Genomic DNA, 43717 nt, shown 5'->3' on the forward strand with positions numbered 1-43717 from the left:
CGGCAGTGCCGGGGCAGGGGGCGGTGCCGCCGGCTGGCCGGCATCCGGGGCCGGCGGGGCGCCGGGTGCCACCACCTGGTCAGCCGCCTCCTCCGGGGCGGCCAGGAAGCGCCGTGCCACCCGCGGCCGCCGCTCCTCTGGCCGCAAGGCCCGCCCATCCGGCTCGCCCCCGGCCTGGCGGTCCGCCTCCCGGGCCCGGACGACGCGCTCCGCCAGGTCCCGCAGCCGCGCCTCGTCCCCAGGACCCAGTTGCGGCAGGGGCGGCTGCACCACGACCAGCTCGTCCGGGGTGGCGCCGGGCTGGGCGGTGGGGGAGGCCACCGGCCGCAGCCGCCGCCGGGGCACAGGCCGGCCGGCTTTGTCTTCCACCTCCGCCACCGGCACCGCGTCGTTCTTCGGCTGCTCGGCGCTGGCGACCGGATCGGTGACACTGGTGGTGACCGCCAGGACCGGCGGGTTGCCCTCGGCGGGCAGCACCTGGCTGGGCAGGTCCGGCGAGGCCAGAGCGGTCTCCGGCACCGCCACCCAGCTGTCCCAGGACAGATCCCGGTCGCAGTCAAAGGAGTCCACCCGGTAGCCGGAGCCGGGCAGATAGAGCACGTCCGGCGGCAAGGGCGCCCAGGCCACGTAGCCGCCACCCCGGCGCCACCACACCCACCCCGGCCCCCAGGTCTGGCCGGGGACCCACATCCAGCCGTACCAGGAGTCCCACGCCCAGCGGCCGTAGTGGAAGGGCGCCCAGCCCCAGGGCTCGTCCGCCACCCAGACCCAGCCGTAGTCCAGGGTGTGCTCCCAATGGCCCCGGCTGTACGGCCGCCAGCTCCGTCCTACCCCCCGCGGGTACCAGGCCCGGCCGTAGGACCAATGATCCACCCAGGTGCCGTAGGGGGCCAGGGCATCGTGGAAGACATCCAGGCCCACGAAGGCCCCTGGCCCGTACCAGGTGGGACCTTGGTAACCGCCGCTGCCCGCCGGCAGGGACTCGCACCCCGCCAGACCGGCCAGCAGCAGGGCCACGCCCAGCCACCACCTCGCTGTCGCACGCCTTTTCACACCGGCATCCTCGCCAAGTCAGGTCATCCGCGGACCAGCAGGACAACGGTCACAGGATACCCCCGGGCCGGGCAGCACCGCCAGGGGGGGCACGGTGATTCACCTTGGGGACGGTAGGGAATGCGGCTACAATGCCGGCAGGAGGCTTGTGCTGCCATGAAGACGAAGTGCGCCACCCCTTTTGCCCGCTCGCTCCGGAACCGCAAGGAATTCACCCTCACCTTCGAGCTGGTGCCCAGCCGGGGCTCCCGCAGCAAGGAGCAGGCAAGGATCCTGGAGCTGGCCCGCCAAATCGCCGCGGACGGCCGTATCCGGGCGGTGTCTATCACCGAGAACGCCGGTGGCCATCCGGCCCTGTCCCCGGAGGTGCTGGGCATCGAGATCAGGCGTCTGGGGCTCGATGTCATCATCCATGTTTCCTGCAAGGACAAGAATCGCAACCAGATGGAGAGCCTGCTCTTTGCCTGGGACCGGGCGAAACTGCACAACCTGCTGGTCATCACCGGCGACTATCCCAAGGCCGGCTACGAGGGCTTCCCCAAGCCGGTCTTCGACCTCGATTCCGTACAGGCCTTGGACCTCATGGCCCAGATGAACGAGGGACTGGCGGTCTCGGAGGCTGGCCGGCCCGCCCGGCTGCCTGCCACCGCCTTCGTGCGGGGGGTGGCGGTGTCGCCCTTCAAGATGCTGGAGGCCGAGCTGGTGCCCCAGTATGGCAAGCTCCTGCGGAAGGCGGCGGCCGGGGCCGATTATGCCATCACCCAGGTGGGATTCGATGCCCGCAAGCTCCAGGAGGTGCTCCTGTTCATGCGCCAGCACGGCGTGGATCTGCCGATTCTGGGCAATGTCTTTGTCCCCAACCCCAAGGTCATGGAGCTGATGGCCCGGGGCGCCATCCCGGGCTGCGTCATCCCGGACCGCCTGCACCGGGCCATGCTGGCGGAAGCGGCGGCCCCGGACCGGGGCAAAGAGGCAAGGCTCCGGCGCGCGGCCAAGCTCACGGCGGTTCTGCGGGGACTGGGCTACGACGGCGTGCACATCGGCGGGCCGGGGCTCACCTTTCCCGATCTGGCCTTTCTCCTGGACGAGGCCGAGCGGCTGGCGCCCCGGTGGCGGGAGCTGGTGGCGGATCTGCTCTTCTGGCCGGAGGAGGCGTTCTGGTACTACGAGCGGGATCCGGCGGACGGCCTCAACCGGCCGGTGCAGGCCTGCCGCCCCCGGCCCGGGGCGCCGCCGCTGGCCTTCCGCGCCGCCCGCCTGGCCCACGACCTCCTGTTCACCGGCCAGGGCCTCCTGACCGCGCCCATGCGGCGGCTGTGCCTGGGGCTGGCCGAGACCCGGCTGGCCCCCTGGCTGGCCCGCTTCGAGCACGTGGTCAAGCTCCTGGCCTTCGAGTGCCAGAACTGCGGCGACTGCACCCTGGCGGAACTGGCCTTCCTCTGCCCCCAGTCCGGCTGCGCCAAGTACATCCTCAACGGGCCGTGCGGCGGCAGCCGGGACGGCTGGTGCGAGGTGTACCCCGGCCGCAAGCGCTGCCTGTACGTGCGGGTCTATGAACGGTTGAAGACCATCGGCCAGGAGGGCCGGCTGGAGGCGGGCTTCATTCCGCCCCGGGACTGGTCCCTCAACAACAGCTCCAGCTGGGTAAGCTTCTTCGCCGGCCGGGACCATGCGGCCAAGGGGCGAGGGGGGCTGACGGGAAAGGGAAGACGGGATCCTCCTCGGCCGGAGTCACCGTGAGCCGCCAGCAGGCCGGAGAGGGGATCAGGGGATGCTGATGCCGTATCATCGTCCTGTTCCCGGCGGCCGCCAAGCCGGAGCCCTTCCATCAGGCCCGGGCTTGGATCCTCAGCGAGGACAGGGTGACCTGACCCAGCTTCTCGTACATCTCCAGGGCATCGAAGGCGATGCACGGGTGGCTCATGGCGGCCACCTGATCGGGGATGGGCATGCCCATGGCGAGCATGCTGTCCACGTCCACCTGCAGGAGCACCCGGTCCCCGGCCAGGATCACCGAATCGATGAGATAGACGCCCCGGAGCCGCGCCTGCGGCGTCGGGTGATCGTCGTCCGCCGGGTGGAGATCCACGAAACAGGGCAGTCGGCCCTGCTCCATGAGCCGCTGCAGGAGGACGAAGATGGCATCGGCATCGGTATCGGTCTGGACGTGGGGCAGAAGGATGTAGCGCTGGAAGGGCGCGACCATCTCCACCGCGCCGGTCTTGACGATGCGGCGCAGGTGGTCGAGACCGGCCACCGGCTCCGGGCAGGCGTACAGGCTCCAGCCCCGCCGGCCGAAAAGGCTCACCAGGTCCTGGCCCAGGCGGACATGGCCCGCTGACAGGGCGGCAGCCGATGCCAGATGCTGTTCGTGCAGCTGTTCCATGGAAGCGACCTCCCGGGGCGAGAGTCGGGTAAGACAGATAGGGTTCGGTCCTTTTCCAGGCCGTGGCGCATATCGCCCCTGCTAATAGTATCGGCCAGAGGCTGGCCGGACGCCAGGGAAAGTATGAAAAGAAGGTTGCCAATCCCGGACTGTGGGGTATAGTCCCTTTTTTTGGGGTACCGGCGACCTTGGCCAGGCCCGGCGAGGCAGTACGCTTCCTCTGGCCTGGCGGCCGCCGGGGGGACAAGGGGCCGGTCCCCTGCCGGGGGCCGTCATGGGGCTCCAGGAGCAGCGACAATGTCTCGCCATACGAACGGCCGGCCGCGGGAGGAATGCGGCGTCTTCGGGGTCTTCGGCCATCCGGAAGCGGCCAAGCTCACCTACTTCGGCCTGTACTCCCTGCAGCATCGTGGCCAGGAGAGTGCGGGCATGGTCACCAGCGACGGCACCCAGATCCGCCAGCACCGGGCCATGGGGCTGGTCTCCAAGGTCTTCAGCGAGAAGATCCTGGAGGATCTGGCCGGCAATCTGGCCATGGGCCATGTCCGGTATTCCACCACCGGCGCCTCCACCAGCGCCAACGTCCAGCCTCTCTGCGTCACCCACAGCGGCAACACCTTCGCCGTCGCCCACAACGGCAACCTGGTCAATGCCCGGGTGCTCCGGGAGGAGCTGGAGCGGGGGGGCTCCATCTTCCAGACCACCACGGACAGCGAGGTGGTGGTGCATCTCCTTGCCCGGGCCGCGCAGGAGGGCCTGGACCAGGCGATTGCCTCCACCTTCCGGCGGCTGGAAGGGGCCTATTCCATCCTGATCATGACCCGGGACCGGCTGGTGGCGATCCGGGATCCCCAGGGCTTTCGCCCGTTGTGCCTGGGCCTCATCAACGGCGGCGGCTATGTGGTGGCCTCCGAGACCTGCGCCCTGGACCTTACCGAGGCTCAGTACCTGCGGGACGTCGAGCCCGGCGAGGTCCTGGTCATCGACCAGCACGGCCTGCACTCGTCCTTCCCCATGGGTCGCCGCCGGCAGACCTTTTGCATCTTCGAGCTGGTCTATTTTTCGCGGCCGGACAGCCAGATCTTCGGGGTGGATGTCTACCAGGCCCGCAAGCGCATGGGCGCGATCCTGGCCCGGGAGGCGCCGGTGGCCGGCGATTTCGTCATGCCTTTCCCGGACTCCGGGATCTACGCCGCCATCGGCTTCTCCCAGGCCTCCGGCATGCCCTTCGAGCTGGCCATGATCCGCAACCACTACGTGGGGCGGACCTTCATCCAGCCGTCCCAGTCCATGCGGGATTTCGGGGTCCGGGTGAAGCTCAATCCGGTGCGGCCCATGCTCCAGGGCAAGAAGGTGGTGATCGTGGACGACTCCATCATCCGCGGCACCACCAGCCGCAGCCGGGTCCGCTCCTTGCGGGCCGGCGGCGTCGCCGAGGTGCACATGCTCATCAGCTGCCCGCCCACCAAGTATCCGTGCTACTACGGCATCGACTTCGCCAGCCGCGGCGAGCTGGTGGCCTCGGCCAAGACCGTGCCTCAGATCCGTGATTTCCTGGGCCTCGACAGCCTGCACTACCTGAGCCTCGACGGCCTGGTGGAGGCCACCGGCTTGCCCCGGGACCGCTTCTGTCTGGCCTGCTATACCGGCGACTACCCGGTCTCCCCGGACCTGGCCTTCCACAAGCTGATCCTGGACCCCGAGGCCGGCCGCTGAGTCTGCCCATGGCGAGCCCCCGCTGCCAGCAGGCCGTGGAGGTCCTGAAGACCGAGGCCGAGGGCATTCTGGCCCTGGTGGAGCAGGTGGGGCCGGCCTTTGACCGGGCGGTGGAGGCCATGCTCGCCACCAGCGGCCGGGTGGTCATCACCGGCATCGGCAAGTCCGGCATCATCGGCCAGAAGATCGCCGCCACCCTCAACAGCACCGGCACCCCCTCCTTCTTCCTGCACCCGGTGGAGGCCATGCACGGGGATCTGGGCATGGTAGGGGCCACGGATGTCGTTCTCGCCATCTCGTACAGCGGCGAGACCGCCGAGCTCACCCGGCTCCTCGACCCCCTCAAGCGGCGGGGTACCACCATCATCGCCCTCACCGGTCGTGTCGACTCCACCCTGGGCCGCCAGGCCGACATCGTTCTCAGCGCGGCCGTGCCCCGGGAGGCCTGCCCCCTGGGCCTGGCCCCCACGGCCAGCACCACAGCGGCCCTGGCCCTGGGGGATGCCCTGGCCGTGGTGCTCATCAACGAGAAGCGCTTCGAGGCCCGGGACTTCCGCCGTAACCATCCCGGCGGCAGCCTGGGCGAACGGCTCAAGGTCGGGGTGGCCGAGGTGATGCTCACCGGGCCCGCCATCCCCCGGGTGGGTCCCGAGGTGTCTTTGGGGGAGGCCGCCGCCGAGCTCAACCGCAAGAACCTGGGCGCTGTGCTGGTCACCGGCCAGCGGGACAGCGTCCTGGGCATCCTCACCGACGGCGATCTGAGGCGCCTGCTCCTGGGGCAGCCGGCAGGCGGCCTCGACCTTGGCCAGACCCGGGTGGCCGAGGTCATGACCCGCTCCCCCAAGACCATCCAGCAGGATCTCCTGGCCGCCGACGCCGTCAGCCTCATGCAGCGCCACGAGATCACCATCCTGGCGGTCGTGGATGGCCTGGACCGCCTGGCGGGCATCCTCCACCTCCAGGATCTCCTGGGCAAGGGCGAATTCCGCTTCCTGGTCTGAGGCCGGGCTCGGCCTCCCCTCCCATGCGCGACGAGCTTCGCCTCCTTCTGCCCTCCTTCCGGGCCGGGGCGCCCATGATCGCCGCCGGCCTTGCGGCCCTGGTGCTGGTGGACGGCCTGCAGCTGGTGGTGCCCTGGGTGATGAAGCGGGCGGTGGACGAGCTGGCGGCAGGTCAAGCCACCGGGCAGCGGCTGGCCTTCCACGGCCTGGCGGTCATGGCGCTGGCCACCGGCATCGGCCTTTTGCGCTATGTCTGGCGGGTCTGCCTCCTGGGCCACGCCCGCCGGGTGGAGCAGACCCTCCGCGATCAGCTCTTCGCCCATTTCCTGACCCTCTCCCCTGCCTTCTACGACCGGACCTCGGCCGGCGACCTCATGGCCCACACCACGAACGACCTGGAGTCGGTGCGGATGGCGGTGGGCATGGGCATGGTCGCCCTGGTGGATGCCCTCCTGATGGGCACCGCCGCCACGGCCATGATGATCGCCATCAGCCCCACCCTGGCCGCCATCGCCGTCCTGCCCATGCCGGCACTGGTCATCCTGGCCAAGAGCCTGACCCGGCAGCTGCACCGCAGCTATCGCCTGGTCCAGGAGGCCTTTTCCCTCATCACCGAGCGGGTGCGGGAGAGTCTGGCCGGGATCCGGATGGTGCGGGCCTACGGCCTGGAAGGGGCCGAGGTGGAGCGGCTGGCCGCGGTGAGTCTCAGCTCGGTGGCGGCCAACCTGCGCCGGGCCCGGCTCAGCTCCTTCTTCATGCCCCTGGCGAGCTTCTTCAGCCAGCTGTCCACCGCCCTGGTCCTCCTCCTGGGGGGCCGTCTGGTGCTGGCCGGCGGCATCTCCCTGGGGGACTTCGTCGCCTTCACCGGCTATCTCGCCCTCTTGACCTGGCCGATGATGGCGGCCGGCTGGCTCATGAGCCTGTTGCAGCGGGGCTCGGCCTCCCTGGGCCGGCTGCAGGTGCTCCTTTCGACCCGGCCGACCCTGGCCGACCGGCCGGCGGCCGCGCGGGCGTTGCCGGCTGCCGGCCCCGGGGCGATCACCCTGGAGCACGTCAGCTTCGCCTATGCCGGCCGGGAGGCCCTGGCCCTGAACGACCTGTCCATCACCGTGCCGGCGGGTCGAATCACCGCCCTGGTCGGCCGCACCGGCGCCGGCAAGAGCACGGTCTGCCATCTTCTGGCCCGCTTCTACGACCCCACCGCGGGCGCGGTCTTCCTGGATGGCCAGGATCTGCGGGACCTGCCCCTGGCGGCCTTGCGCTCCCGGATCGGCTATGTGCCTCAGGATACGGTGCTGTTCTCCGGTACTGTGCGGGAGAATCTGGCCTTCGGCGATCCGGTGGCGGACGACGATGGCCTCTGGGCGGTCCTGGAGGAGGCCGGGATCCTGGAGGAGGTCCGGCGGCTGCCGGCCGGGCTCGACACCCGGATCGGCGAGCGGGGCATCACCTTGTCCGGCGGCCAGAAGCAGCGGCTGGCCATTGCCCGCGCCCTGCTGACCAAAGCGCCGGTGCTGGTTCTGGACGATGCCCTGTCGGCGGTGGATGCCGAGACCGAGCAGCACATCACCCGCCGGATCCTGGCCCAGGCCCGGGGCCGGACCTTTGTCATCGTCACCCACCGGCCGGCGGCCATCGAGCAGGCGGACCAGATCGTGGTCCTGGACGCTGGCCGCAAGGTCGCCTCCGGCAGCCACGCCGAGCTGGCCGCCTCCTGCCCGCTCTACCGGCAGATCTACCAGGGGGGGCCGCGGCATGTACAGCCCTGATCTCCACGAGGAGGAGGGCTACACCCTACGCGCCCCGGAGTGGCAGCTCCTGGGGCGGCTGTGGCCCTATCTCAAGCCGTCTCTGGCCGCCATGCTCCTGGCCCTGGGCCTGATGCTCGCCTTCACCGGCCTGGAGGTCCTGATCCCCCAGGTGACCCGGGTGGCCATCGACCGCCATCTCGGCCGGGTGGACCGGGAATGGCGGGCCGACCGGCCGGTGCCCCCCGAGCTGGCCGGGGTGGTGGAAGCGCTCCGGCCGGCCCTGGTGCCGCTGCCCGTTCCCGGTCGCTTCCTGCTGCCGGCCGCGGCCCTGACCGCGGTGGGCGCCCCGGAGCGGCAGCGGCTGGAGGCGGCCGGCCTCATCGAGCCCCGCCGCCTCCTGGCCGTGTCCCTGGAGACGGCGGAGGCCCAGGATCTTGCCCGGCGCTACCCCCAGACCCTGTGGCCGATCCCTCAGGGTCTGGCCGGTGAGCTGGACCGCCTGGCGGATCTGCCGGCCGCCGATCGCCTGCGCCTGCGGCAGGACGATCTCCGGGGTCTGGCCCTTCTGGCCGCAGCCTTGACCGGCCTGCTCCTCCTGGCCTTCGGCGCCTCCTTCGGCCAGTCGTATGTGCTGGAGGCGGTGAGCCAGAAGACCATGCACCGGCTGCGGCTGGCCCTTTTTGCCCACCTGGCCGGCCAGGGCATCGCCTTCTTCGACCGCCAGCCCCTGGGCCGCCTGGTCACCCGGGTCACCAACGACATCCAGAACCTCGACCAGCTGTTCACCGCCGTGTTCGTGGCCCTGTTCAAGGATCTTCTCCTGGTGGCCGGCATTCTGATCCTGCTGGCGGCGAAGGATCCGCTGCTGGCCGGCGCCTGCCTGGCCAGCCTGCCGTTCTTCGCCCTGTTCGGCGTCTTCTTCAAGCGCCGCAACCTGGCCATCTTTCGGGTGGTGCGGGCCAAGATCGGCATCATGAACGGCCTGCTCCAGGAGAGCCTGACGGCCATGCGGGTGGTGCAGCTGTTCCGCCAGGAGGCCGCCCTCTTGGACCGCTTCAGCACGGTGAACCGGGAGCACGCCGCTGCCAGCCAGAGCCAGATCGCGGTCAACGCCATCTTCCTGCCCCTGGTGGACTGGGTCACCTACCTGGTGATCGCCCTGGTCCTGTGGCGGGGCGGCCTGGGGGTGCTGGCCGACCAGCTCAGCCTGGGGACGATGGTGGCCTTCATGGCCTACATCCGCATGTTCTACCGGCCGGTGCGGGAGATCGCCGAGAAGGTCAACCTGCTCCAGAGCGGCGCCGCTTCCCTGGAGCGGGTGTTTGCGCTCTTCGATGAGCGGACGGCGCTGCCAGGGGCCGCCGGCCATGAGCCGGTCCCTGGTCGTGGCGGGCTGCGCTTTGCCGGGGTGGGCTTCGGCTACGATCCGGCCCGGCCGGTGCTCGACGACCTGTCCTTTGCCGTGGCCCCCGGGGAGAGGGTGGCCCTGGTGGGCCCCACCGGTGCCGGCAAGACCACGGTAGCCCACCTTCTGGCCCGGTTCTACGATGTCCAGAAGGGGGCGATCCTCCTGGACGGCAGCGACCTCCGGCAGCTGCCGGAGGCGGCCTTGCGCCGCCGCCTCGGCCTGGTGCTCCAGGAGGTTTTTTTGTTTGCCGGCACGGTGCGGGAGAACATTTGTCTGGGCCGGCAGGTGCCGGAGGCGGAGCTTGGCCAGGTGCTGGCCGCGGTGCATGCCGACCGGTTCGTCGCCGCCCTGCCCCAGGGGGTGGATACCGTGCTCCAGCACGGCGGCAGCGACCTGTCGGCCGGCCAGCGCCAGCTTCTGGCCTTTGCCCGCCTCATCCTCCACGATCCCCAGGTGGTGCTCCTGGATGAGGCCACCGCCAACATCGATCCCGAGACCGAGGCCCTGGTCCAGGCGGCCATGGAGCGGATCCTCCGGGGCCGCACCGCCCTGGTCATCGCCCACCGCCTGGCCACGGTGCGGCAGGTGGACCGGATTCTGGTCCTGGACCGGGGCCGGCTGGTGCAGGAGGGCCGCCACGACGAGCTGAAGGCCCGGCCCGGTCTCTACCAGCAGCTGGCCCTTCTCCAGGAAGGTCTGGCGGCCAGCCTGGGTGGCCAGCCGTGACCTGCCTCTACCGGTAGGCATACTTGCGGTGGGCGACCCGTACGACGAGAACCTGGAGCACGCCTTCGTTGATCTCGTAGACGACACGGTACGAGCCGACACGGATGCGGCGAAGGCCCGACAGATCACCCTTGAGGAGCTTGCCGACATGCGGGTTCCCGGCAAGCCCGTCGATGGCCCCCACAATGCGCTCGCGCTCGGGCTTGGGCAGTGCCTCGATCTCTTTGAAAGCGCTGCGCTTAATGTGCAGCGAGTAGGGCACGGCGGGCCTCGTCCCAGTTCACGATCTCGTCCGAGGGATCCCGCAACCTCTCGATAGCGACACTCAGATCGTCGAAATCCTCAAGGTAGCTCTGGATGGCGATGCGGACAATGTCGGCGCGACTCCGGTGCAAGCTCCTGGCGGCCCGGTCCAGGGCAGAGATCACCTCATCTGGCAGGCGGGCGGTGACTTGAGTCATGATTGCCTCCTTCGGAATCCATTGAATGTCATTGACATCGTATGCGGGGCACTGCTGCCAGTCAAGCACAGGTCAGCGCAGCGGGAGAGCTGGGACGTTGGTGTGGGCAGCGCTTGACCGGCCTGACCATGGATGGTACCGTCCTGGCATGTCTCGCCAAGGCCGTTTTGACGCCCCGGAGGCCTTGGCCGCGTCGCTGCCCCTGCCCGCGGGCATCGATTTGGCGGCGGTGGTGGCCTTTGTCCAGGCGCGCCGGCAGGCCGGCGGCGGCTTTGGCGCCACCCCCCGCCTGCCGGCTACGGTCGAGGATACCTTCCAGGCCCTGGCTACCTTTCGGGCCCTGGCCGATCTGGGGGCGCCGGGGGAGCATCTGGCCGCCTGCCGCCAGGATCAGGCGCTCCAGACCTTTCTGGCCAGGATGGCCGGCCACCGGGAGCTGGGCCTGCGCACCATGGCCCAGCTGGTGGCGAGCAGCCGCCTGGCGGCCGCCGACCTGGACCTCGGTTACGCCCAGGCCGCCGCCCGCCGGCAGCTGGGGCAGCAGCCGGGCCTGGAGGCCGTGCATCACGCCTGGCAGATCCTGGGGCCGGAGGGCCTGGGCGAGGCCCTGCAGTCCCTCGGTCCGGCGTGGCTCCAGAGACTGACCCCGTCCCGGCCGACCTGCCGGGGAATGATGCTTCTGGTCGAGGTGGCGGCGGCGGCCGGCGAGGAGCTGCCGGCGGCCAGGACCGGCCGGCTGGCTGCCTGGTTTGCCGCCTGCCAGAGCCCGGATGGCGGCTTCGGCTTTTTTCCCGGCACCACCTCCTTCATCGAGCACAGCCTGTTTTGCCTGCGGGGGTTGAGCCGGCTGGGCGCCCCGGCCCGGGACCCGGACGCCGCCGTCCGCTTCCTGGCCAGCTGCCAGACCCGGGCCGGCGGCTTCGGCCGGCGGGCCAATGCCGCCCCCTTCCTGGACGCCACCGCCCATGGCCTGGCGGCCCTCGCCGCCTTGTGCGGCGCCAGTCCGCCGCCCGTTTTGCCGGTCTGACCTGCCCGCCTGCGCCCAGATTCTGCGAACCTTTTGCGCCGGCCGGGTGTCTTACCGAGAGTTTGCCGTCCTCTGCCACCATCTTCCGGAGGTTGTCATGCGCAAGACCGTCTTCCTCGTCCTGCTTTTCGCCGGCGTGCTCAGCGCCGCCGCATTCCTTCCCCGCCCCAGGAACGAGGCGGGGCCGGCCCCTGCCACCGCCGCGGCCCCCGCCTATCAGGCCATCTCCCCCAGCCGGGCCCAGAAGCTCATGAAGGAGCGGCCGGACCTGCTCCTCGTGGACGTCCGCGGCCCGGACGAGCTGGGGGAGGGCATGATCGCCGGCTCGGTCTCCATGCCCTTCATGGACCTGGCCCGGGGCAAGACGGAGATCCCCAAGGGCCGGCCGGTGCTGCTCATCTGCGCGGTGGGGGGCCGCAGCCTGGCGGTGGGCAAGTACCTGGCCGCCAGCGGCTATCCCGAGGTCTACAACCTGGAGGGCGGCATCAAGGCCTGGAAGCAGGCCGGGCTGCCTGTGGCGCGGTGAGGCCATGGCGGACCTCGATCCCTCCTCGCCGGTGGCGGCGATCCGCAGCCACTGCCGGGACTGCCGCCTCTGCCAGCGGGAGTGCGCCTTTCTGGCCCGCTACGGCACCCCCCGGCAGATCGCCGATACCGCGGCCGGGCCGGGCGGTGCCCCGCCGGAGCTGCCCTTCCAGTGCAGCCTCTGCGGCCTGTGCCGGGCGGTCTGTCCCCTGGGCCTGGATCCTGCCGCCATGTTCCTGTTCATGCGTCAAGAGGCAGCCGGCCGTGGCTATTCCCTGGCCCGTTACCGCCGGCTCCTGGCCTACGAGCGCCGGGGGCTGTCCCGTTCTCTGAGCTACACCGGGCTCCCCGCCGGCTGCGACACCGTCTTCTTCCCCGGTTGCAGCCTGGCGGGCAGCCGCGCCCATCAGGTTCTCCACCTCTTCCAGCGCCTCCAGGCCTGGCACCCCCGGCTGGGGGTGGTGCTGGACTGCTGCACCAAGCCTTCCCACGACCTGGGCCGCCAGCGCTATTTCCAGGCCATGTTCGGCGAGCTGCGGGACTTTCTGGTGGCGAGCGGCGTGCGGCAGGTGCTGGTCTCCTGCCCCAGCTGCCTGGCGGTCTTTCGCAGCCACGGCACCCCGCTGCAGGTGCGGACCGTGTACGAGGAGCTGGCCGCCGGCCGCTCCTTCGCCCAGCAGCCCTTGTCGGGAACGGTCACCATCCAGGACTCCTGCGTGGCCCGCTTCGAGCCCGGAGTTCAGGCGGCGGCCCGCCACCTGGTGGAGGGCCTGGGGCTGACGGTGGCGGAGGGCCGCCACACCGGAGAACGTACCGTTTGCTGCGGCGAAGGGGGCGGGGTGGGCTGCGTCGCGCCAGCCCTGGCCGGCAGCTGGCCGGCCAAGCGGCGGCAGGAGGCAGAGGGCCGGAAGGTGGTGGCCTACTGCGCCGGCTGTGAGCAGTCCCTGCGCGGCGCCGTGGACGTCTGCCACCTGGTGGACCTGATGCTTGACCCCCAGGCGGCCATGGCCGGCAAGACCCGGGTCTGGCGGGCACCGTGGACCTACCTCAACCGCTATCTCCTGAAGAAACGCCTGGAACGGCTGCTGCCGGTGGCGGTCTTCCGGGAGGGGCGGGCGCAGGGCGCTCAGCAGGGGGCCGGTTGCAGATAGGCCGCCAGGGCCATGGCCAGGGGCCGGCGCTGGCAGCGCAGGGAGCGGGCCAGGAGCTCCCGGGCCGCCCGGCGGTCGCCGGCAGCCAGGCGCTGGATCCCAGCCGCCTCCAGCCGCCTGGCCTCTTCCTCCAGCCGGAGAAGGGGGGTCAGATCAGCGCCGCACCGGGGACAGAGGGCCCCCTGACGGCGGGCCCGGCACGCAGGGCAGCGCTCCATGCCTGCCTCCTACTGCTCCAGGAAGTAGAGGATATCGGCCAGCTCCTCGGTGGCCTTGCGCAAGCGCTCGGCATCCTCGGTGGCCAGGGCGTCCCGGACCTCTTCGATGAGGTTGACCAGGTCCTCCCGGTCCTCGGCGCTGGCCTGATCCAGCATCCGCTCTGCCTTTTCGGCCAGGGCCCGGGCCTGGACGACCCGGTGCTGGCGCTCGCCCTGCTCCTGCCGGCCGCCCGCCGCGGCCGGCCCCGCCTCGCCGCCGAACAGGGCCTGCACCCGGTCCTTGGCCGCCGCCATCTCGCCTTCTTCGAAGCGGGAGATGGCGTTGTCCACGACGATGGCCCGCTCCAGACCGGTGTGCTTCTCCAGGGCCGCGACATGGAGCAGGCCGTCGGTGTCCAGCTGCAGCCGCAGCACGATGGGACTGCCCGCGGGGGCCCTGGAGTCCAGACCTGTCACCGTGAAGGCACCGATTTCGATGTTCTCCAGGGCATGGGTCCGCTCCCCCTGGTAGATCCTGACGTCCACCGCCTTCTGGCCCGGATGCATGGTGTAGAAGACCTCGCTGCGGGTGACGGGAATCGGGCTGTTCTTGCGGATGATGGGCACATAGACGTCCAGGCTCGGCATGCCGTCCAGCATGCCCACGGCGCTGGTGCCAAAGGTGTACGGGGTGATGTCCACCAGGACCGCGCTCACCGGACCGCCGCCCATCATCGCCCCCTGGATGGCCGCGCCCATGGCCACGCAGAGGTCGGCGTCGATCTCGCCCCGGGGCTGGCGAGCAAACTCCTCCTCCAGCCGCCGGCGTACCAGGGGGGTGCGGGTGGAGCCGCCCACCAGCAGCACCTCGTCGATGTCCCGCACGGTCAGGCCGGCACTGCGCAGGGCCACGTGCACCGCCTCCAGGGTCTCATCGATGAAGGAGGCAATCATCTCCTCGTACTCGTCCCGGGCGACCTCCAGGGACAGGTGCACCGGCCGGCCTTCCTTTTCCAGCAGGTACTCCTCGCGGATCACCGCAAAGGGCTGATCCGAAAGCCGGCACTTGGCCTCCTCGGCGGCGCGGGCGATCCGGGCCATGGCCTGGCGGGAGGAGCGGGCATCGATGCCGTGCTCTTCCTGGAGGAAGGCCACCACATGGTCCACGAGCTTGTCGTCGAAATCATCGCCGCCCAGATGGTTGTTGCCATGGGAGGCCACCACCTCCACCACCTCCGCCTCCATGCGCACCACCGAGACATCGAAGGTGCCGCCACCGAGATCGTAGACCAGGATCCGCCGGGCCCCCTTCTGGCCCACCTCATAGGAGAGGGCTGCCGCGGTGGGCTCGTTGATGATGCGCACCACCTCGAGGCCGGCGATCTCCCCGGCCTCCCGGGTGGCCTGGCGCTGGGCGTCGTTGAAATAGGCCGGTACGGTGATCACCGCCTTCCCAACCCCATGCCCCAGATACTCCTCGGCCATGGCCTTGAGATGGCGGAGGATGAGGGCGGAGATCTCCTGGGGTGAGGCCTGGTGGTCCCCGAAGGCGACGGTGGTGCTTTCGCCCATCCGGCGCTTGATGGAGCGCACCGTCCGCTCCGGGTACAGCACGAGCTGGTTGCGTGCCGGCCGGCCTACCAGGATGCCGCCATGGTCGTCGAGGCTGACCACGGACGGAACCAGCCGCTCCGGTCCTTCGCCGATGACGGTCACCCGACCCTTTTCCACGACGGCCACTTCGGAATTGGTGGTGCCCAGGTCGATGCCGATGATGGTCTCGCTCATGAAGTCGCCTCGTTTGGGAATACGCTGTCCCCGGGGGCAGGGGGAAAGGGATGGACAGGCGGTCCGGGGCTCATGGCTTGGCCGCGGTCTCAGGTTCCGCGGTGGCCCGATTGACCTGCACCTCCGCGGCCCGCAGCAGGGCATCGCCCCAGAGGAAGCCGCGGCGCAGCTCGGCCACCACCACCCCGTCCGGCAGGTCCGGCCGGGCGCAGGTCTCGGTGACCCGCATGGTGTGAGGATCCAGAGGCAGGCCAGCGGCGGGAAGGGGGCGGACCCCCTGCTCGTGGAGCAGATCCTCCAGGCGCCGGAGGGTCAGGGCCTGGCCCTCCCGGATGGCCTCCTGGAGGGCCTGATCCCGGCGGCAGCCCAGGCCGAGCCAGCGGCGGCGGGGGCTGGACTTGGCGGCGGCCGCAAGCCCTGCCTGCAGCCGGTCATAAAGGTCCAAGAGCTGTACGAGCAGCGGCCGCAGGAGCTCCCGCTCCCGCTTCTTCTCATCGGCCCGGCGCCGGTCCAGCTCGGCAGCCAAGGTAACATGGCCGGCCTGCAGGGTGGCCAGAAGATCCCGGAACTGGTCCAGGGCCTCCCGGAACTGCCGGGCCTCGGTCTTGACCTCGGTCTTGAGGGCCACCAGCTGGGCCATGAGGGAGTAGTCGTCCTCCTGGCCGGCGGCCGGTGGCGCCGGTGGGGGAGCCTCGTCCAGGAAGGCGGCGAAGGAGGCCAGGAGCGCCTCTTTTTCCCGGTCGTTCATGGGCTCAGGCCTCCGGGTTCGGCAGCACGGCCAGGGCCGCCAGGACCTTCAGGAGCTGCGCCTCCCCGGGCCGCCGGGGTGCCGGCTTCGCCTGGCGCATGAGCGGCAGGGCGATCTCCGCCAGGCCCGGCAGCTCGGTGCAGAACAGGGCATGGTGCAGGCGCTCCCGCTGGCTGCGGATCAGCTCAAAGGCGGCCCGGGTCTCCTGAAACTCTGCCGGTGCCCGGTCAGGCGGGTATTGCCGCACCCGGCGCAGATAGGCCTCCTGTACGGCGTCATCGCCGGCGTCCTCGGGGACGTCCAGAAGCAGGTAGGGATCGATCATCAGAACGGGCACTCGTCGTCGTCAAAGAGGCGGGGCGGCTTGGGGGCCTGGCCCCGGGGCTTCTTCCTTTCCGGAGGCGGGAGCGGCAGGAGGTCGGGGAAGAAGTCATTCTCGTCGTCATCGTCCATCTCAAGGAGCATCTCCAGCTGGTGCATCTGGTAATCGAGCTGTCCCAGCCACTGGGTGATCAGCTCGGCACAGGGCCAGTCGCTGGCCGATATGGCGTCGGCTCGGGCCTCCAGGAGCCGGTCGATCTCCCGCATGCCGGCTTCCTTCCGGAAGCGCTTGCTGTTGCCCCGGTACCGGCAGAGGCTTTCGAAGTAGACCAGGATGGGCGCCTCCGGCTGGCTTTGCCTGGCCCTGTCCACCAGGGCCGCCAGGGCCCGGAAGCACTGGCAGGCCGCGAGAGTCTGGCACAGCTGCTGCTGCTCTTCGGGGGAGAAGGGCAGCTCCGCCGCCGCTGTCAGCCGCTCCTCCAGCTGGGCCATTCCCCAGGCCAGATGGGGCGCGGCCAGGGTCTCGTAAAGACGGATCAGCGGCAGAGCATCCAGGACGGTCTGCCGGTCCCAGGGGCGGCCGAAACTGGCCAGCAAGCGGCGGTGCATCTTGATGAGCCGCGGTCTGGTGACGCCCATGTCCCGCCCCGTCACCAGCGTCCGGAGGTCCGCGGCCATGCCGCCGCCCCGCAGCTGATAGCCCCGGGCCATGAGGTCCCAGGCCTCCTGGTCATGGCCCTGCACCAGCTCCAGCAGGCCCTGGGTCAGGATGACCGTGCCGTGGAAGGCGTCGGTCCGGGCCTCCCTGAGGGCATGTGCCAACCCCTTGGCCGCCAGCTGTGGCTTGCCGGCCGCCGCCTGCTTGACGGCCTGGGCCAGGAGGGAGTTGATGAGCACGCCCCGCGCCTCCTGGTTGAGGGGATCCCGGGCCAAGGCATCGGCGGCATAGCCAGCGGCCTTCCTGCAGGCGCCCCGGCGCAAAGCCAAGCCCGCGGCGGCCAGACGGATCTCGCCGTCCTCGGGCAGATGCCGGATGGCGCGCTCCAGCCAGCGGTTGGCCTCCCGGAGGTCGTTGGCGGCAACACAATTCGCGATGACCGTCTGGTACGTCTTCTTGTCCAGGGGATCGAAGGCCAGGCTCTCCACCCGGTAGTCGAAGGCCCGTTCCCGGCCGCCAACCGGATCGGTGTCCGCATGGTCGGCCAAGTGGCGCAGGATCATGGCGGCCGCAAGGGGCTGCCAGGAATGGTCAGCCTCCTCGGTCACCGCCGCGAGCACCTCCTGCCAGGCCTCCTCCAGGGCGTCCGGCGCCGCATGCCGGTCCAGCTCCAGGGCCAGGGCCTGCACCCGGAGCTCGAGCAGGGGATCGAGTCCACCCTGCTGCTTGCGCACCATGGCCAGGCCAGCCGGATCGTGGGCAAGGATCCTCCGGAGGAGCCGCCGGCCGAGGTCCGGTCCCAGGACCTCGCCGTGGCTCAGCACCAGCTTCAGCAGCTCCCGGGGGGAAGGCGGGAGGCCCTGCAGGCGGATAAGACCCTGCAGGCACGGCCACGTGGCCGGCGGCAGGCCCCACAGGCCGGCCACCACCTCCTGCGCCTCCCCGGGGATGGCCGCCAGCCCGGCGAGACGCGCCGCCACCGGTTGCTCCTGGGCCGCCACCAGCTGGGCCAGACGGCCGAAGGCGCTCGGCGATGCCAGCCCGGCCAGGGCCTGCACGCCGGCGGACCGGTCCTCCTCCAGGCGCTGCAGCCCGCTGAGGAGCTGCCGGAGGTCCCGGTACGGCGAGCGGAAGGGGATGGCGGCGAGGCTGGCGGCCAGGGCTGCCTGATCCCCGGCACAGTAAGCGGCCAGGGCCGCCCGCGCCGGGGGCAGGTGCTGGAGCAGGAGATGGCCGGCGGGCAGCTCCCGGACTACTGCCCCGTTGCCGGCCAGCACCTGCACCGCCAGGAAGCCGGTGACCGCCCGGCCAGCGGGGCTGCCGAGGTAGCCGTTGTCCTGCCGGAGGTAGGCCTTGATGGCACGCTGCGGCTGGCCGGCCTGCAGCAGCCAGACGATCAGGCGCTCCTGGCCATCCTCGCGGCCGCACTGCTCGCGCCGGGTTTCCCACAGGGCTGCGGCCTCCCGGTACAGGCCCTTGTGCGCCAGCTGCTCCGAGCGGCTCAGGTAGAGCTCGGCCAGGGTATCCCGGGAGATCCCGGGGGCAGCGGCCTGCAGGAGCTGTTTGCAGCAGTCGATGGCCTCTCGGAGCCGGCCGGCCGCCTGATGCCGGGACAACGCCTCCCGCAGCTCCTCTCCCGGAGGGAGGGACTGCCCAGCCGGCGGGCGGCGTTTTTCAGTCCTGGTGACTTTCTTTCTGCTCATGCTGGCGGTGTGATGGAGGACCAGAGGGAATGGAAGTGGACACGGGATACCAGGAACGGCCCGTCTTGTCAAACACTCACCCTGGGAGCTCAGAAGGAAGTAGAATCCTCTCCGGGTCGGGCATCAGACAGGGCAGGGGCCGTCAGGGCTTCTGCCCTGTTTGCTTTTTCAGGCCGGCTCCTGGGCAGGCGGGTGGCGGCTCGGCGGGGGCGACGGCGGCTCCAGTCTGCTCCGGCGCGGCCGCGTCGAGCTCGGTCCATCGCCGGATGGTCTCAAAGAGGGTCTGGGGCCGGATCGGCTTGGTGATGTAGTCGTCCATGCCTGCCTCCAGGCAGCGCTCCCGGTCGCCGGCCAGGGCGTGGGCGGTCATGGCGACGATGGCGTGGCGCGGCTGGCCGGTCTCCTCCCACTGGCGGATGGCGCGGGTGGCGGCCAGGCCATCGAGGACCGGCATCTGCACGTCCATGAAGACGAGGTCGAAGCGCTCCCGGGCTACGGCCTCCACAGCCACCTGGCCGTTGCTGGCGATCTCCACCTGGTAGCCGGCCTTGCGCATCATGGTGGCGGCCATCTTCTGGTTGACCGGGTTGTCCTCCACCAGGAGGATGCGCACCTCCCGCAGCCGCTGCTCGGCCAGGAGGTGCCGGGTGACCACCGGCCCGGGGCTGGCGCTGGCCGCCGGCGGGCTGCCGTGCGCCACGGTGGTGATCGTCTGCAGCAGAAGAGACTGCCGCACCGGCTTGACAAGGTAGGCGGCGATGCCATGGCTGCGGAGCCGGGCCACGTCCCCCCGCTGGCCCAGGGAGGTGAGGATGATGATGGCGGTGTCCCGGATCTCCGGGGTGCTCTTGATGATGATGGTGGCGTGCTCGCCATCCATGCCCGGCATCTGCATGTCCAGCAGAACGAAACGGTAAGGGGCGCCGGCGGCGGCCGCCATCTTGAGCATGTTGATGGCCTCGGCGCCGGAGGCCACCGCCAGCGGCCGGCAGCCGAACCCCTCCAGCATCTTGGCCAGGATGCTGCGGTTGGTATCGTTGTCGTCCACCACCAGGGCCTTCATGCCCCGGATGTCCACCGGCGCCGTGTCGAGGGTGGCGGCCGCCAGGGGCTGTTTGGGCAGCGTCACGGTGAGCCAGAAGGTGCTGCCCTGTCCCTCCTCGCTGTCGACACCGATGCGGCCGCCCATCATCTCCACCAGCCGGCGGGAGATGGACAGGCCCAGACCGGTGCCGCCGAAGACCCGGGTGGTGGAGCCGTCGGCCTGGGTGAAGGCCTCGAAGATCACGGCCTGCTTCTCCCGGGAGATGCCGACGCCGGTATCGCTCACCGACAGGCGTACCGTGGCCTTCTCCGCCGTTTCGTCCACCAGCTCGGCCCGCAGGATCACCTCGCCCCGGCCGGTGAACTTCACCGCGTTGCCCCCCAGGTTGAGCAGGATCTGGCGGAGGCGGCCGGAATCCCCCCGGAGCAGGCAGGGCACCTCGTGGTGCACCAGACAGGCCAGCTCCAGACCCTTGGCCGAGGCCTGAGGAGCCAGGGTCTCCGCCACCCCCTCCATGGTCAGCCGCAGGTTGAAGTCGATGATGTCGAGGCTGAGCTTGCCAGCCTCGATCTTGGAGAAGTCCAGGATGTCGTTGATGATCTCCAGGAGGGACTGGGCACTGCGCTGCACGGTGACCAGGTAGTCCCGCTGCTCCTCGTCCAGCTCGGTGGCCAGGGCCAGCTCCGTCATGCCGATGATGCCGTTCATGGGCGTGCGGATCTCGTGGCTCATGTTGGCCAGGAATTCGGACTTGAGGCGGCTGGCCTCCTCGGCGGCCTGGCGGGCGGCGATCAGCTCCTCCTGGGCCAGGCGGCGCCGGGTGATGTCCCGGCAGACATGGACCACCCGGGCGATGGCGCCGTCCTCCTCCCGGATGGGGGAGGTGGCGACCTCGGTGTAGACCGCCTGGCCGTTGCGAACCCGGTGCACATGCTCGGCCCGGGCGTGGCCGCCGGAGGCCAGGGTTTCGCTCAAAGGGCACCGGTGGTCGGGGGGGCCACACGGGATGACGCTGCCGTGGGTGACCTCGTGGCAGGTGCGACCCAGGACCTGCTGCCCTTCTTCCTGGGCGTAGTGATCGTAAAAGACCCGGTTGGCGTCGACAATGACGAAGGTGCGGGCATCGATGATGGCGATGGCATCTTGCATGCTGTCGAGGACAGTACGGGTAAAGGCCTCGGAGCGGCGCAGGGCGTCCTCGGACTGGCGGCGGGCCGCGAGCTCCGCGGCCAGCTCCCGGGTGGTGGCGTCCAGAGCGGCGGTGCGGGCTGCCACCTGCTTCTCCAGGCTCTCCCGGTAGCCGTCCAGCTCGGCATCCCGGTGCTCGATCTGCTCCAGCATGCTGTTGAAGCCGTCAGCCAGGAGCCCGATCTCGTCGCGGCTTGCCACCTGGGCGCGGGCGGTGAAATCCCCCTGGCCGGTGCGGCGCATCTGGAGGACGATATGATGGATGGGCCGGGTGATTGCCCGGGAGAGGAGGAGAGAGACCAGCAAGACCAGGGCCAGGCAGGCCAGGAAGCTGGTGCCCAGGAAGACGAGATCGTGGCGGATCTCGCCCTTGTACCGCCGCGTCGAGATGCCGGTCTCGACGCGGCCGATGGGGTGGTCGTTGTGGAGGATCTGGCTGCGGTAGACCTTGACCGAGGCCGGGTCCAGGTCGGCCGGCCGCCCGCTGCTCCTGGTGAGGGGGTGGCCTTCCCGGTCCAGGATCACCGCGTAGACGATCTCCTGGTCCTGGAGGATATCGTGCACATATTCCTCCAGGGACCAGTAGTCGTAGGTGAGGATGGGCACAGCGCTGATCCGCGCCAGGAGGCGGTTCACGGACACCGCCTTCTCCTCGATGCGCCGGCGGGAGTCGGTATCAATCCGGTAGAGAAAGTACGAGCCCAGGAGGGCGCACACCAGCAGCACCGGTGTGACGATGCACACCAGGATCTTGTTGGTGAAGCGGCTGCCCAGAGGGTTAGCCATCAGGCCCCGTATTCCTTGAGCTTGCCCAGGATCTTCTCCGGCCGGAAGTTGGTTGCCGGTGCCTGGACGCCGAGATCGGTCAGCACCGACCGGGACAGATCGGACAGGAAAACCTCGGCGGCCAGCTTCGCCTCGTCGATGTCTGCCGCCAGGAGGCCGTAGCGCTTCATGATCTCGATGATCACCCGGGCCGAGCTCTGGAAGGGGAAGGGGAAGAAGTCGGAGCGGCCGGGGGTGAAGGCGGCCTGGAGCACCGGCTTCGGCACCTGGTCGTAGCGGAAGTCGGAGCTGGCGCGCAGGAGGTCCACCAGCTCCTCCCGGTTGCTGGCCTCGTTGGCGACAAGCCCTCCTTCGGTGGTGGCCCGGGTGACATCCGTGACCAGCTCCCGGTGGTCCTCGAAGAACTGCCGCCGGGTGACCAGGGCGCAGCAGGGGTGGTTGGGCCACAGGTACTTGGAGAACATGTAGGCCGTGCCGATCCCCTTGGCCTCCACCACCGCATTCTTGGGCTCGGGCATGACGAAGCTGTCCACGTCGCCCCGCTGCATGGCCTCGATGCTGTCGTCCAGCTCGATGATCCGGAAGTTGACATCCCGGGTCCAGTCCAGGCCCTGCATCTCCAGAAACATCATGTTGAGGAGGTAATGCACGCTCAGCTTGCTGTGGTTGGACAGGGTCTTGCCCATGAAGTCGCCGGGGGCCTTGATGTTGGAGGCCTTGGCGACCATGAGCGCCGCGCCGTTGGTGCCGCCCACCTGGGGGATGACCAGGGGCGTCGCCTGCTCGAACGGCTTGGCGCCGGTGTGGATAGCGAAGGCCAGCGGCACGATGAGCTGCCCGAAATCCAGCGTGCCGGCGATGAGATCCTTGGCGATGAGGGGCATGGCGGGATAGTTCACCAGGTTGACGGCAAGCTGGCGGCGCTCGAACAGTCCCTTCGTCCGGGTGAAGACAAAGGGCGCGGCACAGTGGGATGGCCCGAAGAGGCCGATGCTCACCTCCCGGGGCTTGACGGGGGTGGCCCACAGACGGCTGGCCGGCAGTCCGGCGGCCAGGGCCAGGCTGCCGGTGGCAGCAAGAAAGTCGCGACGGGACAAGGCAGGCTCTCGGACAGCAGGTCCTGGGGCAGGCTGGGCGGGGCTGGACATCGAGTATCCTCCACGGGATGAGGTCCTGGGGTGGCGGGTGCCTGGGGTTGGCATGGCATCCCCCATGATAGCGAAAGGGGGCCCTGCTTGAGAAGTCCTTGCGGCAGGCGGCCCGGACGGAAAGCGGCTTGCAATGGCAGACCCCTTTGCTAGAATGCCGGGCCGGGTGCACCAGCCAGGCCTGCCGAGTCGCGGGGGGAGTCTGGTGCCGTCAACTGCAGGAGGATATGCGATGAAGGCCTCACTCCCGGTCCGGGGACTGATCCTTGCCGCCGGCAAGGGAACGCGCATGAAGTCGGATCTGGCCAAGGTCTTGCACCCCATCTGGGGCAAGCCCATGCTGGAGCATGTCCTTGCCGCCGTGAACGGTTTGGAGCTGGCCGGCCTGGCGGTGGTGGTGGGCCACCAGGCGGATCGGGTGCAAGAGGCGCTGGCCGGCCGGAACCTGGCCTTCGTGCTTCAGGAGCGCCAGAACGGCACCGGTCACGCAGTCTTGTGTGCCGAGCCGGTCCTGGGGCGAGAGGGCGGCCTCACCCTGATCCTGTGCGGGGACACCCCGCTCATCCGCACCGAGACCCTCAAGGCCTTTCTGGCCCAGCACCAGGAGCGCCGGCCTCTGGTGACGCTCATGACCACCGAGCTGGCCGAGCCCTTTGGCTACGGCCGGATCGTGCACACGGCCGGCGGGGCGGTGTGCCGCATCGTCGAGGAGAAGGACGCCAGCCCGGAGGAGCGTCGCATCCGCACGATCAACGCCGGCATCTACTGCGCGGACACCGCCTTCCTCTTCGCCGCCTTGGCCAGGGTGGGCACCGATAACAGCCAGGGTGAGGTCTATCTGACCGACATCGTCAGCCAGGCTACGGCCGGGGGCGGCAGGGTGGACACCTTCCCCTGCGCCGACCCCATGGAGGTCCTGGGGGTGAATTCCCGACGGGAGCTGGCCCAGGCCGGCCGGGTGCTTCAGGAGCGCCTGAACCGGCAGCACATGGCAGCCGGCGTCACCATGGCGGATCCCGCCACGGTGTGGATCCAGGGGGAGGTGGCTATCGGGCCGGATACCGTGCTTGAGCCGCAGGTCCTCCTCAAGGGGCCGGCCACGATCGGCCGTGGCTGCCATCTGGGACCTTTTCTGGTTCTGGAGCGTTGTCGTCTGGGTGACGGGGTGCGGGTCGGCCCCTTCAACCATCTCGTCGACTGCCAGCTGCCGGCCGGCGCCACCGTTCCACCGGGCCTGCCGGCTGGAAACAACCTCTGAGCCCGCCGCTGTCACCACCAGACGGGCCGATCGGCCTAGGCATTAACAAGTTGTTTTTTCAGTTCTTTTTTGATGGGGTCCCCGGCGGGTGCGCGGGAGAAACCCCTTGACTAAGCTCTTCCCGCCTGAGTATAGTACGCCCTGAAATCAGGGGGTGGCCGCGCGGAAGCCGGGCAGCTTGGCTGTTGCCCCTGCTGGCTGATATGGGCTGGATGTGGACTGCCGCCAGCCTCGATCCAAGGAGAAGGCTTATGGAGAACCAGGAGGCATTGGTTAGGCTGGAGCAGTTTGTGGATAGGCTCCTGGCTGCCTGCCGCGAGCTCAAGGAGGAGCGGGCTGCCCTCGTCCGGCGGCTGGAAGACAAAGAGCGCCTGATCGCCGAGCAGGGGGAGGCGCTGGCCGCATTGCGGGATGAGCGTAATGTGGTGCACAGTCGGGTCAGCGGCCTGTTGCGCCGAATGGAAGACTGGGAGCACAGCGAGCTGGGTGACGAGATGGCCGGCGAGGCGGAGGAGGTGGCGGCGGTGGCAGTGCCGCGGCCGAGCTCGACCGAGCCGTCGCGGTTGTTTTCTTTGGCCGAGGAGCGGTGAGCGGGAGGCGGCCCAGGGGGGTGCGGCCTCGATGAATTCCCAGGAGCGGCGGGCGGCCTGGCAGGCCCGTGGTGAGGCAGGTTGGAGCGACTGGTCAAGTTTGTGGTTCTCGGGCAGGAGTTTCCTCTTTACACCAGTGCGCCGGAAGAGGACGTCCAGGAGATCCTCCAGCTCGTGCGAAGCCAGTTCGAGGCCTTCACCCAGGGGCGAGCCGCCGGCCTGCCAGCCAACAAGGTGGCCGTCCTGGCCAGTCTGAACATGGCTGATCAGTACATCCGCCTGCGGCGGGATTTCGAGCAGTATCAGGAACGGGTCAACCGGTGGGCAGCCCAGGTGGCCGCCAAGGTGGAAGAGGGTCTGTCCTGACAGGGGTTCCCCTGCTGTGTTTGTGATCGGAGCGATCATTTTGAGCCAACATGACTATGAAGGGGGTCTTTCCTGGGTGCCAATGGCTTGCCGAGTCGATCGGCAGGCCTGCGGGACTCATAGGATCCCCACCTAACTCCGGTTAGGTTCAATAGTACGCTACGACACGGCATTGGCGGGGGATTTTGCATTACGGACGGCACCCCACTGGGGGCGTCCTTCACGATACACCCAGAATTCCTTTGGAAGCTGCCGGCGGCGCGGGACCCCCGGCATGTGGTGACAGTGCCCGGCGGGTGCAGCCGGGGCGGGAGTTGACAGGGAGTACCGGAAGACCGTGCCCGGGTGCGAGCTGGTGGCGCCTCAGGGCCTTGGACTAAGGACGTTGGACAAGCTAACCTGGGCCGCGGCACGCTGCGGCATGGGATCCCGAACAGGTCGGGTGGACATAGACGCTCGTAGGAAACGGATTCCGATGCGCACGGAGAACAGCTTCGACAACATGTCGGTCGGTCCCGCACCAGCGACCTTTCATCGGCCGGTGGCCGGAGCGGGGCTCGCCGGTGAGCTGGGGCGGCTGCCGCCCGACGAGGCGTTGATCCAGGATCGGTAGTCGTCCACCCAGCGCGGCCGCAGCCCTTATCTTCCACCCTCGTCGCCTCCCCCCTCCGTGGCGGACCGGTTTGCACCGGCTCCGTGACGCGCCTGCCCACCCTCGCGGTCACCCTGCTTTCACGTGCGGCCCCGGCAGTGGCCTTTGTTGCCGCAAGCCCGGATTCCGGCCCGGCCGGTCCAGTGTTTGGCCGCACCCCTTCGTCCCAGGAGGAAACCTCCGTGCAGATATCGGTCGGCACCGTGCTCTTGGTCATTCTGGGGATCGCCGTCGGTATGGCCGTCGGCGCGTTCCTGTGGAAGCGCCTGGTGGATAATCGCCACCGCAATCTGGAGGAGCAGGGCCGCAAGCTCATTGAGGATGCCCTGGCCGAGGCGGAGCGCCTCAAGAGGGAGGCAGGCCTGGCCGCCAAGGACGAGGCCCTGGGTATCAAGCTGGAGGCGGAGCGGGAGATCAAGGCCCGCAAGGCCGAGGTGCAGGAGGAGGAGCGGCGGCTGTCCCAGCGGCTGGAGCAGATCGAGCGCAAGATCGATCTGCTGGACCAGCGGGAGATGGAGCTCCTCAAGCGGGAGCAGGGCTTCGGCCGCCTGGAGGCGGAGGTGGAGGAGCGCAAGAAGCGCCTGGACGCCCAGATCGAGGAGCAGCGCTTCGAGCTGGAGCGGCTGGCTGGCATCTCCCAGGAGGACGCCAAGAGGCTTCTGACCGAAAGCATCGAGAGCGAGGCGCGCATGGACGCCGCCAAGGCCCTGGTGCGCATCGAGAACGAGACCCGGATCCAGGCGGATCGCAAGGCCAAGGAGCTCATCGGCCTGGCCGTGAGCCGCTATGCCGGGGACTATGTCGCCGAGAAGACGGTTTCGGTGGTGCCCCTGCCCAACGAGGAGATGAAGGGCCGGATCATCGGGCGGGAGGGCCGCAATATCCGCACCCTGGAGGCGGCCACCGGCATCGACCTCATCATCGACGATACCCCGGAGGCGGTGATCCTTTCCGGCTTCAATCCGGTGCGGCGGGAGGTGGCCCGTCTGGCTTTGGAGCGGCTCATTGCCGATGGCCGCATCCACCCAGCCCGCATCGAGGAGATTGTGGAGAAGGTCTCCCAGGAGCTGGAGGTCTCCATCCGCGAGGCCGGAGAGCAGGCCACCTTCGATGTCGGCGCCCATGGCCTGCACGTGGAGCTGATCAAGCTTTTGGGCCGCCTCAAGTACCGGACCAGCTATGGCCAGAACGTGCTCCAGCATTCCTTGGAGGTGGCCTTCCTGGCCGGCATCATGGCCGCCGAGCTGGGCCTCAATGTCAAACAGGCCAAGCGGGCCGGGCTGCTGCACGACATCGGCAAGGCGGTAGACCACGAGGTGGAGGGGTCTCATGCGGCCATTGGCGCGGATCTGGCCCGGAAGTACGGTGAATCCCCCAAGGTGGTCAACGCCATCGCCGCCCACCACGAGGAGGTGCCGCCGGAGGGCGTGGTGGACGTGCTGGTCCAGGCGGCGGACGCCCTGTCCGGCGCTCGGCCCGGGGCGCGCAAGGAGATGCTGGAGACCTATGTCAAGCGCCTCCAGGACCTGGAGCGGGTGGCCAATTCCTTCAAGGGGGTCAGCAAGTCTTTCGCCATCCAGGCCGGCCGGGAGCTGCGGATCATGGTCAACAGCGAGAAGATCTCCGACGCCGATGCGGTGCTGCTGTCCCGGGACATCGCCCGCAAGGTCGAAAACGAGCTGACCTACCCTGGCCAAATCCGGGTCACCGTGATCCGGGAGACCCGGGCCGTGGACATCGCCAAGTAGCCTCCTCAACCAGGCCCTGCCAAGGAATCGCCCATGGCCGTCTCCCCCCTCACCATCGACGAGCAGCTGGCCCTCATTGAGCGGGGCGCCGTGGACATCGTCTCCCGGCCGGAGCTGGTGGAAAAGCTCCGGCAAAGCCAGGCCACTGGTCGGCCCCTGCGGGTCAAGGCCGGCTTCGACCCCACCGCCCCGGACCTCCACCTGGGCCATACGGTGCTGGTCCAGAAGATGCGCCACTTCCAGGAGCTGGGCCATCAGGTGCTGTTTCTGATCGGTGACTTCACCGGCATGATCGGCGACCCCACCGGCAAGTCGGAAACGAGAAAGGCCTTGACCCGGGCCGACGTGGCCAGGAATGCCGAGACCTACAAGGAGCAGATCTTCAAGATCCTCGATCCGGAGCGCACCGAGGTGGTCTTCAACAGCGCCTGGCTGGAGAAGCTTTCTGCCTACGACTTCGTGCGCCTGGCCTCTCAGCTCACCGTGGCCCGGATGCTGGAGCGGGAGGATTTCCGGCTCCGCTTCCAGGGCAGCCAGCCCATTTCCATCCACGAGTTCCTCTACCCCCTGGTGCAGGGCTACGACTCGGTGGCCCTTGCGGCGGACGTGGAGCTGGGCGGCACCGATCAGCTCTTCAACCTTCTCACCGGCCGGGATGTCCAGCGGGCCTGGGGCCAAGCGCCCCAGGTGGTGATCACCATGCCCCTCCTGGAGGGTCTGGACGGGGTCAACAAGATGAGCAAGTCCCTGGGCAACTACATCGGCATCACCGAGCCGGCTGCCGAGATCTTCGGCAAGGTGATGTCCATCTCCGATCCCTTGATGTTCCGCTACTACGAGCTGCTCAGTGACCTGCCCGCCCACGAGGTCGAGGGCTTGCGGCAGCAGGTGGCGGCCGGCGGCCTCCACCCCAAGGCCGCCAAGGAGCAACTGGCCCGGGAGCTGGCCGGCCGCTTCCACGGCCCGGAGGAGGCCGCGGCCGCCCAGGCCCATTTCCAGCGTCTCTTCCAGCAGCACCGGCTGCCGGACCAGATGCCGGAGAGGCGATTCCCTGCCGGTCTGGAGCCGATCCGGCTGCCGCGCCTGCTGCTCGATGCCGGTCTCGTGGCCAGCACCTCCGAGGCCCGACGCCTCATCGAGCAGGGGGCGGTCTCCATCGACGATCGGCGCGTGGGGGATCCGGAGCACGGGGTGGCCGCGGCCGGTGAGCTGGTGCTCAAGGTGGGCAAACGGCGCTTCGCCCGTATCGTCTTCGCGTAGCACGGCCGCAAGGCCCCGATCAGGGCAGGCTCGCCGGCCGCCACCTCCCTGGTGGCGTCCCCGAGCCGAGGAGAGAGACCAACATCCAGGGAGGCAGACCAGCGATGGAGATCGAGCGGCGGGACACCGGCAGGGCCAACGTGAAGCTCAAGGTCACCTTTGGCAGCGACACCGAGTTCAGATCCGCCTTCACCGCCGACATCGGCGTCGGCGGGCTCTTTCTCCACACCGACCGGCTCCTGGCCCGGGGTGAGCATCTCTATGTGGAGTTCAACCTGCCGGACAGCGGCGAGATGGTGGAGGCCGAGGCCGAGGTGCGCTGGCTGCGGCAGAACGGCACCCCGGAGGACGGCATGGGCGTGAAGTTCCTGGCCATGTCCCAGGCCCATTTCGCCAAGGTGGCCGGCTACCTCAAGAAGGTGCACATGCTGCCGAAGCGCTCCGGTTGAAGGCTTGGGCCCCGGCACCCCACCGGGCTGCTGGGGAATCGTGTCGGCCCTGTTCTTATGTGGAATGGAAAATGTTTTGACAGATTGCATAAGTTGCGGCTAGGCTCCCGACATGATCCCCCGGGACTGCGACCCGACCATCCGCGCCTTGCTGCAAGGCTTTCCGGCCGTCACCCTGACCGGGCCCCGACAATCGGGCAAGACCACCCTGGCCAAGGCCATCTTCGCCGATCGGCCCTATGCGTCACTGGAGGAGCCGGATCTGCGCCAGTTTGCCCAGGACGATCCGCGGACCTTCCTGGAGCGTTTTCCTGATGGTGGCGTGCTCGATGAGCTGCAGCGTTGCCCCGAGCTTTTCTCCTATCTCCAGACCCGCCTGGATGGCGAAGGCCGTCTGGGTCTTTTCATCCTGACCGGTTCCCAGCAGCTGGGGCTCATGTCCGGCATCAGCCAATCCCTGGCCGGTCGCACCGCCTTCATGGAGCTGTTGCCCTTCTCCCTGCCGGAACTGGCGCGGGCGGACAAGCTGCCGTCCGATGCCGATACGCTGATTCTCTCTGGCTGCTACCCACCACTCTATGACCGGCCAGTGACACCGGCAGCATGGTTTTCCGCCTATGTGGCTGCCTATGTGGAGCGAGACGTTCGGCAGCTGCTCAACGTGCACGATCTGGGGGCTTTTCAACGCTTCGTGCGCTTGTGCGCCGGCAGGACCGGTCACCTGCTCAACCTCTCCTCCCTGGCCACGGAATGCGGTATCACCCACAACACCGTCAAATCGTGGCTCTCGGTCCTGGAGGCCAGCTATCTGGTGTGGCTGTTGCGGCCCCACCACGTCAGCTTCAACAAGCGGCTGGTCAAGATGCCCAAGCTCTATTTTCTCGACACTGGCCTCGCCAGCTGGCTGCTGGGCATCCGCACCACCACCCAGCTGGCGAATCATCCCTTGCGGGGAGCGCTGTTCGAGACCATGGTTCTTGCCGAGCTGGTCAAATCGCGACGCAATCTCGGCGAGTCCGGCGGCCTGTATTTCTGGCGCGACAGCAACGGCAATGAGGTTGACGTCATTGTGGAGCTGGGCGACCGGCTGATGCCGGTGGAGATCAAGTCCGGCAAGACGGTGAATCGGGATTTCTTTGTTGGGCTGGAGAGGTGGCAGGCCCTTGCCGGCTCGACGGCCCTTCATCCCACCCTGGTCTACGGGGGCGCGGAGACCTATCGCCACAAGGGGATGCAGGTGACCAGCTGGCGGGATGGCGGCTCCCTCTTTGCTTCTTGATGGCTGGGGGCAAAGAGCGGTGCCGCCGCGACCCCCGGCGCAAAGGCTGCGGTGATCCGGAAGGCAGCCCGGCCAGCGGGCTGACGAGCCGAAGATCAGGAGAAGCACGGCGTCCCCGAGGTGGGGGAAGCGGGGCGGGGCGGGGGATCGGGATGATGAAGCCAGGCCGGCGGCAATTGCCGCCGGCCTGGCTTCATTTGGGGGCGGGATCAACCCTCCTTCTTGGGCTCCAGGGCAGCCTGCCGGCTGACCAGGGCCTGCCAGGAGCGCTCCACGTCCCGCTGGGCCATGGCCATGAGCTCGTCGGCCATGGTCGGGTTGGAGAGGCGCAGGGCCCGGTAGCGGTTCTCGGCCTTGGCGTAGTCGGCGAAGGGCATGGACGGCGCCTTGGAGTCGATGGTCAAGGGGTTCTTGCCCGCCGCCTCCAGCTCCGGGTTGAAACGGTAGAGCGGCCAGTGGCCGCAGGCCACCGCCTTCTTCTGCTGCTCCAGACCCTGGGTCATGTCGATGCCGTGGTTGATGCAGTGGGCATAGGCGATGATGAGGGAGGGGCCGTTGTAGGCCTCGGCCTCGTTCATGGCCTTCACCACCTGGCCCGGGTTGGCGCCCATGGAGACCTTGGCCACATAGACGTTACCGTAGGTGGCGAAGATCATCCCGATGTCCTTCTTGGGCATCTTTTTGCCGCCGGCGGCAAACTGGGCGGTGGCAGCCCGGGGGGTGGACTTGGACATCTGGCCGCCGGTGTTGGAGTAGACCTCGGTGTCGAGAATGAGGACGTTGACGTTCTCGCCGGAGGCGAGCACGTGATCGAGGCCACCGTAGCCGATGTCGTAGGCCCAGCCGTCTCCGCCGATGATCCAGACCGATTTCTTGACCAGGTAGTCAGCGATGGCGGCCAGGCGCTTGGCGGTGCCGCTATCGAGGCCGGCCAGCTTGTCCTTGAGGGCGGCAACCCGGCCCCGCTGGGCCTCGATCTCGGTCCGGGTGGCCTGGGGCGCCGAGAGGATCTCCGCCACCATGGCTGCATCCAGGCTGCCGGCGGTGGTCAGCTCGCCCAGGAGCTCCTCGGCCATGGCACGGAACTTGTTGGCGGTCTGGCGCATGCCGAGGCCGAACTCCGCGTTGTCCTCGAAGAGCGAGTTGGCCCACACCGGTCCCCGGCCGTCGGCCCGCACGCAGTACGGGGTGGTGGGCAGGTTGCCGCCGTAGATGGAGGAGCAGCCGGTGGCGTTGGCGATCATCATCCGGTCGCCGAAGAGCTGGGTGGCGAGCTTGATGTAGGGGGTCTCGCCGCAGCCGCCGCAGGCGCCGCAGTACTCGAAGAGCGGCCGCAGAAGCTGGCTGCCCTTGATGGTGGTCGGATCGATCTCCTCGTACGGCATCTCCGGCAGGGACAGGAAGAATCTGTAATTCGCCGCCTCCCGCTCCCGGAGCTCTTCCGTGTTCTTGACCATGTTGATGGCCTTGTGCTCCGTCCTCTTGCCCTCCGCATCCTTGGCAAAGGCCGGGCAGTTGACCACGCAGTTGGCGCAGCCGGTGCAGTCCTCGGTGGCCACCTGGAGGACGCACTTCTTGCCCTCGAACTTTTTGCCCTTGGCATCCGCGGACTTCAAGGTGGCCGGCGCGCCCGCCACGTCGGCAGCGTCCACGATCTTCATGCGGATGACCGAGTGCGGGCAGACCAGGGAGCACTGGGCGCACTGGATGCAGACCTCCGGGTCCCACTCCGGCACGGTGACCGCGATGTTGCGCTTCTCGTACTGGGTGGTGGCGGTGGGCCAGGTGCCGTCCGCCGGCATCTGGGAGACCTTGATCTCGCTGCCCTTGCCCTCGATCATCTTGGCGGTGACCTCCCGGACAAAGGCCGGGGCGTCCGCCGGCACGGTGGCCGGCCGGTGGTGGCCGCTGATCGTAGCCGGCACCGCCACCTCGTGGATGTTGCTCACCGCCGCGTCGACAGCGGCGTAGTTCATGTTCACCACCTTGTCGCCCTTGGTGCCGTAGGTTTTCTTGATGGCGGTCTTGATGGAGGCGATCGCCTCTTCCTTGGTGAGGATGCCGGAGATGAGGAAGAAGGCGGTCTGCATGATCATGTTGATGCGGGCACCCAGACCGATGGCGCCGGCGAGGCTGATGGCATCGATGACGTAGAACCTGAGCTTCTTGTCAACGATCTGCTTCTGGACCTCGGCGGGAAGGTGCTGCCAGACCTCGTCCTTGTTGAAGCCGGTGGTAAGGAGAAAGGTGCCGCCTTCCTCGATGTTGGACAGCATGTCGTACTTGTCCAGGAAGGTGAAGTTGTGGCAGGCGATGAAGTTCGCCTTGTTGATGAGATAAGGCGCGATGATCCGGCTCTTTCCGAAGCGCAGGTGGCTGGTGGTGATCGAGCCGGACTTTTTGGAGTCGTAGACGAAGTAGCCTTGCGCGTTGTTGTCCGTCTCGGTGCCGATGATCTTGATGGTGTTCTTGTTGGCACCCACCGTGCCGTCCGCGCCCAGGCCGTAGAACATCGCCCGGTAGACCCCGGTGCCCTCGATGTTGAAGGCCGCCTCGTCGTAGGCCAGGCTGGTCAGGGCCACGTCGTCGTTGGGACCGACGCAGAAGTGGCTCTTGGGCGTATCGCTGGCCAGGTTGTCGAAGACCGCCTTGACCATGGCCGGCGTGAGCTCCGCCGAGCCCAGACCGTAGCGACCGCCGACCACCCGGGGGGCCTTGGCCAGGGTGCCGTTGTCCTGGGCCTCGCCGATGGCGGTGCGTACATCCTGATACAAGGGCTCACCCGCGGCGCCCGGCTCCTTGGTGCGGTCGAGAACGGCGATCCGCTGCACGCTCTCAGGCAGGGCCGCCACCATGGCCGCGGCGTCGAAGGGCCGGAAGAGGCGGACGATGACCAGACCCAGCTTGGCACCCTGGGCCACCAAGTGCTCCACCGTGGCAGCCACCGTCTCGCAGCCGGAGCCCATGGCGACGATGACGTCGGTGGCATCCTCGGCCCCCAGGTAGTCGAAGAGATGGTACTGGCGGCCGGTGAGCTTGGCGAAGCGGTCGAAGGTCTCCTGGACAATGCCGGGCACCTGGGCGTAGAAGCTGTTCACCGTCTCGCGGCCGGTGAAGTAGACGTCCGGGTTCTGGGCAGTGCCGCGCATGGCCGGCCGGTCCGGGCACAGGCCCCGGCTGCGGTGGGCGATCACCAGTTCGTCGTCGATCATCGCCCGCATGTCATCCATGGTCAGCTGCTCCACCTTCTGGATCTCGTGGGAGGTCCTGAAGCCGTCGAAGAAGTGCATGAAGGGGATGCGGGATTTCAGGGTGGCCTGCTGGCTCACCAGAGCGAAGTCCATGCACTCCTGGACGCTCTGGGAGCACAGCATGCCCCAGCCGGTCTGGCGGGCGGCCATGACGTCGCTGTGGTCGCCGAAGATGGACAGGCCCTGGCAGGCCAGGGAGCGGGCGGTGATGTGGAAGACCGTGGGGGTGAGCTCGCCGGCCAGCTTGTACATGTTGGGCAGCATCAGGAGCAGGCCCTGGGAGGCCGTGAAGGTGGTGCACAGGGCGCCGGTGGTCAAGGAGCCGTGCAGGGAGCCGGCCACGCCGCCCTCGGACTGCATCTGGGAGACCAGGGGCACGGTCCCCCAGAGGTTCTTCTGGCCGGCCGTGGCCTTGGCATCCGCCTCGGCGGCCATGGGCGACGAGGGGGTGATGGGGTAGATGGTGATGATCTCGTTGGTGGCATACGCCACATGGGTGCAGGCCTGGTTGCCGTCGATGGTGACCATCTTCCGTGACATGCGCGTCTTCTCCTCGTTCGGGTCTAGGGTTTGGAAAAGGGATCGTGCCCTGAAAAACGAACTGCAGAATAGCGAAGGGACTGAGGCTGCCGCAGCTCTTCGTGCTGGCGGCGACCAGCTCAAGCGCCGCGGGATTTGAGGATCAGCTCCGGGGGATTCAACAGCACCTTGGTGCCTGGCGGCACCGAGCGGGTCAGCCAGACATTGCCGCCGATCACCGAGCCGGCGCCGATCACCGTCTCTCCCCCCAGGATGGTGGTGCCGGCGTAGACGGTGACGTCATCCTCCAGGGTGGGGTGGCGCTTCCTGCCCCGTTCCAGGGCACCGGAGGCATCCCGCTTGAAGGCCAGGGCCCCCAGGGTGACCCCCTGGTAGATCTTCACCCGGTTGCCGATGACCGTGGTCTCGCCGACCACGACCCCGGTGCCGTGGTCGATGAAGAAGGAATGCCCGATCTCGGCCCCGGGATGGATGTCGACCCCGGTGACGCTGTGGGCATACTCGGTCATGATCCGCGGCAGGAGCGGCACTGACAGCTCGTGCAAGGCGTGGGCGATCCGGTAGACGGTGATGGCGAAGACACCGGGGTAGCAGAAGATGATCTCGTCCACCCCTTTGGCTGCCGGGTCCCCCTCGTAGGTGGCGCGGACGTCCGTGGCCAGGCTGGCCCGGAGGTCCGGCAGCCGCTGCAAGAAGGCATAGGCCTTCTCCTTGCCCTGCTCGCTGCACTCCTGGCAGGGCAGATGGCAGCGGATGCAGTCATGACGGATGGCGTTGGTGATCTCGACGCTCAGTCGATCGAAAAGGCTCGAGATCTCAAGGCCCAGCCGGTAGCGCAGGTTGACGGCATCCACCCCCTGGGTGCCAAAGTAGCCCGGGAAGAGGATATCCCGGGTCGCCTCCACCAGGGCGACGACATTGGCCCGGGAGGGCAGGGGCTCGGCACCCACGTGCTCGAAGCACTGGCCGGAGTAACAGGTGTCCACCAGGCGGTCGACGACCTCCGGCAGCCGGTGGCGAAACTCGATGGCTTGCGACCGCACCTCCCGGCAGGGGCCGCCTTCGCTCACGTTGTCGTGGTCCTGGTCCAAGGTCATGGCTTGTCATGCCCTCCCAACCGGCAGAAGGGAGGGGCGGGCCGGCGGCCAGGCTGCGGGCCCGGACTCCTGGCAGGGATCGCGAAGGATGATGGCTTCGCTCAGGAACAGAAAGCCCAGGACGAGCTCACTACGACGTTCTCAAGGATCCGCTGGAACAGGCGGAATGAGGCGCCCGGCGGTCTCAAGGGAAAAAGGCCTCCTATTCTATGAGGAAGGGGCGAACATTGCAAAAGGTTTTTTCCCCAAGAACGTTCTTGACAAGTGCAGGCGCCGTCGGTAAGTTTCCCGCCGTGTGGTTGCCGAAGTGGCGGAATTGGTAGACGCGCTAGGTTCAGGGTCTAGTGGGGGTCTCCCCGTAGGAGTTCAAGTCTCCTCTTCGGCACCAGCACTCTTTTCCCTCTCCATTCGGCCTTTCCTGTTTCCCTCCCGGTTCCGCCAGCAGTCAACGCTCCTGTCCTGATCAGCCGGGCGGGGCGATCTTGTGTGTCGTGGGTCCCGGGACCCGGTTTCGACCGGGGGCGTCTCCTCGCGCAAAGCCCCAGCTGCATTTCCGGGAGCCCCATCATTTGGACACCTCCGAGCAGACGGACGGCATTGAGGTGGCGGTGATCCGCTCCCCCAGCCGGCGCCGGGTGGAAACCCTGGCCGTGGTGGTGTCGGCGGCCGGCATCAGCTACCGCATCGACCGGGACCATGCGGTCTGGGGCCTCTTTGTGCCGGCTGCCGAGGCCTTCCGGGCCCGGGCCGAGATCGCCCGTTTCGAGGAGGAGGAGCGGGCCTGGCCGCCCCCTGCCCAGGAGCCGGTACCGGTCCTGTCGCCACGGCCGCCCACCATTCTGCTCGCCGGTGCCCTGGCCGGCTTCTACCTGATCACTGGCCCCTGGGCCCTTGATACCATCTGGTTTCGAATCGGCGCCGTGGCGTCGGAGCGCATCCTGAGCCACGGCGAGTGGTGGCGTCTGATCACCGCCCTCACCCTGCACGCCGATCCGGTGCATGTGGTGGGCAACATGCTCATTGGCGGGGTGATCATCCACCTGCTGTGCCGGCAGATGGGCAGTGCCCTCGGCCTTTTCCTGGTGCTCCTCTCCGGGGCGCTGGGCAACGCCGCCAACGTGCTGGCCCGCCAGGGCCCCCATCTGTCGGTGGGCTTTTCCACCGCCGTCTTCGGTGGTCTGGGCATCCTGGCCGGCCAGGAGCTCTGGCGTCGCCGGCGGGCGGCCTGGCGGGGGATGCTGTTGCCGTTGGCCGCCGCCTTGGCCCTTCTGGCCATGCTGGGCGCCGAGGGGGAGCACACCGACCTGGGTGCCCATCTCTTTGGCCTGGCCGCCGGTCTTCTCCTGGGGCTGGCCGCTGCTGTTCTGCCGGGCAGCCCACCCGCTCGTCTGCCCCGTCCGGTGGCCTGGGCCCTGGGGATCGCCAGTCTGGCGGTGGTGGTGGGGGCCTGGTGGCTGGCCATCCGGAACAGCTGACGGCGCTGGCCGCTGCGCCCGGCCTGGCGCTGCCATGTTCCAGGCCAGGGGTTGCATTTCTCGTCTGACCCTTGTATCTCAGGGAAGGCTGCCGAGCCGGAATGGCATGGGACGGTGGCGGGCGCCGCCGACTTGGCGGGCCGGTGGGACGCAACGCCTTAAGGAGACGCGCATGGCCTGGGAACAACCGCAGTCACCATGGGGGCAGGGGCCACGGCCCCCAAGCCTGGAGAAGCTCATCGCCAACCTGCTGAACCAGATCCGGGAGGCCTTTGCCGGTCGCGGTGCAGGCGGCGGCGGTGACGGCTCCGGAGGCAGCCGGCCGCGGCCGGCTGCGGGCCCTGGCGGGCCCTCCCGTCTGGGCCGCGTCGCGACCTTCCTGCTGGTGCTGTTCCTGTTGAACGCCGCCCTGTCTTCCTTCTACACCGTGCAGCCTGGCGAGCGGGGGGTGGTGCTGCGCCTGGGCCGCTACGCCCATACGACCAGCTCTGGGCTCAACTTCAAGATCCCGTACCTGGACGAGGTGGTCAAGGTGGATGTGGAGAAGGTGCAGAAGGAGGAGTTCGGCTTCCGCACCAAGGTCCCGGGGCAGCAGACCACCTACGAGAAGGGCGGCTTTGAGCCCGAGTCCCTCATGCTCACCGGCGACAAGAACGTCATCGATGCCGAGTGGATCGTTCAATACAAGATCCGGGACCCCATGAGCTACCTCTTCCGGATCCGGGATCCCCGGCAGACGGTGCGGGATGTCTCCGAGACCGTCATCCGCCGGGTGATGGGCAACGCCAACTTCGACTACGTGCTCAGCAACCGGGAGATCCTGGCGGCGGCCACGGCCCGGGAGATGCAAGAGTCCCTCGACCGCTTCGAAAGCGGGATCGACATCGTCACCGTGCAGCTCCAGGATGTGAATCCGCCGGAGCGGGTCAAGCCAGCCTTCAACGAGGTCAACGAGGCCGATCAGGACATGAAGCGCCTGGTGAACGAGGCGGAGGAGGCCTACAACCGGGAGATCCCTAAGGCCAGGGGCACCGCCACTCAGCTCCAGGAGGAGGCCCGGGGCTATGCCATCGAGCGGGTCAACAACGCCCAGGGCGAGACCGCCCGTTTCCTGTCCATCCTGGAGGAGTACCGTCAGGCGCCGGAGGTAACCCGCAAGCGCATGTACCTGGAGACCATGCGGGCCGTGCTGCCAAACGTGAAAGAGATCTACGTGATGGACGCGGAACAGGGCGGGGTGGTGCCCTTCCTGGATCTTTCCCGAGGCCGGAAACAGCCGTAGGGCTGGCACACGGAGGCACGAGCATGGCCAAGAGCATCCGTTTCGTTCTTCTTGCCGTGGTGGTGGGGCTGCTGGCCCTGGCCTGGGATGCCTTCTTCCTGGTCCGGGAGGGGCAGCAGGCGGTGATCATGCAGTTCGGCCGGCCGGTGGGCAAGCCCATTGTCGAGGCCGGGCTGCAGCTCAAGCTGCCCCTCATCCAGAACGTTCGCTACTTCGAGCGCCGCATCCTGATCTGGGACGGCGATCCCAACCAGATCCCCACCAACGACAAGACCTTCGTCTACCTGGAGGTGACCGCCCGCTGGCGGATCGCCGATCCCTTGCGGTTCCTGCAGGCGGTCAACAACGAAAGCCGGGCCCAGAGCCTGCTCGACGACATCATCGACGGCACGGTGCGGGATCTGGTGAACAAGAACGATCTGGTGGAGATCATCCGCTCCTCCGACTGGTCCCGGGAGGCCATGGGCGGGGAGGTGACCGAGGAGATCGCCTTTGGCCGGGACAGGATCACCGCCATGATCCACGAGGCCGCGGCCAAGATCACGCCGTCTTACGGCATCGAGCTTCTGGACGTGCTCTTCAAGAGGGTCAACTACATCGAGAGCGTGCGGCTCAAGGTCTACGAGCGGATGATCTCGGAGAGGAAGCGGATTGCGGCGGAGAAGCGCTCGTACGGCGAGGGCCAAAAGGCGGCCATCCTCGGCCGGCTGGACAAGGAGCTCAAGGAGATCATCTCCACCGCCAACCGGGACGCCCAGATGATCCGGGGCGAGGCCGATGCCGAGGCGACCCGCATCTACGGCGAGGTCTACAGCCGGGATCCGGATCTCTACGCCTTTCTGACCACCCTGGAGAGCTACCGGGAAACGGTGGCTGGCAACAGCACCCTGGTTCTGTCCCCGGATTCGGAGTTCTACCAGTATCTCAAGAAGATCCGCTGACCGGCTTGCCGCTGGCACCAACCTGCAGATAGCCGGGCCGCTCCCGGGCCGGGTCGAAGGGGATGCGGCCCTGGGCCTCCAGCCGCCGGGCCAGGGCGCCGATCTCCTCCTCGGCGATCTCGGCGGTATCCAGTTGCTCGAAGCGGCACGGGCAGCGGGTGAGCTGGCCGCCGCACCAGGGGCAGGTCTCCACCGGGCAGCCCAGGACATGGCAGTCGCCGGCCGAGACCCCGCAGGCCGGGCAGATCTCCGGGCTCTCGTCGATGGGCCGATACGGGGGCAGGGTCTCGGCCCGGGTATCGAGTCCGGCCAGGGCCGGCCGCTCCCGCAGCCGGAAGTACTGCAAGACCTCCGGGTCCCAGATGCCGGCACCGGCCGGCCCCAGGAAGGTGGCGCCCTCGCTGGACACCAAGTAGAAGAAGGCCTGGCCGCCCGCCGTGCGCGCCATGAGCAGGCAGACGCCCCGCCGCCGGGCGGCCAGCCGCAGGTCCACCACCGCGTCCTCCACCGCCTCCGGCAGATAGCTGTAGAACTCGTGCAGGAGATGGAGGGCCACGGTATCGGCCCGGAAACGGGCCACCAGGGCCTGGGCCTGGGGAAGATCTTGCTCCGGCACCGCGTAGCGCATGAGAAGCTCGATGTGGGCGACCCGCTCGCCCAGGCTGGGCATCATGGCTCCGGCTCACGGCTGCTGCCGCCAGCGGCCCGGGCCGCCAGGGCAGAACGGATGGCGGCCACCAGGGCCCGGGTCTCGGCCTCGATGTCCGGCGCCTGGGTGAGGGCGGTGACCACCGCCAACCGGCGGGCACCGCGGCGCACCAGCTCCGGCACGTGGTCGCGCTTGATGCCGCCCATCACCGTAAACGGCAGGGGGGACAGGCGGCACCAGGCCTCGATCGCCTCGGGACCCACGGAGCGAGCCACTCCCGTCTTGGTGGCGGTGGGGAAGATGGGGCCGATGTTGTAATACGAGGCGCCCTGGGCCAGGGCGGCGGCCACATCCTCGCCGCTGTGGCAGGAGACGCCGATGATGAGCTCGGGGGCCAACCGGCGGGCCGCCTCGGCCGGCAGGTCCTGGTCGCCCAGGTGGATGCCGTCGGCATCCACAGCCAGGGCCACATCCAGCCGGTCGTCGATGATGAAGAGCGCCCCGGCATCGCTGGTCAGGCGCCGGAAGGCCTCGGCCTTGGCGTAGAGCTGCCGGCTGCTGGCCTCCTTGTCCCGGAGCTGGACGATGCGGGCGCCGCCGGCCAGGACCGCCCGCAGCCACTCCAGATCCGAGCGGCCGGCAGCCAGCCTCTCGCAGGACACCGGGTAGACGGTGACCTCTTCGGTCAGGAGGCGCAGGCGCTGGGCCAGGCGGCTGGCGGCTGGGGAAGAGGCGGCAGGGGCGACCATGGTGCCCCCATTCTAGCCGGACCGCTCGCCGCAGCAATCTCTTTTCTTGCCCGTATCGGGCCTTTCCACTAAAGTATTTCCCCTGGCTCAGCGGCTGCGGCCAGGGAGGCATCCGAGCACCAGAGGCGAGGCGACACCATGCTGGATCGATACATCACGGACGAACAGGCGGAGCTCCATGTGGGCGGGCAGGTCTACCGGCTACCGGTGATCATCGGCGCCGAGGGCGAAAAGGCCATCGATATCCGTGCGTTGCGGAGCAAGACCGGCTACATCACCCTGGACAGCGGCTTCATGAACACCGGCGCCTGCGCCAGCGCCATCACCTACCTGGACGGTGAAAAGGGCATCCTGCGCTACCGGGGCTATGCGGTGGAGGACTTGGCCGAGCATTGCACCTTTGTGGAGGTGGCCTATCTGCTGGTGCACGGCTCCCTGCCCACCCAGGCGCAGCGGGATCTCTTCTCCGGCTTCCTGGGCCGCTATGCCCTCATCCATGAGGACATGATCCACTTCTTCGACGGCTTCCCAGCCCATGCCCACCCCATGGCCATCCTGTCCTCCATGGTCAACACGCTGTCCTCGTTCTATCCGGAGATGACGGAAAACCCGGTGGAGAACCTGGATTCCATGGTGGCGAGGCTGTTGTCCAAGGTGCGGACCATCGCGGCCTTTTCCTACAAGAAGTGCATCGGCCATCCCCTGGTCTATCCCCGCCATGATCTGTCGTATTGCGCCAACTTCCTCAACATGATGTTCGATTCACCGGTCATGCCCTACATGATCCGGCCGGAGGCGGTGGATGCCCTGAACAAGGTCCTCATCCTCCACGGCGACCACGAGCAGAACTGCTCCACCTCGGCGGTGCGGCTGGTGGGCAGCGCTCGGGTCAACCTCTACGCCTCCATCTCTGCCGGCATCAGTGCCCTGTGGGGCCGGCTGCACGGCGGCGCCAACCAGGCGGTGGTGGAGATGCTCTCCCAGATCCATGCCGAGGGCGGCAATTACCGGAAGTTCGTCGAGAAGGCCAAGGATCCCAAGGACGAATTCCGCCTCTACGGCTTCGGCCATCGGGTGTACAAGACCACCGACCCGCGGGCCAGGATCATCAAGCGCACCTGCGACGAGCTGCTGGCGAGCTTGGCGATCAATGACCCCTTGCTGGACATCGCCAAGGAGCTGGAAGAGATTGCCCTCAAGGACGAGTACTTCATCAGCCGCCACCTGTACCCCAACGTCGACTTCTATTCCGGCATCATCTACCGGGCCCTGGGGATCCCCACCAACATGTTCCCGGTGATGTTTGCCCTGGGCCGGCTGCCAGGCTGGATCGCCCACTGGATCGAGATGTGGGACGACCCCAACTCCAGGCTCGGCCGGCCACGGCAGGTCTATATCGGGCCCCAGGCCAGGCCCTTCGTGCCTGTGGAGGAGCGGCGCGAGGCTGGAGGCTGAGGGGGCGCCCGTCTTCCTGCTCCCCTTGCCGGGGGCGAGATGGTATGCTGGGACATTCCATTCCTGATGAAGGGCCACGGACCGGCCCTGTCCTGGGGCAGGATGCCCGGGTGCAGGGGGATTCCTGATGCCGCCCACCCAAGCTGTAGGCAACGGCCCGGCAGAACTGGCCAACCTGGCAAGCCCGGCGCGGCAGCCCCGGGTGCCGGCGCTTTTCCAGGCACAGGCGCCGGCAGCCCAGGATGTTGAGGTGCGGCTGGGCAGGGCCGAGGTGCGTCCAGCCCTGGCCCAGGGCGGGCAGGTGCGGAGCTGTGCCTGCGGCATCTGCCGGCTGTGCGCGGCCCAGGCCTATGCCCGGCAGGGGGGAGGTGCCGGCGGCGGCGGGCCGGCCACCGGCAGCCCAGGTGGGGCAGCCGGCGCCTCTGACCAGACCGGCACGGCGGCCGAAGCTGCAGGGTCTGGCGATACGGCGGCCGTGGCCGCCCAAGACCAGGTGCTGACCGCCCGGGAGCAGCTGGCGGTGGCCTCCCTCCGGCGCCGGGATACCGAGGTCAAGGCCCATGAGCGGGCGCATCTGGCGGCCGCCGGCGGCTACGCCACCAGCAGCGCCCACTATCAGCGGGTGCGGGGTCCGGATGGCCGGTACTACGCGGTGGGAGGCGAGGTGGGGATCGACACCTCGGCGGAGGGCAGCCCGCAGCGGACCATCGCCAAGATGCTCACCATCCGGCGGGCCGCCCTGGCCCCGGCCAATCCGTCGGCGCAGGATCGGCGGGTGGCGGCCCTGGCGGGCCAACGTCTGATGACCGCCTACGGGGAGCTCGACGCCCTCAGGCGAGAGGAGCAGGCTGCCCGCCAGGAGGCGATACAGGCCAGAGGTGCGGGGCAATCGGCCGAGGACGGCGCCGGGGGCGTCGAGACTGGCCAGGAGGGGTCCGAGACCCCTGCGCCGGCAGGGGCGCCCCGCCCCAGCCCCGGTTTGCCGCCGGCTGGCAGCCAGGCCCGCGGTCTTGGCAGCTTCAGCCGCATCGTCTAGCTTGCCTAAAGCCCCCCGCACATGCTGGCGAAGTTCTCGCACTCCCGCTGATTGGCGAACGGGCAGCATTCCTTCTGGAACCACTGCCGCTTCGGGCACCAGTAACGATCCCGGAAGGGCTCGTTGCAGCCCCGGTGGGTCAGGCGGCGCCGCGTCTGGTCGCCGTAGTGCACGGTGTCCCCTTCCACTGCAAATCGCCAGACTGCCATGGCCGTCTCTCCTTGAGGTGAGGTCGTTTGGGTAGCAGGCCCGGCCTTGGTCGGTTTCTGGGACGCCCGTTTTTTGCCTTCCCTTCTTCCTCCTTTTCTCGACCTCTTTACTCATGGTATCGGCATGGCTCAGCGGCCCCTGCAATCTTTTTCAACGGCGGATCAGGGCGCTGGGGGGGGGAGCCGTGGAGGAGGTGCGGCAGCTGCGCGCTGGAGGCCTGCCGGCGGCGGGGTCGGTTGGCTCGTAAGGGCGTGGTCGGGCGGTCCTCCCAGGGAACCTCCGAGCGGCCGTGACGTGACCCTTCTCCCTTGCTGCCCTCCCCCATTGGGGTATCGTCTGGTCCTCTGCCTTGGGCTTGTTCGCTCCCTCCCCCAGCGGGTGCTCAGCGGGGGAGGGCCGGGGTGGGGGCATGACGGCCCCCCGTTTCCGGCACTCCCGGTGAACGGCTCACGTCGTGGGAGTCCGGTATTCCGTCCATTTTCCGGGAAAGCGGTCGGTTGGTCCGGGAAGAGCGACTATTACCGCCGACCTGAAACCCCGCAGGTTTTGCCGGTGAGAAAGTCGGCAGCCTTGGGCGGCTGAAAAGGCCGCAGGTTCTTCTTCCCGCCCTTCCGTCCTTACCTTCCCTGGTTTTTCTTCCCCC

37 protein-coding genes and 1 tRNA gene are annotated in these 43717 nt (G+C 68.5%); 22 read left to right on the plus strand and 16 right to left on the minus strand.

Annotation, left to right across the window (positions count from 1 at the left end; translation table 11 throughout):
- The coding region (locus AB1634_04785; GenBank protein ID MEW6218837.1) for a DUF6600 domain-containing protein at nt 1–1053 on the minus strand (1053 nt) is incomplete at its 3' end.
- A gap of 156 nt (nt 1054–1209) precedes the next feature.
- Between AB1634_04785 and AB1634_04790 the strand changes: the two genes are divergently transcribed.
- Nucleotides 1210–2793 (plus strand): methylenetetrahydrofolate reductase C-terminal domain-containing protein, encoded by a 1584-nt coding sequence (locus AB1634_04790; protein ID MEW6218838.1) that lies wholly within the window; start codon nt 1210–1212, stop codon nt 2791–2793.
- A gap of 88 nt (nt 2794–2881) precedes the next feature.
- Here the strand turns inward: AB1634_04790 and AB1634_04795 are convergent, their stop codons facing one another.
- Entirely contained in the window at nt 2882–3439 is a 558-nt protein-coding gene (locus AB1634_04795; protein MEW6218839.1) for a hypothetical protein, read from the minus strand.
- Nucleotides 3440–3736: 297 nt separating this feature from the next.
- Between AB1634_04795 and purF the strand changes: the two genes are divergently transcribed.
- From purF to AB1634_04815, 4 genes are read left to right on the plus strand one after another with little or no spacing between them, the layout of a single operon-like run.
- Entirely contained in the window at nt 3737–5155 is a 1419-nt protein-coding gene (purF, locus tag AB1634_04800; GenBank protein ID MEW6218840.1) for an amidophosphoribosyltransferase, read from the plus strand.
- Between the two features lie 8 nt (nt 5156–5163).
- Entirely contained in the window at nt 5164–6156 is a 993-nt protein-coding gene (locus AB1634_04805) for a KpsF/GutQ family sugar-phosphate isomerase (protein MEW6218841.1), read from the plus strand.
- A 23-nt stretch (nt 6157–6179) separates the two neighbouring features.
- A complete protein-coding gene (locus AB1634_04810) occupies nt 6180–7925 on the plus strand; it encodes an ABC transporter ATP-binding protein (GenBank protein MEW6218842.1) in 1746 nt (581 codons plus the stop codon).
- Nucleotides 7912–10041: an ABC transporter ATP-binding protein gene (locus AB1634_04815; GenBank protein MEW6218843.1), complete on the plus strand. Its 2130-nt coding sequence runs from the start codon at nt 7912–7914 to the stop codon at nt 10039–10041. Before AB1634_04810 ends, AB1634_04815 begins: the two co-directional genes overlap by 14 nt.
- A gap of 7 nt (nt 10042–10048) precedes the next feature.
- On the opposite strand, the gene AB1634_04820 is transcribed toward AB1634_04815, so the two are convergent.
- Both AB1634_04820 and AB1634_04825 read right to left on the minus strand, forming a co-directional pair.
- A complete protein-coding gene (locus tag AB1634_04820) occupies nt 10049–10303 on the minus strand; it encodes a type II toxin-antitoxin system RelE/ParE family toxin (protein MEW6218844.1) in 255 nt (84 codons plus the stop codon).
- A complete protein-coding gene (locus tag AB1634_04825; protein MEW6218845.1) occupies nt 10281–10502 on the minus strand; it encodes a ribbon-helix-helix protein, CopG family in 222 nt (73 codons plus the stop codon). The genes AB1634_04820 and AB1634_04825 overlap by 23 nt, the downstream gene beginning before the upstream one ends.
- Nucleotides 10503–10650: 148 nt before the next feature.
- Here AB1634_04825 and AB1634_04830 point away from each other — a divergent pair, with 148 nt between their 5' ends.
- The 3 genes from AB1634_04830 to AB1634_04840 all read left to right on the plus strand — a co-directional run bounded on the left by AB1634_04830 (nt 10651) and on the right by AB1634_04840 (nt 13205).
- Nucleotides 10651–11529, plus strand: a complete 879-nt coding sequence (locus tag AB1634_04830) for a prenyltransferase/squalene oxidase repeat-containing protein (GenBank protein ID MEW6218846.1) — start codon at nt 10651–10653, stop codon at nt 11527–11529.
- A 97-nt stretch (nt 11530–11626) separates the two neighbouring features.
- Nucleotides 11627–12055: a rhodanese-like domain-containing protein gene (locus tag AB1634_04835; protein ID MEW6218847.1), complete on the plus strand. Its 429-nt coding sequence runs from the start codon at nt 11627–11629 to the stop codon at nt 12053–12055.
- Nucleotides 12056–12059: 4 nt separating this feature from the next.
- On the plus strand, nt 12060–13205 hold the full coding sequence (locus tag AB1634_04840; GenBank protein MEW6218848.1) for a heterodisulfide reductase-related iron-sulfur binding cluster: 1146 nt from the start codon (nt 12060–12062) through the stop codon (nt 13203–13205).
- On the opposite strand, the gene AB1634_04845 is transcribed toward AB1634_04840, so the two are convergent.
- The 7 genes from AB1634_04845 to AB1634_04875 all read right to left on the minus strand — a co-directional run bounded on the left by AB1634_04845 (nt 13181) and on the right by AB1634_04875 (nt 22736).
- On the minus strand, nt 13181–13423 hold the full coding sequence (locus tag AB1634_04845; protein ID MEW6218849.1) for a hypothetical protein: 243 nt from the start codon (nt 13421–13423) through the stop codon (nt 13181–13183). The two genes, AB1634_04840 and AB1634_04845, sit on opposite strands and share 25 nt — an antisense overlap.
- 9 nt (nt 13424–13432) lie before the next feature.
- Nucleotides 13433–15190, minus strand: a complete 1758-nt coding sequence (locus tag AB1634_04850; GenBank protein MEW6218850.1) for an Hsp70 family protein — start codon at nt 15188–15190, stop codon at nt 13433–13435.
- A 70-nt stretch (nt 15191–15260) separates the two neighbouring features.
- Entirely contained in the window at nt 15261–15938 is a 678-nt protein-coding gene (gene grpE, locus AB1634_04855) for a nucleotide exchange factor GrpE (GenBank protein MEW6218851.1), read from the minus strand.
- Nucleotides 15939–15942: 4 nt separating this feature from the next.
- Nucleotides 15943–16263, minus strand: coding sequence for a J domain-containing protein (locus AB1634_04860; GenBank protein ID MEW6218852.1), 321 nt, complete (start codon nt 16261–16263; stop codon nt 15943–15945).
- On the minus strand, nt 16263–18620 hold the full coding sequence (locus tag AB1634_04865; protein MEW6218853.1) for a hypothetical protein: 2358 nt from the start codon (nt 18618–18620) through the stop codon (nt 16263–16265). Before AB1634_04865 ends, AB1634_04860 begins: the two co-directional genes overlap by 1 nt.
- A gap of 142 nt (nt 18621–18762) precedes the next feature.
- The gene (locus AB1634_04870; GenBank protein MEW6218854.1) at nt 18763–21639 is read right to left on the minus strand and encodes a response regulator; all 2877 of its coding nucleotides are present in this window, start codon (nt 21637–21639) and stop codon (nt 18763–18765) included.
- Entirely contained in the window at nt 21639–22736 is a 1098-nt protein-coding gene (locus AB1634_04875; GenBank protein MEW6218855.1) for an ABC transporter substrate-binding protein, read from the minus strand. The genes AB1634_04870 and AB1634_04875 overlap by 1 nt, the downstream gene beginning before the upstream one ends.
- 283 nt (nt 22737–23019) lie before the next feature.
- Here AB1634_04875 and AB1634_04880 point away from each other — a divergent pair, with 283 nt between their 5' ends.
- From AB1634_04880 to AB1634_04915, 8 genes are all read left to right on the plus strand, one after another.
- On the plus strand, nt 23020–24045 hold the full coding sequence (locus tag AB1634_04880) for an NTP transferase domain-containing protein (protein ID MEW6218856.1): 1026 nt from the start codon (nt 23020–23022) through the stop codon (nt 24043–24045).
- Between the two features lie 251 nt (nt 24046–24296).
- Complete coding sequence (locus AB1634_04885; GenBank protein ID MEW6218857.1) at nt 24297–24635, plus strand: cell division protein ZapB; 339 nt, start codon at nt 24297–24299, stop codon at nt 24633–24635.
- Nucleotides 24636–24716: 81 nt separating this feature from the next.
- Nucleotides 24717–25001 carry a cell division protein ZapA gene (locus tag AB1634_04890; protein ID MEW6218858.1) on the plus strand — a complete coding sequence of 95 codons (285 nt, stop codon included), beginning with the start codon at nt 24717–24719 and terminating at the stop codon, nt 24999–25001.
- Between the two features lie 475 nt (nt 25002–25476).
- Nucleotides 25477–25614 (plus strand): hypothetical protein, encoded by a 138-nt coding sequence (locus AB1634_04895; GenBank protein MEW6218859.1) that lies wholly within the window; start codon nt 25477–25479, stop codon nt 25612–25614.
- A 221-nt stretch (nt 25615–25835) separates the two neighbouring features.
- Nucleotides 25836–27401, plus strand: a complete 1566-nt coding sequence (rny, locus tag AB1634_04900; protein ID MEW6218860.1) for a ribonuclease Y — start codon at nt 25836–25838, stop codon at nt 27399–27401.
- Between the two features lie 33 nt (nt 27402–27434).
- Nucleotides 27435–28661, plus strand: a complete 1227-nt coding sequence (tyrS, locus tag AB1634_04905) for a tyrosine--tRNA ligase (GenBank protein MEW6218861.1) — start codon at nt 27435–27437, stop codon at nt 28659–28661.
- Between the two features lie 104 nt (nt 28662–28765).
- Nucleotides 28766–29110 (plus strand): TIGR02266 family protein, encoded by a 345-nt coding sequence (locus tag AB1634_04910; protein ID MEW6218862.1) that lies wholly within the window; start codon nt 28766–28768, stop codon nt 29108–29110.
- 112 nt (nt 29111–29222) lie between these two features.
- Nucleotides 29223–30389 carry an ATP-binding protein gene (locus AB1634_04915; protein ID MEW6218863.1) on the plus strand — a complete coding sequence of 389 codons (1167 nt, stop codon included), beginning with the start codon at nt 29223–29225 and terminating at the stop codon, nt 30387–30389.
- 209 nt (nt 30390–30598) lie between these two features.
- On the opposite strand, the gene nifJ is transcribed toward AB1634_04915, so the two are convergent.
- A complete protein-coding gene (nifJ, locus tag AB1634_04920) occupies nt 30599–34180 on the minus strand; it encodes a pyruvate:ferredoxin (flavodoxin) oxidoreductase (GenBank protein MEW6218864.1) in 3582 nt (1193 codons plus the stop codon).
- Nucleotides 34181–34299: 119 nt separating this feature from the next.
- Nucleotides 34300–35277, minus strand: coding sequence for a serine acetyltransferase (locus AB1634_04925; GenBank protein ID MEW6218865.1), 978 nt, complete (start codon nt 35275–35277; stop codon nt 34300–34302).
- 301 nt (nt 35278–35578) lie between these two features.
- Between AB1634_04925 and AB1634_04930 the strand changes: the two genes are divergently transcribed.
- From AB1634_04930 to hflC, 4 genes are all read left to right on the plus strand, one after another.
- Nucleotides 35579–35665, plus strand: a tRNA-Leu gene (locus AB1634_04930).
- A 181-nt stretch (nt 35666–35846) separates the two neighbouring features.
- Nucleotides 35847–36752, plus strand: a complete 906-nt coding sequence (locus tag AB1634_04935; GenBank protein ID MEW6218866.1) for a rhomboid family intramembrane serine protease — start codon at nt 35847–35849, stop codon at nt 36750–36752.
- Nucleotides 36753–36924: 172 nt separating this feature from the next.
- Complete coding sequence (hflK, locus tag AB1634_04940) at nt 36925–38034, plus strand: FtsH protease activity modulator HflK (GenBank protein MEW6218867.1); 1110 nt, start codon at nt 36925–36927, stop codon at nt 38032–38034.
- A gap of 23 nt (nt 38035–38057) precedes the next feature.
- Nucleotides 38058–38975, plus strand: coding sequence for a protease modulator HflC (gene hflC, locus AB1634_04945; GenBank protein MEW6218868.1), 918 nt, complete (start codon nt 38058–38060; stop codon nt 38973–38975).
- Here the strand turns inward: hflC and AB1634_04950 are convergent.
- Both AB1634_04950 and thiE read right to left on the minus strand, forming a co-directional pair.
- On the minus strand, nt 38959–39648 hold the full coding sequence (locus AB1634_04950; GenBank protein MEW6218869.1) for a hypothetical protein: 690 nt from the start codon (nt 39646–39648) through the stop codon (nt 38959–38961). The genes hflC and AB1634_04950 overlap by 17 nt on opposite strands.
- On the minus strand, nt 39645–40373 hold the full coding sequence (gene thiE / locus AB1634_04955; GenBank protein ID MEW6218870.1) for a thiamine phosphate synthase: 729 nt from the start codon (nt 40371–40373) through the stop codon (nt 39645–39647). Before thiE ends, AB1634_04950 begins: the two co-directional genes overlap by 4 nt.
- 138 nt (nt 40374–40511) lie before the next feature.
- On the opposite strand from thiE, the gene AB1634_04960 reads away from it, so the two are divergent.
- A complete protein-coding gene (locus AB1634_04960) occupies nt 40512–41828 on the plus strand; it encodes a citrate synthase (GenBank protein ID MEW6218871.1) in 1317 nt (438 codons plus the stop codon).
- Nucleotides 41829–41955: 127 nt separating this feature from the next.
- On the plus strand, nt 41956–42864 hold the full coding sequence (locus AB1634_04965; GenBank protein MEW6218872.1) for a putative metalloprotease CJM1_0395 family protein: 909 nt from the start codon (nt 41956–41958) through the stop codon (nt 42862–42864).
- Nucleotides 42865–42869: 5 nt separating this feature from the next.
- Here the strand turns inward: AB1634_04965 and AB1634_04970 are convergent, their stop codons facing one another.
- Nucleotides 42870–43073, minus strand: a complete 204-nt coding sequence (locus AB1634_04970) for a hypothetical protein (protein MEW6218873.1) — start codon at nt 43071–43073, stop codon at nt 42870–42872.
- Nucleotides 43074–43717: the final 644 nt, after the last annotated feature.

Source organism: Thermodesulfobacteriota bacterium (assembly GCA_040755095.1).
GTDB lineage: Bacteria > Desulfobacterota > Desulfobulbia > Desulfobulbales > JBFMBH01 > JBFMBH01.

Coding starts and splice junctions, on each gene's coding strand:
- AB1634_04805 (MEW6218841.1), top strand. CDS start 5,164: ATGGCGAGCCCCCGCTGCCAGCAGGCCGTGGAGGTCCTGAAGACCGAG.
- AB1634_04795 (MEW6218839.1), bottom strand. CDS start 3,439: ATGGAACAGCTGCACGAACAGCATCTGGCATCGGCTGCCGCCCTGTCA.
- AB1634_04895 (MEW6218859.1), top strand. CDS start 25,477: ATGCGCACGGAGAACAGCTTCGACAACATGTCGGTCGGTCCCGCACCA.
- AB1634_04970 (MEW6218873.1), bottom strand. CDS start 43,073: ATGGCAGTCTGGCGATTTGCAGTGGAAGGGGACACCGTGCACTACGGC.
- AB1634_04845 (MEW6218849.1), bottom strand. CDS start 13,423: ATGGAGCGCTGCCCTGCGTGCCGGGCCCGCCGTCAGGGGGCCCTCTGT.
- AB1634_04885 (MEW6218857.1), top strand. CDS start 24,297: ATGGAGAACCAGGAGGCATTGGTTAGGCTGGAGCAGTTTGTGGATAGG.
- AB1634_04910 (MEW6218862.1), top strand. CDS start 28,766: ATGGAGATCGAGCGGCGGGACACCGGCAGGGCCAACGTGAAGCTCAAG.
- AB1634_04925 (MEW6218865.1), bottom strand. CDS start 35,277: ATGACCTTGGACCAGGACCACGACAACGTGAGCGAAGGCGGCCCCTGC.
- AB1634_04965 (MEW6218872.1), top strand. CDS start 41,956: ATGCCGCCCACCCAAGCTGTAGGCAACGGCCCGGCAGAACTGGCCAAC.
- AB1634_04915 (MEW6218863.1), top strand. CDS start 29,223: ATGATCCCCCGGGACTGCGACCCGACCATCCGCGCCTTGCTGCAAGGC.
- AB1634_04860 (MEW6218852.1), bottom strand. CDS start 16,263: ATGATCGATCCCTACCTGCTTCTGGACGTCCCCGAGGACGCCGGCGAT.
- purF (MEW6218840.1), top strand. CDS start 3,737: ATGTCTCGCCATACGAACGGCCGGCCGCGGGAGGAATGCGGCGTCTTC.
- grpE (MEW6218851.1), bottom strand. CDS start 15,938: ATGAACGACCGGGAAAAAGAGGCGCTCCTGGCCTCCTTCGCCGCCTTC.
- tyrS (MEW6218861.1), top strand. CDS start 27,435: ATGGCCGTCTCCCCCCTCACCATCGACGAGCAGCTGGCCCTCATTGAG.
- thiE (MEW6218870.1), bottom strand. CDS start 40,373: ATGGTCGCCCCTGCCGCCTCTTCCCCAGCCGCCAGCCGCCTGGCCCAG.
- AB1634_04840 (MEW6218848.1), top strand. CDS start 12,060: ATGGCGGACCTCGATCCCTCCTCGCCGGTGGCGGCGATCCGCAGCCAC.
- AB1634_04790 (MEW6218838.1), top strand. CDS start 1,210: ATGAAGACGAAGTGCGCCACCCCTTTTGCCCGCTCGCTCCGGAACCGC.
- AB1634_04810 (MEW6218842.1), top strand. CDS start 6,180: ATGCGCGACGAGCTTCGCCTCCTTCTGCCCTCCTTCCGGGCCGGGGCG.
- AB1634_04830 (MEW6218846.1), top strand. CDS start 10,651: ATGTCTCGCCAAGGCCGTTTTGACGCCCCGGAGGCCTTGGCCGCGTCG.
- AB1634_04870 (MEW6218854.1), bottom strand. CDS start 21,639: ATGGCTAACCCTCTGGGCAGCCGCTTCACCAACAAGATCCTGGTGTGC.
- AB1634_04815 (MEW6218843.1), top strand. CDS start 7,912: ATGTACAGCCCTGATCTCCACGAGGAGGAGGGCTACACCCTACGCGCC.
- AB1634_04835 (MEW6218847.1), top strand. CDS start 11,627: ATGCGCAAGACCGTCTTCCTCGTCCTGCTTTTCGCCGGCGTGCTCAGC.
- AB1634_04960 (MEW6218871.1), top strand. CDS start 40,512: ATGCTGGATCGATACATCACGGACGAACAGGCGGAGCTCCATGTGGGC.
- nifJ (MEW6218864.1), bottom strand. CDS start 34,180: ATGTCACGGAAGATGGTCACCATCGACGGCAACCAGGCCTGCACCCAT.
- AB1634_04950 (MEW6218869.1), bottom strand. CDS start 39,648: ATGATGCCCAGCCTGGGCGAGCGGGTCGCCCACATCGAGCTTCTCATG.
- AB1634_04850 (MEW6218850.1), bottom strand. CDS start 15,190: ATGAGCGAGACCATCATCGGCATCGACCTGGGCACCACCAATTCCGAA.
- AB1634_04825 (MEW6218845.1), bottom strand. CDS start 10,502: ATGACTCAAGTCACCGCCCGCCTGCCAGATGAGGTGATCTCTGCCCTG.
- AB1634_04865 (MEW6218853.1), bottom strand. CDS start 18,620: ATGAGCAGAAAGAAAGTCACCAGGACTGAAAAACGCCGCCCGCCGGCT.
- hflC (MEW6218868.1), top strand. CDS start 38,058: ATGGCCAAGAGCATCCGTTTCGTTCTTCTTGCCGTGGTGGTGGGGCTG.
- hflK (MEW6218867.1), top strand. CDS start 36,925: ATGGCCTGGGAACAACCGCAGTCACCATGGGGGCAGGGGCCACGGCCC.
- AB1634_04880 (MEW6218856.1), top strand. CDS start 23,020: ATGAAGGCCTCACTCCCGGTCCGGGGACTGATCCTTGCCGCCGGCAAG.